The following is a 51,922-nucleotide window of genomic DNA, read 5'->3' as shown; positions in this document are numbered from 1 at the left end:
CCATGCAGAGCTGACAGTTGCCACCATCAGCATGATCCAGGCAGTCAACGCGACCCAGATCATGGCGCCAAAATGTGACTGCGTGAGTACCAGCCAGAGTGCGGCGGGCAGGCCGGTGATACGGGTTTCGGTCATAGCAACGGTGCCGGCGCACAGGTAGGCTGCGAGTCCGATGCCGAGCAGTACACAAGCCCGGCGGGCCATGCCGGCGAGTCGCACTGAGGAGGCTGTCGACGACACTGCAGCTTGCAGCACCGCGACGCCGACGGCCGCTGCCAGCGCCATATTCAGCAATCCCGCAAATAGCGCTTGCATCCAGCCGGCGACCAGATCCATCACTTCACCGTGAATTTATAGCTCCCCCGAGTACGGTGACCATCATCGGCGACCGCGACCCATTTCACTTGATATGCGCCGGCTGGCAGGGTTGGTAGCGCTACACGCATGGTCTTGTGAGTGGTGGCGTCGACCTCGGCTTTGGCGCTGTTGACCTGCTTGCCCCGAGCATCGATGACGATCAGACTGCTGAACGCCGGTTCGAGCGCTTCGTTGTACGTGATGCGGACTTCTTGCGGCGCACTGACGACCGCACCTGCGACGGGAGACTGGGTTTCAGGATGTGCATGCGCCCAGGCCTGACCGATGCTGCCTAAGCACAGCGCGCTGACGACTGCGAACCGGCGAAAAAAGGCACGGATGGCAGAGCAGTGAAAAGAAGAGTTTTGCATGACTAGGGCTTTTAAAAAAAAGCGTTTGCCGATGGATTTTGGGAAAATGTCATCGGAAAAGAATTGAGTTTGCAGCCGCGCACCAATACTATGACCGCTTGCCCAAATTCTGCCCTAGGTTTGAACGTCCGTTCCTGGCCGGGTGCCGGTGCTCCGTTAGATGAAATCGTCGCCACATTGTCGACACCCACTGAGTCAAAGTCTGCGACCGCTATGGAGCTACCAAATTGGAAATCTCTACAGCCGCTTGCAGCCTGAACCCGACTTCCGTTATGCAGCGTTGCTGCCGATCGTCGGTGTCACCGGCTGTTTCATCTCAGCGCTCAAACTCTCCTCCCCTTGAGGAGGGAGGCATCCATAGCATCTCTTGACGACCCACAGGGGACCTTCCCAGGGGCGAAGGTGCTCGACAGCCCGCCGCAGTGCAAGATGAAGCAGATCGGTGTGAGTGCAGGCTCCTCGATCGCTGCTCACCCTCGTCGCGCGACAGGCGCCGGGTGCAACTGAACGTGTAGCGCGGCGGCCTATCGCGACCTATAATTTACACACGGATGTGGCCATCGAGCCGTCCTTAATCGCTGGCTTCACATGTGCAAGGCTTCCCCGCCGACACCATCGCTTGAAACGAGGAGTATCCGCATGAGCCCCTGCAACGAAACTCACCATGCCCATCACAACCATCAGCACGGCGCAAACTGTGGTCATACCGCTATCAAGCACAATGATCACGTCGATTACCTGCATGACGGTCACCTACACCATCCACATAGCGATCATGTGGATGAGCATAAGATCGAGGTCAGCGCAAAGAATCCTGACCAATGCACGTCGGACTGCGGCGGTCATGAGCCGGGACACGTTCACGGACCTGGGTGCGGGCACGAAGCCGTACCGCACGGCGACCACATTGACTATCTCGTGAACGGACATCTCCACCATCCTCACGGCGATCACTGCGACGATCACGGCCTCGTCGAACTCGTCTAGGCGCTTGATGAAAACAGGCCCGGCCGGTGGCTGAAGCAGCGCCGTCCGGTGATGGTCGCCCTCCCTCTCGTCCTTAAAGCAGGGCCGGCATCGACGATCAGAATCGTCGAGAGATGGCGTCAGTGGTGCGGCACCGTCCGCTGTTGGCCGGGTGCGGGTGCAGCAATCCTCGAAATCGACGCCACATTGCTGACAGTCAAGTTGCTGATGTCAATGTCGGGTATGGAGCGACCAATTCGGAATGCTCTACAGCCGCCTTCAGTCTTGACCTGCCCCTTGATGCACACGATCTGATGACCGGAGTTGGCCGAGACGCGCCCACCGAGACAGCGCGTCGGGGAAACAGGCGTAAAAAGCCGACACGCTAGCCACGCTAAGCTGAGTTCAGCTAGCGTTGATTGATTAGGGGCTCAGCGAGCCTCAAGCACCTTGGCCGCTTGAGATTTGCTGAGCTGTCGAAGCGCTGCGATTGCAGGCATTTGGCTTGCACGGGGGCGAGCCTTGCCTTGTTCCCATTTGTAAACCGACTGGCCAGAGCAGTTGAGCAAAAAGCCTAGCTCGGATGCGGATAGACCCAGGCGACGCCGCTGTGCTGCAAAACCCTTGGCGCCAAACCTCGCCTTCAAAGGCGTCGGCTCTTCAGGCGGCGAAGGTCGTTGTGCCGCCGCGCCTTTTCTCAGACGAACCACTTGCCGCTCGAGGTCTCGAACCTGTCGCTTCAATCCGGCGATATCCGAGCGATTTTGCGCGGAGGCCTTCTTTAGCGCGGCGCTTTCACCGCGTAATTCCTTGCGCGCAAGTCGAATGATCTCTTCTCTCAGGACGTTGGCAATATTTGGCATCGGCGAATACTACTAGGTTTTGGTCGCGGCCAACCCAATAGCAGGAGCGCCAACCTCGCCGTTTAGCCAGATGACGCTTCGTCGATTGGGGTGTCAGGCAGCCTGCACTTTATGCAAATGGATTTTTGACCGTGTCGGTCTTCTTTAGCGCCACTGTCTCCGGCAGCTGCTTTTCCGCCTCAAGCGCCTTGACGATGCCCCCGATGAGCGATTGCAGCTCTTTGGCCAGCGTCAGGCCGGCCTTGTCCTTGGTAAGCACCACGTCGCCCGTGAGTGACACGCGGTCAATCCGGTTTTCAATCTCCAAGTCACCGATGCGCAGCACATCGGCTTCGTTGGCGTAAGGCTTGAATTCCTGGGTCATGGATGGTTTCCTCAATGTTGGCTGGAGCGACTGATGGCGTCGATGATGCTACGCCCGAAGTCCCGCAGCATGAATTCGTCTTCTGTTTGGCCCTTGCGCTTCTTGCCGCCACGCTGGGAGGCCGGCTTTGGCAGCTCCATGCCACTGTCACGGACCTTCTGGGGCAACCCTGGCAACAGCTTGATACCGATCATTTTCTCCAGATCGGAGACCGTGACCGATGAATAGGCGCGGGTGTCATCGTTGGTGATCACATACGCGCCTGCGCGCTGTTGCTTCGGGCTGTAGAGCACCTTCCAGAGGTGGGTTGGCACCAGGACATTGCCGATACGCTGGATGTCACTCCCAATGAAGGCCGGACCCGACACCACATAGACCTCGCCCTCGTTGATGGCCATCTGCCGGGTCGCCCCCTCGATACCGGCCCAAATACCGGCATTGTTGGCATGCACCTGGGGAACCATGTTGGCCAGGCTGAAACTTTCGGCCTGCGCCGAGCGGTTGGGCATATCACCGTTCGGCGACATGTGGCCGCGGTCGTAGCCCGAGCGCGCATAGTCGCTGAGTTCAGCCCGGTCCCGTGCCGGCAGCGAGGTTTCAGCGTGGAATGAGTCACGGCGCGAGAGTGTCTTGGCCGCCTCCACATTGGCCCGCGTCAGGTGCTCGGCCGAATAGAGGGGGGTGCGGCTGACGCCAGAGTGCAGTACGGCATAGGATTCGAAGCAAATCTCCTGCGTGCGCGGCTGCAGCTTGAGGTTTGTGACAGTGGGGGCAACGCCCGCAGCGAATTGCTCTCGGCATTGCGTTGCAGCCCAGGCCGGCACCGCAAGGCAGGCCGCGAGAGACAAGGCAAGGGGAAGGAATCGTGACATGCGCGAGAGTATCGCGTACAGCGGGTAAGCCTCGGCGTGGATGTAGTTGATCTCTTTCAGCTTGAGCGCGCCTTCGAGCGCCATCGGGTAGTGCAGGCCGCGGCCCAGGAAGAGCGCGTTCTCCATCTTCGCAAAGTCTTCGGCCCAGCTGATGACCTGCGGCTCCAACGCCAGCACGGCCGGCACCTTGGCCGACGGGTACTGCATAGTCCTGGAGAAGGGCTTCCAGCCAGGCGGGAGGTCGGTGCGAGTCCTGAAGATGGCGGTGGTAGTTGACTCATGGGCCTAAGCTCATCAGACTTGCACACTGACGGTCGAATTTCATGGCCATCGAACCAGTCGTTCAAATGAATTCGCAAGCAAAACCATTTGACATCAGCAGTTCTGGATTTGAGTCAAGCATGTTTGCCCCGCCGGCGTTCGCGGCACATGCTCCGCCAAGGAACGCCACGTGCCTCGACGACGCAATCCCCGGCGGCCCAGCCCGATGCACGCGCATGGATTCTTTGCTGCCCTATCGGAGGAGAAAATCATGAGGCATCCATCCATCTGCAGCTCCACAATTCTCTCGCTTTCCCTCGCAACGGCAACCACTGCCTGGGGCGAATCGCATGCGCATGGCAAGCCGCCAGAGCAACTGGGCGAGGTGTCGTTCCCGACATCGTGCCAGCCTGCCGTGCAGCCGAAATTCGCGCGCGCGGTCGCGCTGTTACATTCGTTCTGGTTCTCAGAAGGCGAAAAGGCATTTCGCGATGTGCTGGCGCAGGATCCCGAATGCGCGATTGCAAATTGGGGCATCGCCGCCATCTTGATAGGCAACACCTTCGGTGGCAACGCCACGCCCGAAGAGGCTAAAAAGGCGCAGGAGGCGATTGATCGCGGCCGCGCCACCGGAGCCAAGACCGAGCGCGAACGCATGTACATCGAGGCGGTGGCGCAATACTGGCAAAACTTCGGCGACCGGCCGCCTGGAGCCCGCTTGAAGTCCCTCTCCAACGCATTTGAGGACCTGGCGAAGCGCTACCCGCAGGACGACGAAGCGCAGATTTTCTCCGCCATCTACCTCGCTGCGACACAGGCGCCAACCGACAAAACTTTTTCGGGGACGCTGAAGGCCGCTGCTATTCTGGAGCCGCAGTTCGCCAAACACCCCAACCATCCGGGCGTGGCGCACTATCTCATCCACAGCTACGACTTTCCGCCAATCGCGGCAAAGGGGCTGACCGCGGCGCGCCGCTATGCCGAAATCGCGCCCTCCGCGCCTCATGCGCTGCACATGCCCTCGCACATTTTCACGCGTGTCGGGGCTTGGCAGGATTCGATCGCTTCCAACCGCCGCTCCGCCGACACTGCCAAGGCCGACAAGTCATCCAACGATTGGTTGCATGCGCTGGATTACATGACCTACGCCTACCTGCAGTTGGCGCGTGACCGGGACGCGGCTCTCGCCATCGATGAAGCCCGAAGCGTGACTGACCTCAATCCCGCACTGACGGCCACCAACTACGCCTTGGCGGCAATGCCGGCACGCTACGCCGTCGAGCGCGGCATGTGGAAGGACGCCGCGCTGCTGGAGCCGCGCAAGAGCCGTTTCGCGTTCACCGAGGCCATCACCTGGTTTGCAAAGTCGCTGGGTGCGGCGCGCAGCGGTGACCTGGCCCTGGCGGAACAAGGCGCCAAGGAGCTGGGTGACATCGCCGAAGCGCTCAAGGGCGCCGGGAACGCGTACTGGGCGACCGAGGTAACCGTGCAGCATCAGGCGGCGCTGGCCTGGATTGCCTATGCCCGGGGTAATCGCGACGCCGCGCTGGCGCAGATGCGTGCCGCCGCCGACATGGAGGACTCGAGCGAAAAAAGCACGGTATCGCCCGGGCGCCTTATTCCCGCACGTGAACTGCTCGCAGACATGCTGGTGCAAAACGGCCAGCCGGCCGAGGCGCTGGCGGAATACGAACGTTCGCAGGTGCGCGACCCCAACCGGCTACGTAGCCTGTACGGCGCGGGGCTCGCTGCCGCGCAGACCGGCAACCGCGAGAAGGCCAGGTATTTCTACGCCCGCGTCGTGCTGCTCAGCGGCAGCTCCAATTCCCGCCCCGAACTCAAGCAGGTACGCAACTACCTCGCGAGCAACTGACAATCACGGAGATCAGCGACTGGCAGGGATTCCCGGACGGGTGCATCATGGAATCAAGCTGCTGATGTCAATGTCGGGTATGGAGCGAGCATTTCGGATAGCCCTATGTCGGCAGTCAGTCTTCTGTTGACGGTCGAGCAAGAATCCCGATTGGCAGCTGGCACTAAACGGCACCGAATTGCCGATCGAAAGAGCTTGCCAGAAAGATGCTATGCGGGACTACTCAATCAAGAGGGGTTGAGCTAGGAGCCTGGCGTTGGCCTTGATCTTGGTGCTGTCCACCGCAATGGTGCCCAGTTTGACCAGCCCCATCTCGCGCTCCAGGCGAACGAGCTGGGTGAACAGCTCCGTGAACTCGGCCAGATGCACCGCGCGGAACTCCCGGATGGTGCGGTGTGCCGGAAAATTCTCCGCTGCCAGCACCCGAAAGGCCACGTCTTCATGCAGCTTCCTGGCTATCTTGCGGGAACTGAACGTTCCAGTGGCATACGCATACACCAGCACTTTGACCATCATTGCCGGGTGGCACGGCTGGTTGCGCGAGCCGCCGCCTGCGTAGCGCGCATGAAACGCGCTCAAATTCAGGCTGTCCACCGTGTCGTTGATGAAGTACGCAAGGTGTCCTTGGGGCAGCCATTCTTGCAACGCACAGGGCCGCAGATGCTGCTGATCAGGCAGGTAGGCGATGTAACTGGAGCTCATGACCATCCCAACGCACAATCTCATCCCCGGTTGTGCGTATCAACCCTAGTTTCTACAGCCCAAGCTCCTAGAAAAGTGGATTTCAAACTTCGTTAAAGGAGAGCTGAAATTTCTACCGTCCTACAAGGCCAGGATACCGTGATCCAAGCCGACCTGTACATGAGCTTGGAGCTTGGTGACAAGAAGGAAAGCGTTTCCTGGCAGCCATTCACAGGAGCACGTCGCCTGCCGCCGCGGCCGGCGCAATCCGCGTGGCGTCAAACGAAAAATGAGCAACTGGCCACTTCGCCGAAGTCACTCAACGCCCCAGCAGCCGGTGATTATCAGTCAGGCAATTCGAATCATTAAGTGACGAGTATTGGCGCTAGGGTCCTGGATTCAAGCTCTTCGCCCCAAGCGCACCGTCGTCACGCCTGGCCGCAGTTGCTTGACGGAGGGCATGATCAACACGCAATCATCGTAAGGTGCGAGGACGGGCTCGGCGGCATCCGTGGCGATGAGCGCCCCTGCATGCGGGATGACTTCGCCGCCCTCAATAACGCCGGACGCGACCAGAAATCGCATCGGTGTATTACGGGCTGTCTGAAGGGAGGACGGGTCCCAGTGCTGCCCGGCTTCAAGCAGCAGCGAAATCTCCGATCGCGCAGGCTCCGCCAGCCGGTTGAAATCACGCATGCGCACGCCGTCGTCGTGGCCCGCATCCACAATCACCTGCGCGCCCAGTCCCAGCGATTGAGCGAAATCGATGTTTCGCTGCAATAAACCGGTGACCAGCAGCGGCTCGCACGGCTCGTGCATGGAATGGAGGTCCAGCAGAAATGTGGCGCGCTCGACAAAAGGCCGCAGCGCTCTTGCCCGGTCCAGTTCAGCGCTTCGGCCCGGGCCGTTCAGCCGGCCAAGAGCCCACACTCGGTTGAAATCTTCGTCGACAAACCGGGAGTCGTCCGGACGGGCCTCGTCGAAGCGCGTAAAAGCCGCCACATTGCAAAACGCGGCGGTGATGCGACCTTTTCGCGGGCGGACGCCGCTGTGGAGGAAAGCGTCAAGCGCCATCGCACCGGATACTCGTTGCCATGCACCAGCGCCGTGACAAGCACTTCAGGCCCCTCAAGCCCGGAGGCGAGCTCATGCACGTAGTCAACACCTGTTAAAGAGGCGGCGCGGGAAGATATCTCTGGCGGCTGCAGGCGCACCGCATGCGCTTTTACTGAACTTTTGTTGGCATGAGATCAGCCATGGTTCATGGATAAAAAGCTTCGCAGTTCCGGCGTTTGCGGATTGGTGAAAATTGATTCCGGCGTCCCCATCTCATGCACCAGGCCCTGGTGCATGAAGATGATGCGGTCGCAGACTTTTCTGGCGAAGTTCATTTCGTGGGTCACGATCATGAGCGTGACCCCCTCTTTGGCCAGGCCTTCGATCACCTGTAAAACCTCTCCCACAAGTTCCGGGTCGAGGGCCGACGTTATTTCATCGCAAAGAATGACTTCGGGGTTCATCGCCAGCGCGCGCGCGATGGCCACGCGTTGCTGCTGGCCGCCTGACAGCTCGTTGGGGTAGCTGTCGAATTTGTCTTCCAGCCCCACGCGCTTGAGCAATTTTTTCGCGAGCGTCCTGGTTTCTGCGTGCGGAAGGCGCTTCACCAGCTTGGGCGCAAGCATGACGTTGCTTCCGGCGCTCATAGCCGGAAATAGATTAAAGCTTTGAAATACCATGCCGACCTTTTGCCGCAGTGTGCGCATGGCCTGGGCGTCGTGGCTTTTGACGGGCTGCCCACCGACAAGCAGTTCACCCTCTTGAAAAACTTCGAGTCCGTTCACGCATCGCAGCAAGGTGCTTTTCCCCGAGCCGCTTTTGCCGATGATGCACACCACCTCCTTTCGTTTGATGCAAAGGTCGATTCCTTTGAGCACTTCGACCTGGCCGTAGCTTTTGTGCAGTTTCTTGATTTCCACCAAACAGTTTGGCTGGTCGTCTTTCATGGGCATTCCTCAGTGTTTGAAGGTGAATTTGCATTCGAGCGCACGGCCCCACATGGAGCATGGGAAGCAGATCGCGAAGTACAGCAACGCGACGACGCCGTAGACAAAGAAGGGGTCGTAGGTCACGTTGGTGATGATTTGCCCGGTTCTGGTCAACTCGACAAAACCGATCACCGAGGCCAAAGAGGTGTTCTTGATGATCTGTACCCCCAAGCCAACGGTGGGCGGGACCGAGACCCTGACGGCTTGCGGAAAGATCACGTATTGCAGTTGTTCTCGCAGGTTCAGCGCGAGGCTGCTCGACGCTTCCCATTGCCCCTTGGGGATGGATATCACGCAGCCGTGCCAGGTTTCGGTCAGGAAGGCGCCGGCATACAAAGAAAGGCACAAGGTCGCGGCCAGCAAGGGAGAGGGGTTGAGGCCGAACAACGCGAGGCCAAAGTAAGTCAGGAACAGCTGCATGAGCAAGGGTGTTCCCTGAAACAGCTGCACGTACCAGGTGATGACACGGCCGACGGAGTTCGGCTTCATGATGCGAAGGACCAGCAGGATAAGCCCCAGCACGGAGCCGCCCAGAAAAGCGATGGCCGACAGAAAAAGCGTCCACGGCACCGACAGCAACAGATTGCGGATGACGTCCCAGGTGGTAAAGCTGCTCATCGATCTTCTTTCAGAATTTCATTCGTCCAAAGACAAAGCGCGGGCCTATCCATAAAAGCAGTTTCCTCAGGAAAATAGCCAGCACGAGATAGCAGGCGGTGACGACCATGAAAGCCTCAAAGCTGCGGAAGGTTTTGCCTGCCACGAAATTCGCGGCGTAGGACACCTCCTCTGCGGATATCTGGCTGCATACCGAAGAGGCGAGCATGATGATGACCAACTGGCTGACCAGTGCAGGCCACACGCGGGCCAGTGCAGGTGCGATCAGGATGCGGGTGAACGTTTGCCAGCGGCTTAGGGCCAGCGACTGGGCCGCCTCAATTTGGCCCTTGGGCGTGGCTTCTATCCCGGCGCGGACAATCTCGCAGGCGTAGGCGCCAAGGTTGAGTACCAGGGCAATAAGGCTTGCCGGTATGGCGCTCATCTTCAAGCCGACGGACGCGACGCCGAAAAAAATAAAGAATATCTGGATGATGAAGGGCGTGTTTCGGAACAGCTCGACATAGCAGGCCAGCCCGGCCTTCATCCACGCGGGTCCTTGAATCCGTCCCCAGGCGCAGGCGGCGCCCAGCAGGGTGCCTGCTACGCAGCTGACCGCGGTCAGCACACAAGTCAGCCACAAGCCACTCAGGAACAATGGCCATGCTTGCATCACCGTGGAAAAGTCAAGTACCGACATGGCTATCCAGTGCGTAAAAAATGAAAGCCCATGGCGGCGTCGCCCCATGGGCCGGCAAAGGCATGTGGGTTTCTGTCATGTCGGCGTTTCACTTTCAAACAGGTCCCGCACGAAAACGTCGCCATCCAGCGTGCGCAGGCGCGAAAGTAGGGTTTCGGCGGGGCCGTTGCCTATGGCTGGCGCCGCGCAGGCGATAAATTTGTCGCCGATTTCCTGGCTGCTTAATGGAGAGCCAACCGAGCCTCGCGCAGTGGCCCTGAAGAGCTGGAAGACTTTCCCACTGCTCAAACGCAGCTGGACCTCCGCGCCTTCCGGCGCGGATTGCCGCAGCTTCGCGTCATCCCAGAGAGGCCCTGTGCGCATGTGAACCCGTGCCATGAGCGAGGCCAGCTCATTGTTCTTCAGCAGCTTCTGGTCAAGGTGCTCCAGCGTGAGAGTCCCGAACTTCAAAGAGACGGCCATTGCATACTGCATGCTGAACTGGCTTTCCTGGACGGTCTCCGGATGGGTGTAAACAAGGTTCCGGGAAACCATGGGTGGCACGTCACACACAATACTTTCAATTTCATCGAGCCGGATGCGATGCGTGGCGACAAGGTGCATGACTGCATCGACCGCGGCATGGGATGAAAGGCATACCGGAATCCGCTTGATATCCACACCAGGTTCCTGCGAAAACCAGTGAGAGCCCAATCTGTCAATCGCGGCAGGGTCAAAAACGCCTTCATTGAACAGCTTGACGAATCCGTTGGTGGATTCAATGGCATCCACTGGTCCCCGTGCCCCCTGCGCCGCCAGCAGCGCGCATACAACACCTGCTTCAGCGGCCCGGCCTGCCATCAGTGCCTTGCCGTCCGTACCGAAACAGGCCTTGGTTCCGCCGGCGCCTGTGATCGCCAGGCCCAGAGCCGACGTGATTTTTTCCGGGTCAAGTTTCAGCAAATGCGATGCGGCCACACAGGACCCGATGGGGCCCAGAACACCTGTGGTCCACCACCCTTGCTCATAGAGGACATTCCTTGATGCCGCCCCTATGGCGTATTCACACTCCGACCCGGCCACGAAAGCCGTGATCAGCTCCCCTCCGGTAGCGTTTACCTTTTGGCCCATCGCCAGCGCAGCTGGGACGATCACCGCGGACCCATGAACAACGCCCGCGTAGCAGTTGTCGTCGAAATCAAGTGCATGGGCAGAGACGCTATTGACGAACGCGGCCGTTTGCTCCGACACATGCGCGGCAGAACTAAATAGCGTTGACCAGCCGTGCGAGCCGGCTTGAAGGCCTACCGCTCTGGCGATCCGGCCGACGCGCGTTTGGGACCCCGCGATGGACACGCCTATGGTGTCGATCAGGCTGGTTTTCGCACGCGCCCGGATGGCCGCGGGGATGCCGGTGCTTTGCAAATCTGACGCCCACCGGGCCAGCCCTTGGGTCACAGATGGATGCGTCGTAGTCATAAAAATTCTTTCTCAGCCATGCCTGCCCCTTCCCTGACCGGGTGGTATCTGGATCAACCAGCGGTGTGCCCATCGCATCCGAAGGATGCATGATGGGAAGAAGGCAAGCACGCGTGCCTGGAGAAGCGGTGTTACTCCGGAAGATTGCCTGCGGGCGCGCCCAGCCATCTTTGGGAAATCTCGTCCAGCGTACCTACTTTTTTGGCGTCCAGAATAATCTGGTTGACCTTTGCCAGCAGCTGGGCTTCTCCTTTGGGAACGCCCACATAGCAGGGGGCATTCGCCAAAATGACTTTCAACTCAAGGCTCAATGCTGGATTTTTCTGCTTGATGGCGGCAGCGACGGCCGTCCCCGTTGCAAACATCTGTGTTTGCCCCGACAGAAAAGCGGCCAGTGTGCTGTTGTTGTCCTCGAATCGCTTCACGACCGCGGTCGGCGCAAGACGCTGCAGCTCTTCGTCCTGCATGGACCCGCGGGTCACTGAAATGAGTTTCCCCGTCAGCTCGGCAAAGGTCTTGGCCTGAACTTCCTTGCTGCCGAAGATCGCATCAAAAAATGGCGCATAGGCGACGCTGTAATCGATGACCTTCTCACGTTCTGGCGTTTTTCCCAACGAAGAAATCGTGAGGTCGGCTTTTTGTGTTTGCAGATAGGCAATGCGATTGGGGCCGGTCACGGGAATGATCTCCAGCTTTACGCCCAGTTTCGTCGCGATGATGTTGGCCATTTCGATGTCGTACCCTTTTGGCGCCATATCGGTGCCGACAAAACCATAAGGGGGATAGTCCATCGGAACTGCAACGCGAATGGCTTTTCGCGATAGGATTTTGCTCAGCGCATCGTCGGCTGCAATCGCCGGCAAGGCCAGCAAGGTGCTTAATATGCCCATGCAGGCGAGTAATGTGGATCTGCGTTTCATGTGAATGGTTCTTTCCAAGTGGGGGATCATGATTGCCTCAGCCAACCGATCTGAAGAGTTCGAATTGCCTTTTTTTAGTGCGCCTTTGAATTCAGCACGCATATCCAGCTCCGCGATAAAAATAACTTTGGCATAGGCTTCGTGGAACCAGGCAAGCAATGCACGGAAATATTCTTCATTGCATCACTTACCTGGAACCTAACTTGTCGTGCAAGACGCATGCCAAATCAAAGTTTTTTTCGTTGGAGATTCATCACTCATTGAACATTGATTTGCTTGTTCAAAGCTGCAGCATCAATATCGATGAAGCAGTTGGTTTTTTCAATCAGGGATTACCGCTGTGGCATCCACTTCAACAAGATATTCAGGACGAGCAAAGGCCGACACCACGATTCCGGTGGACACCGGATAGACGCCGGCAAGCCATTTGCCAATCACGCGATAAACATCTTCGCGGTAGCGCGGGTCGCAGATGTACACAGTGAGCTTGCAGATGTGCTCCAGCTTTCCGCCGGCTTCCTTCAGAAGCATGTCGATGTTTTTCATGGCCTGTTCTGTCTGACCGGCTACGTTACCGATGCAGACACTCTCGGACGTGTCGAGGTTCTGGCCGATCTGGCCGCGCAGGAAAACAGTGGTCCCGCGTGCCACAACAGCCTGGCATAAATCGTTGCTGATGGACTGTTCAGGGTAGGTGTCTTTGGTATTGAATTTCCGAATGCGTGTGTGCGCCATGAATGAGCTCTTGAGGGTGGGGGAAATAGGTGAAGGGAAAAGGGGTGGGGGTTTTTATCAGCAACTGACTGAGTGCTATTTGTCGAAGTAGCCGGCCTTGATGGTGCTGCCGATGAGGTTGACGATCAATCGTCCCGCGGTCACGCAAGTCAACTTGGCGGCGGTGTCCTTGGCAGGCTGGATTTCTACAATGTCCATTCCCACCACACGTCCTTTTTTGACAAGTCCATGAATGAGGGCTCGCGCCTGCACGAAGTTGACGCCGCCCGGTGCGGGCCCATCGACCGCGGGCATGATGGTCGGGTCCAGGCCGTCGGCGTCGATGGTGAGGTAGTAATTGCCGCGGGATGGAATGCGATCCAGGACGGCCTTGATGCCGATGTCATGCAGTTCATACGCGGAGATCAGGACGGCGCCGTAGTCACGGGCCGCCTGGTAATCTGCCGGACGTCCGCTGCCTTGGGCGCGCAGGCCGATTTGCACGATGTGTTTGACGAAGGGCAGTTCCGAGGCGCGCCGGATCGGGCTCGACAGGCCGTCCCGCACGCCGTTGACTTCGTTGCGCCAGTCGAGGTGCGCGTCGACGTGGACGAGCGTGATGGGGCCCACTTCGTCAAACGCGCGCAAAACGGGATTGGTGATGCCGTGGTCGCCTCCGAGGACAATCGGCAGTCCGCCGCCCTTGAGGATGTGGCGCACCGCCAGTTCCGCTTTGCGGTAGTGGTCTCCCGGGATCTTCAGGTCGGGCAGCACGTCGCCGCAATCCACAAAACGTATGTCGGTCCTGCCTTGCAGCAGCGGGCCGTCAATATCGAAGTCGTAATGTTCGGGCGCGCGAACGATGCGGTCGGTGACGTCGCGTATGGCCTGCGGCGCGTTCGTCTGGTCATTGGTGAAGCCGCGAGGGCTGTAGGCGGAGCCGAAGGGCATGCCCAGGATGGCGATGTCCGATTGAAGGCCTTCAAGCTGCGTCACCAGTTCGGAGTACAGCAATGTCTTGTGGCCGGTGCGGGGAGGGACTGTGAGGGATTCCATGAGTTGAGCGTGGTGAGTAAGACTGTTTGATGAAATTCAGAGAATTTTTTGGACTTGCAATGCACTGTAATGACCGTGAAACAAATCAAAAAATGACTTTTTTGAAGGTGTAGTCTTAGAATTCAATACCTTTCACGACCTGAACTCATGATCAAGCTCGACTTTGACGAAAAGGACCTGCGCTCTCTGCGCGTGTTTTGCAGCGTGGCGCAGGCAGGGGGCTTTGCCGCAGCCGAGAAGCAATTGCTCATGTCAAAGGCATCCATCAGCCGCCACGTGAGAGAGGTGGAAGAGCGTCTCGGTGTACAGCTTTGCGAGCGCGGGCCCGCAGGATTCAGGTTGACGCCGGAGGGAGAGGTGGCCGTGAAGCTGGCATCCAGCGCGCTGCGCTCGCTGGAACGCATACGCCCTGAAATTGATGCGGTGCATGGGGTGTTGTCAGGTTGCCTGTCCATCGGCATCGGCGAGCACGCCACCTCGCATGCGGATTTCAAGTTTCCACAGGCATTGGCGCGCTTGCGGCAACGGGCACCTAACGTCAAACCGGAAATTTCCGTCATGACCTTCACCGAGCTCAATCAGGCCTTGCGTGAAAACCGTGTGGACATCGCCATCAGGGGCAAGTACGTGGAGGACGGCGAGTTCAGGTATCTGCCGCTTTTCAAGGAGACGCACCGCGTTTACGTCTCCACACTGGTCGCGGAACAGGAGGGCAAAGGCCTGCCGCTGGTGTACCGGATGCATCCCTACGTGCAACGGGCGATCGAGAAATGGGGCTACGAGCGAGGCCCCGCCGCCGGAGGGCTCGAGGCGATCGGCGTGTTGATCGCCACGGGCCATTACCAGGGCCTGTTGCCCACCCATTTCGGGAATCTGCTGGCCAAGCGTTACCCGTTGCGGCTTCAGGCCGACAGCCCGGCTTTCATCCATCCTATTTGCGCCGTCACGAACCCTGCGCACCCTTTCACCCACCGCGCCGAGCTTTTCTTAGAAATTCTTGAAGAGCTTCATGAGGGCCTTTCCGAGTCGTCCGGCGATGCGCAATAGCGGGCGGGGACAGCCGCCAAACAGGCGGCAAATAGAAAAGCAAAAAGCCCTGCCTAAGCGAAATACACGTCACTTACCGTCAATTTTTTGGCATCCTGTCACTTTCCATGACAGGAGAACCGGAGATGGCACGCACGCTTGCGACTCTTCCCGAGGGCGTCGGTATAAATGTCCGCCGCTCGCCGCTCCAAGTTTGATCCGTTCTTCCTGCCGTGGCCGGATCAGCCAGCGCCCGGCTGATGACTTCGATGCCGGTGCGGGCCCCTGTTGGAATGGCAATGCCAAACTCACGGCAGAACCCGCGCAGGTCGTTGATGCGGGACGTGCGCGTGCCCATCCAAAGCGAGCGGATGCGATGCAAGCCCTGCAGGGCCTGCTGTTCAACCGACTTGATGGTAAGCGTGTGGGCAATCTGGCCAGACGTTACGTTCAAGATGGGAATCGCAACGACTCAACTTTTTTTAGTCCGGCGCGGATGACTGTTTCCTCTGGTCCTAACGTATTGAGCCAGTGGTGAATCACCGTATTGCGAATAATGGCAGGTCCCTTGGCCAGATGAGGTATGTTTATATCAAGTGTGCCGGAGCCAACAGTGGTTTTCTGGCGAAGCTTTTTAAGAGCCTGGCTTACGCAGTAATACAAGGCGGGGGCTCCCATGGGGGGAAGTTCCGACGCTTTGGCTCGAGCACGTCGAGCCACAAACAAGGGGCCCTGACTGTCAATTTCTTTGATGAACTCGTTTCGTTGGACCATTGCTCCCTTGTGTGCAGCATGCTCCACCAATAGGAGATGGCGCAGGTGTAACCATTCAACTAGCGCCGGCGTGGCGGTAGGGGAGATTATTAAGGTCCGCTCCACGCCGTCGGATGATTCCATGACTTTGATCGCCAATGAGGCTGGAACTTCATGCGCCATCGAAAATTGTTGTTCCGCACGGACGACATGGATTCCCCGCAATGCCAGCAGCTCCGAGGCGGTGATGCCGGTGTCCACAAGTACCGCCAAAATTGCCCGATCGCGGGGGTGCCACCAGTCGGCCGCAGTTTTTGCCGGAATGAGCGCTTCCATAATCCGTGGGTCACGAAGCTTCGCAAAAACATGAGGATCCAGCACCTGCGACCGTCGATCCCCGTTGGAAATGGAGGGGCGAGCTTCTTCCGCTATGTCCAACACCGGGTTGTATGGGACAGTGCCTTCTCTAGCGGCCGCGGCGTAGACCCCCCGCAAAAGTCGCCAGTAGCGCTGGCGGGTGTAGCTGGACATACGTTCTGCGTTGATGGCCTTGCGCCGCCCTACGCCCTGGCCCGGTGCGGCGCCTTGAAGGAATTCCTCGATCAGTGGGCCATCGACGGCGTACCAGTCCAGAGCGCGCAGCCGTAACCAGTCACACCACGCATTCCACAGTGTTCGGTACTTGTAGGCAGACACTTGCGACAGAAGTTCGCCTGCGATCAGCCTTTCTGACCAGCTGTCATACGGGTTGGGGCGTTCGCTCATGCCGTGTGCAGGACTTGTCGCGAAGAGATCTGGATTATTCGTTTGTGGCATGGGCGTCGTCGCAATCAGGGGGTGGGTTTCGGTGAAGTAGCTCGCTTTGCTTTCCGTCGCGAGCCGGGATGGCCCTCAGTAACCCATCCAGCTCACGGAACGCATGTTGGCGCAACCAGCGCACATCTGCGGAAAACTGCTCCTCAAGTGTTCTGCGGGTCAAGTTCGGATTCGTGGTCAAAGCCGTACGAATAGTGGTGAGACAATGCGCTTTTTTCTCGGATTGCAACCGCCGTCTCCAGTGAAGGCGCAGTTCCGGGTCAAGTTCCAACCATCGAACAACATCGCCCCGGCTGCACTGCAACTTCAACATCGCATCGGCATAGCTGCTGCATTCTGAAAACGCCTCCCAGACGTGCTCGGGCGCACGAGTTGGCATTTCCACATCCATTCCAAACAGCGTAAGCTGTCCGCCAAAATCGTGCCCATGGCCCCTGCAGGCGTCCGTGAAGCTCGCCACCGCGACTTCCGGAGATTCCCAGTTCAATGCGCTCCAAAGAACGACCCACCGGACAGCATTGCCGAGGTGTCGACGCCACAGCATGCTTGATATCCACTTCCCGTCCCTGAAATTTTCAAGGCCATTGCCGGTCGCTTCGCACCACGCCGCGGTGGGTGTTTGGGAAAACCAGCGTTCGATCCGTTCGTGGCTGACACCATTCGTAGAAAAGATAACGCCGGCTTCACGCAGGCGCCGCAGGGCAGATTTGCGCAAGAATGCGATATCGATGGCGTCGATCCTGGTCAACGCGCCGCCGACACGTTCAAGGATCCGTGTTGACCTTGAGGGTAAGGAGTCAGTTTTGGCAAGCTGGAGCGCTGATTTTGACGGAAGAAGCCAAACTTTTTGGTGACCCGGGATTTGGTGAAGAGCGTTTTGATGCAGGGGACAGACCGTGGTGGTTGGGAATTGATGCTGGACATGCCAGTACGCTCGACCGATGTGGCCTTGGTCAGTCACGACGCACTCTGGGCACCATTTGAGAGGATGCTCAATCGGCTGTGTTCGCGAAGACGAGCACAAGGTCCGGCGCCAATGATTGGTAGCGCCTCCCCTGAGCGCACCAACCACGGATTGCCTAGCCACCACACTTGTGAATGGCCAGTAAAAATTGGCAATGGTGTGCCTGCGTAGCAGGTCGATGCCCTCCATCGGTGATCTCCCCCTAAGAAGAGGGAGCCGAGTCAGAGATGCCGGCAGATCATGCTGCCTTGCGGCATGTGGTGATCCCAGGAGCTGAACTCCGGTCTGTGCTGCACTCAAGCCAGTGTCCACCGCATGCACGGTCGCGCACCAGCTGTAGAGTGTTTCATCGTCGACGAGATGGGGGAGTACCGGAAGACTTTGATTGGGCATCTTTCTAGCCCTTGCCTTTTCGCGAGGGCCGCTTACCTGGCAGGCCTTCGATGGGCGGTTTTATTTTCTCCATCGATGCCAGCAATTCATCGCCGATGCCAAACATGCGTGCATCCTCAGGGCCCAATGAGTTCAGGAGCTTCAGCCGTTCCAGATCTCTATTCAGTGCCCTGGTTTGGGCTGCCTTGTACTTGGTCAGCAGACGGGTAACGTATGCCATCGCAACTTCTGAAACGACTTGAGGCTTCTCGTGCTTCGGCTCGCTAACGAGGCCCTTCTTATGCAAGGGCGGTATGTCTTCATAGTCCATGTCGTTCCTGGCCTGGGTTTCAGCGATTGACAACGCGATGCGCTTGGCTTCGACATAGCGCGGCGATGCAATTGCCGCCGAAAAGTCTTTCTCGGATACGGTGGCCGCATTACCCCCGCGCCGTAACGCCTGGCGCATGACTTCCTTGTGCAGAGCCATGTAGAGGCCTGGCAGCCCGCCGCTGTGCCGGAGTTCCAGTTCCGAGCGCACGATCTCGTCGATTTCCCAATGTTCCACGAGGTTGGCCTTGCGCGCGTTGATTGAAAAGTCACGTGTCCACCACCGGTCAGACCCAGTGGCGGGGGAAAGCTCATGAATGCCGCCGGTTGAAAAGCGTCGCATCACTTGACTGAGCAAGCGCAGATGGTCAAATGCCAAGGGATTTCCCGCCAAGACGACCGAGACACCGAGATTCATCAGCGTCAGGTAAAACAGAACGAACTCCAAAGCCCAGGGACTGTCGTTGAAACTGCGTTGCTGCTTCTCATCTATGACTAGCATGGCGACACGGTGCAGTACCAGAAGTTTGCACGCCACGACCAGAAGCGCGTCCAGGTTGGTCGTGCGCTTGTGCTGCTCGAAATAGTCGGTCCCTACGGAAGCATCGAGTTGGAGAAGGATGCGCTTCAGTAGGGCGCCTCGGGTGCCATTGGACGGATGATCAACATAGAGGTAGACGCATTGCTTCAGCCTGAACCACCCGCAGGCCTTGGAACTGCCGAAATCCAGGACCTGCTCGGGGGCAATGAGTGCCAGGATGCGTTTGAGCAGGGCCGACTTGCCCGTTCCTGTCATGCCAGATAGCAGCATGCCTGCTCCGTCCATTCCCGCCAGGCTCCTGATTGTTTTCTTGCTGTCAGCGAGTCCGATTCGATTAGTGCGTATCTGCTCCTCTGCCATTAATGGATTTCGCATCGTGAGGGCGCGCCGCAGCAAGATTTGAACACCGCTGGCTGGTTCAAGCACGCAACTTGTCGCGACAAATTGGTTGTCGACCGTCTCAACGAGGAATTCCCGCTGTGCCGGTAGCAGATCCCAGACGGGCAGATCGGAAAATGCCGAACGCTGCAGCGTCTTCGGTAGATCTGAGAAAGTAATGGGCGGCGGCAGGGCCTCCAAGAATGGATTGGGGCCCAGCAGGAGTTCCGGGCGGAGTTGCGCTGCGCTGCTCACTGAGTCATCTCCCGTCCGTGCAACTCTTCCATCAGGAGTTCAGCGGCAGAGAGGGTGTCGTCGACCGCATCGGTTTGAGGTGTTAGGGAGATCTGGTCGCAAGCAGGCTTGGAATCCCGTTCCTGCTCCCTTTGTTGCTCACGCAGGTACTTCATTTCCTCGTCACGATTCTGGCGGAGGTTCGATTTCAAGCTGGCGATACTGACGCGTTTTCCGTGGCGTTTTATCTCCGTTTTCAGTTCGGCCTTGGCCGTATCAGTTACGGCGGCGCGGCGCAAAATGGTATCGGTGAGTCCTTGCTCAACTTCACCCTTGCGAGCGTCTTTTTCGAGGATTTTTTCTTCCACGAAGTCCACGTATTGATTCAGCGTGAGCCGGCTGTGAATGGTCTTGTCCCTGGCTGAACTGAAAACCTGGATCAAACCTGACTTGGTGGGCAGCCATGCCTGTGAGAGGTCCGTAATATCCATCTTCAAGCGCGTGTGCTGCGGTGAGCCGGTCCGCTTCACCTGCGACATCAGGCCTAATTTCACCAGCGCTTCGCTGGTATACCTCAGCCTGGGCAGCAGTACCTTGCGTCCGTGAATCTTTACTTCCAAGTAGATGCCATTCTTGCGAATGACGGCATCGACATCGGGCAGGGTAAAGGCGCGCAGTGCCTCATAGTCATAGGGAAGTGAAACGTTCATACCCCGATCTGTCAGCCAGCGGTAAATGTTTACGCGGGTTGGGCTGATCGGGGGATCCGCCAGCAGCATGTCGTCCGGGGCGAGGTCTGGAACTTCCTGTTTGGAGTTGTGCCAAACGACGCGCTCGATGAACGCGCGCATATATTCGTAGTAATTCCAGAGCCCTTGCGTCACCGGCAGCACATCGCCACGCTCCGAGCGTTTTCCGCGGGTAGTTCCCGGGAGCTTTCGGTCTAGATGGGCATGGTCTGCGTGATGCTGCGACTCGACGCCGCCCTTTCTGTCGCCGCGCTTTGTGGATGGTATGTCAATGCCGTACCCGAATTGTGTCTCTGCTTCCGTGGGTTCCGCCCCTTTCAACTCGCCGTTGTCGGCAAGATGATTCCTGCACAACATACCTGGAATCACGTTCTCTTCCAGCTCAATCCCGAAACGTTTTGCCCACGCGACCTTGGATGGCATCGCGCCATGCAAAATTGCCAGCATTGCGGTCTTTGGCGATGGGGGCTCCCAGCTGCAATGCCATCCGTAGATCAGGCCCACCCTCACCTCTTTGAGTATGAGCCGGGTCATTGGTGGCAATTTCTTGAGTCTGGACCGATGCGACGTCAAATACACATCCGTTGAGGTGCCATCAAATCCAGCGAGCTGGCCGACGGCAACGACCAGGTCTTGCTCAGACCCACCACGTGCGTCTGAACGTTGACGCGCTTTTGTGGGGCCCAAAAGCATGTCCGTGACGGTGATGTTGTTCAACAATTTGCCCCATCGGACGAACTGACCGAATGTTGGGCGCTCGGTGGGCGGGAACAGAACCGCTCGCACTTGGCCAAGGTTGTCAACCTGGTGCTCCGCCCAATGGACAGAGCACGTAGTCAAGTAGGCGTCATGCATGGGGACGTCGTGCTTGATCAGGAGGTAACCCCAACCTAACTTCTGCTTGTCATCGTCTGTGAGACTGTATCCACGCGTGGTGGATGGGTTCTTCTTGTAGAGTCGAGTTGACCTGCCCAGCTTGGCTGTTTGTGGTTTGGGTTGGCCGGGGTTGCCGCAATTGTCAAAGTTGCTAAGTAACGTATTCTTTTGGCAGCCGCCAGCCCAATAGCGGTGAAGCCAGTTGTAGACCGTCGCTCTGTCATGTTTGCGGTTCTTTGCCTGAGTCGCAAGCCGTTTGGCTAAAGAGTTGTCGGAAAGAATGTCCAGAGGGGTTCGAACCTCATTGGTTCCGGGTCTGCAAAGCAGGGGCCGGATGATGCCGTACCTATGATCCCGGCGTTGATGATCGGCCAATACTGCTCTTCGTTGGATGTCGTCCTTGCATTCGGTCAGCCGGTCGGCATCGGCGAGTTGGAGCCTCGGGTTCGGAATATGCTTCAATCTATATAAGCGGCTATCTTGGATGTGCTCTTCGAACTCTGCGAGGCTGCGTTGGTAGGGGCCAGCCAAGTAGCCGCGTTTTGCCGAGGCCTTTTCGCTTTTCGGCAACCGTCTCGGAAGGTTAATCAGCCACAGGACATCAGTTTTCACGTTGAAACCGAGCACTCTGGTGGGGCCCGCGAGGATGGCGACGCCGGGGCAGTTATCCAGCACATCCATTGGCTTGAGGCATGGTGTCATGGTTACGCCTCGAACCATTGTGATTGCAGTTGCTGCTTGAACGCTCGTCCGCCCGATGTGAGCGGCTGCCAAGGCCTGAAGGGGAGCGTCAGGTCATGATCAACGTCCTGACGCCAGATGGCCAGATGCATGGCGGCCTGCAGCATGTTGGGGTGGTACCCAAATCGAGCCTTCAGGGAGGCTGTTAACTCAATGGGCGCAGTGGAGTAGCCTTTTGCTTGCAAAAGCTCCGAGACATGTCGATAGATTTTCGACCCTAGCAAAGCTGTTTGCTGGGGGGGCGTCAATTGAGGTGCAAGCAGATCGAGATTGACGATCAATTCGGATGGTATTTTCTCGGCATGAAGGAGGAGGCGCGGTATGTCCGCTTGGACGCAGTAGCGCCTGGTCAACTCGAGGCGTTCCTTGGGCCGTGAAAGTGGGTCTGGCGCGGTGGCGATGGATTCGGGCTTGTTTTCAACGGCGATCAGCCGGTACGAGCCCATCGAATTCTTGTATGTCGCCAGGCTATCCAGGGTGGCGACGTACGGGATGGCAGTGCCTGGGTAATACCCATGCGGAATTTCCGCTGCTTCGGCGATGCTTAACAGCCCCGGCAGCTCCATGGAGTGTTCAAAGCCGGGAAGTCCAAAGCCCGGGTGTCGGTGTGGCCATGGCCAGATGGGAAATGCATCACGAACGTCGGCGGCGCCAAGCCATCTGATGACCAGCATCGTCCCGCGTTCTGTACGTGCTCGGTAATGATGCGCTCGGCCGAGGGCGGCGTTGGGGAGATGCCCAATATTGCTGTTGGGCGAGTAGTCCCGCTTTGTCACTCTTAGCCACGGCTTGTAGCGCTGGAAATGTCCCTGGCCGTAACCCGCCTTGATCAGCGCGGCCAGTTTTTTCCAAGTCATTTTCCCGGTTTGTGCGGGCTCTCGCCCGCGTGGGCGAGCGAACTCGCCCGGTGCAAAATCAGATGCTGTCCAGTCCATAAATGCCTCGTCAGAAGTTATGTCCACAAAAGTGCACAAAACGAGGCTTGACCTCCCGAATCGCCGGGATGTACATTGGACGCTGTTGAAGCGGCACCTAGTTTTGCGGTGTCTGGAGGGGCCGGGCGATGTGGTAGTTGCCCGGCCTTATCCATGTGAGCGAGATGCCCTGGCAGAGAGCCTGTATCAGGTATTGGAGTGGGCTGTGGGGCGCTATTTCATTCCAAGTGCCCTCGCTATTTGGTAGCTCTGCCCTCTTAGGCACTTTCGCTCGCCCCTCAAAACTGTATAGACAAGCCGAGGACTGAATCCTTGGGAACGAGCCCATTCGGCCACGGTGACGCCCTGCTTGCGAAACGCAGACGAAGTCAAGACGGGGCGCGGGTCTTGGCTCTCGCCAGTACCGTCAATGCTTTGTTGGATGGAAAATGGGGTCACGGCCGAGCTGCGTTACAACAAGCCCGGAATTTGCCATTTGCGTACGGGTTTAGCAATGGCGCATTTGATCTCAAACTCGCCCCCCATGACAAACCGTAAAGTTTCTTCAATAGACCGCATTCGGGCGCAACTCTGGATGGCATCGCTTAAGCAGATGACTGGTCTTAATAGCCCCGAAAAAGTTGCCGAATTCCTAATATCGAGACTGGGTTGGGATAAGGGCGACTGCACGAGCTTAAAGAGGTACGCCGCTGGCACACAACGTGCCGGCGGAGCACTCGGTCCAAACTCAAGTGGGAAGTGGGTAGAGCTGGCGGCCAAGATTTGGCCCGATACAAGGGCGTGGTTCATGACGCCCTTGTGGTTCCTGCTGAGAGAAGAGAAGGTCTCTCTCGATGATCTCTTGATATGTGTAAAGAATCTTCCGCCGCTTTTCCGAGAGGATTTCTTACTACCCTCTGGCCCCAATAGTCCGCCGGCGCTATGCGTAAACCCGATACCGAAAGATTTTCTGTACTCGTTCACAGATCCGGTAAATCCCTGGTCTTTAGGCGCACTTGCCTGTGCGATGCGGCGCGCTGAACTCGCCGGCGAACCCGGAACCGTGCGTTGGGCTGGTGTCGGGATCGTGTGGGCAATTGGCTACCTGCTGGAGAGCACCCATCCAGTGATGCATCCTCCGCTGAAGGAACTTCGCGAACTCGTTAACAAGTACTTTGCCGAAATCATTTATCCGGGGCAGTACTTATTGCGTGCGCCTATCACCGACGGGGACATTGACCGATTTGCCAACGAGCGGCAGAAGTTTATGGACTACTTCCTGGAATGTGATTTTGGGGAGTGGAAGCCAGGCCAACCTTTTCCATGGATCCATAAGGAGGGCTAGGTACTCCGTACGTTGTCGATCATGCGGAGTGCGCTTACCTAGGTCATAGGGGTTCCGTCGACTCAATCGCAAGGGGGCACCCCCAGCGGCAAGTCATTCTGCGAGTTGTCGAGACACGCCTGTGGGCCACGGTCGTGCTTGATTAGTGCTCCATGCGTATTCTGGTCTACTTGACCATCTGTGCCGGGAATTGGTGACCAGCAATATGCAAGATTCTGGTGCTGACCACTGAAACATCGAACCGACCCTGCAGGATGACGTCAATTGCGAGCCTGAGCCGAATTGGAACTATCGGCCATCACCAGCCATTCAATGTGGATGCCAGAAGGCAGCCGCTCGACGCCGCTCTCGACCCAAGGAGGTCTTAGACCCAGTCAAAATCAGCGTCCGGAAGCCGACATTGAACGGCTATTGGAAGAGGCGCACGCACAACATGCCAATATGCTGTAATTTCCGCAGTGGTGGATCAGGTGAACGCACGAGGCCTTGACCGGTCCTTTGGCGGTTAAACTCTGCCTAGGAGTAAATCAGCGATTGAAATCGGTGACAAAAAATCAACAAAAACATAGCAGTGACAGCAACCAACACGCCAGTAACGAGATCTGAAGGATATAAATATCCGCCTGTAACAGAGGCCGTGATTGGTATCAATTTTGCTGAAGATCTTAGCAAAGCTCTGTTGAAGTCAATCAGCGACAAGCTGGCCAAGAATTACCCTATCCACGAGCCGCTGCAGAACATCAGTGTGAAGTTCGATCTGAGCCATCTGGCCGGCAAAGATCGCAAGGCCTTTACCGAGGTTGTTGAAGGACATCGGCGCTCCTCGCAAGATATGACCGAACTTGCGCTAGCCCTGCCAAATTCTTTAGTTGTGTCTCAGCTCGCTCCTTATCCCTCCTGGGCCACTTTTTCAAAACGCTTCATGAGAGATTGGAAGCTTTTGAAAAGGACGCTCGGCTACCGCGAAATCAAGCGAATTGGTGTTCGTTACATCAACCGTATCGATATTCCGACCACAGGTCCATTGGTTCACCATGAGCAATTCCTCAACGTTTTCCCTCGGGTCCCCGATATGCTGAGCCCGCTGATGGCGGGGGCAGTCCAGACAATGTCCTACTTCGAAGATATCAAGTGCAAGCTGACCTTGAACTCGGGCGTTGTTGAATCTCCCATCCTCAATCACACATCTTTTCTCCTGGATCTGGATGTCGGTCGTGAAATTGATGTGCCGCAGAACGACAAGGACATCTTCGAGCTTTTAGACGCAATGCGATTGAAGAAGAATCAAGTATTTGAGGCCTGTGTCAGCCAGCGCGCCAGAGATGAAATTTTCAATGGGGACAGAAATGGCAAATGATCTCATTCTCTTGAAAGGTCCGGCGACTTACACCGTTGGTGCGTTGGCTAAGCAATCCTTTCTTCCAGGTGATTACAAGAGCCAGGCACCCATCTACAGTCAACTGGCGGCAGAGCTACCTCAGTACATGAGTGCGAAGACGCAGGAGATTGAAAGCCGCATTCAGCAATTGCGCAGTCCCGTGGCACCTTCAATGCTGGGCTCGCAAGTGCATGAGAAAAGTCTTGAAGAAAAGCTTTTCGATGCGACGGCCGGCGTCAAGGTGATGACTTCGCAAGTTGCGATGTACTTGGATTCGCAATGGCGAACCAAACTTTTCAACCAGATCGACTTCCTTCACGATGTGGACGAATGGGAGCAAGGCGATGAGCCCCTTCAAAGGGAATCCTTTGCGACATTCCTCAAAGCGATCTGCGAGCTAAGGCCGAAAAAAAGACCTGGCTTGGGTCTCACGCCTTCGGGGCAGCTCATCGCCGCTTGGACGGCAGGCAGTAGTAGGCTGACGATTGAGTTTTTAGGCAACAACCGTGTCAAGTGGGTGATCTCACGCATGGTCGACGATGAGATTGAACACTATGTAGGCGATACAACGGTGAACCGTTTGGCTGCAGGACTCGGGCCACATCACACTGAAGAGTGGTTCGGTTAAATGGCCATCAAGCGTGGCAACTCGCTACCTGGGCAGGATCACATCATGCGGTACGTGCCACCGGCAAGGTTGCGCAAAGATGAGGACGGCAATGTATTGGGAATCTTGCCCCAGGCGTTTGCTCACCGCAATAATGAGGACTTTCTCTCGGTCAACTGGCTGGAACACTTCAAGAAAGACAAAGCGTCCAATTTACGTGATTGTGTAGATGCCCAACGTGCAACTTTGAATGTCGGAAAAAATTGCATGTACGCCGTGGCCGTGGTTGATAGAGTGAAGCAGGTTTGTGTAAAAAAACAAAAACCTGTGAGGATCGTGTATCAACCCACAAAAGGCAACGTGGCCCATTCAGCCCTCCATGTGCAGCATAACGAAGATTTGAATGTCATGTCTGATCTGGCGCTCGAGTTCGAGAAAGAAATGCATCCAAACTCAAAGTTCAAGTGAGTCTGCGTTACTAAGCTGTGCTGCGGGGATTCTCCGACTGCCACATAATTTAACCCTTTGAGTGTGATTTGGTTGCTCCATTCCAGTCATTCGTGACCGACAGCAGGTGTCATTCGTCGCACGATGGACATCTATCACAACGAGCTGGTGAGGGACTCATACCTATCGTGGGTCCGAATCAACGAGGAGGTGAAACTCGGCGAGGAGCGCGAGAATCGCCTGATCAGCCATATCCAGGGCCTCCAAGGCGTCCCAGCCGACAAACAGGCTGAACTCGCGGAGCTCGTGAAAGCGTCGCTGCATGCGACAAGTACATCGACCCCACGTTGTCACTTGCCGCTGATGGTGGTCCGACCGGCCATGTCGCTACTCGATGACATTCTTCATTTCGACCCTGCGAACGCAAAGCGCCTGAGACGCCACGGCGTGGCCGACTGCCTATCTATCTTGACGAGCGAGAAATCGATAACGCCCAGCATGCAGCATCGATGGAATGAGGAGATTGATTGAGTTGACGAGCAATGCGCTGACTGCAGGAAGGGGCGATAGCCACTCGAAGTTGCTCCGTGCGAATCCACGACGCCGACCAAAAGTGAAATGAGCAACCGTTCATCCTGATGGCTGTCATTGACGAAGGCCCAGCTGTGGTCGGGGGCGGGTTCGGGTGCTGTAATTGTTCAAATCATCTCCACATAGCCGACATTCGACGTGCAGATTCCGGTAACCGGTTTGGAGCGTGCAGTTCGGAAAACTCTAGAGCCACTGTCAGTCTTGAAGAGTCAGTGGTCAGGGTGTTGTGCAAGATTTCGCGTGAATTCCAGGTACAGACTGGGTTCTGACATACAACCAATCGATCTGATCGCTCCATACCAGTCATTGACGCCGGTGCCATGAGCGTCGGCAATGTCGTCACGATTTCGATGGCCGGTAAACCCGCACCCGACCAAAAGCGGAAGTAGGCCAGTGCCCGTTTCCGGGACAATTGGCATTTTTGGCGTGTCACGCGCGCGTCGCCAGCACAATCTGCCAGAGACCACTAGCCGGTAGACCCTGGCCGCTTAGCCAGAATGGCTAGTGGGCCGGTACACCAAGAACAAGTTTTGTGGGGAGGAGCAGTAAATGATTGCTTGGCTGTTATCGTGGCTTCCCGGCGGGCTCACTGGCCGCGCTGGGCCAAGGGCCCGCCGCGAGGTAAGCGGGTGGACCAAGAACAACGCAACGCTGCGTACCCTTCGGTACGGGCGATTTCGGCGTCTTCTACTATGGAGCGCAGACCATCCTGTTGTTTTCGCCCTCGTTATGGGCGCTATCGCCGCCAGCGTCGCATACATCATTGCCGGCCATCACTGGGGTTCCGTGCCGCACTTGCCTGGGACGAAGCTAGACGAGAAGTTCGACCCCGCCGCGTACACAGGAGTGCCGTGGAGCGTCCAGGCCACGCTAGTTGCGCTGGTCTACCCCATCGTGCTGTCCTTCATCGCGCTGATGCTGCAGCGACGCGCGCACTCCACGGTCGCCCTGCGCGTTTACGTCCTGGATTCGGCGGTGGTTCCCGCAGGTGCGAGTTCTATTGGCCTTTTACTCGCGATGGGCATGCAGTACTTCGCCACACCGTACAGCACGCCGTGCTTTCTCGCCGAACACATGGCGTCGCTGCTGGTGATGAACGGGACGTGGTTTGCCACCAATGTGTTCCTCACAGGGTTCTTCCTTAGCCGCACCGTGCGTTTCATCCAGGAAGAAGAGCAGCGACACGCGTACACGCGCGTCGCGGTCGACGTCGTTCTGCGCGCCGAGTTGACCTCAGCTATGAAGCAACACATCTTCGTCAACGCACCGTACGCGGACTGGGGCTTCAAGATTGAATCGGTGGATTCGGACAGCCAGCCACAAGTTCGAATGTTTAGGTTGTGGGATGGTGAGCCGGCCGCGCAGCGGGACCTCAAGGGCAGCCTCGTCCTACACGATGTTCACCTTCATCTTCTGAAGTGGGCTGTCAGGTCGTGGTGCAAGCGTGCGCGCCTGCAACAGCACGGCGGGAATCGGCCGGCCCCCCTCATCTGTTTCCCGCCGATGGTGGGGCAAGACGCCACGGGTCAGGTTGTCCTGTGCTCGGTGGAAAACGGCCCATCGCTCACTGCTTTCGAGCGAGTGTTGGTAAGGGCAGCGTTTTTTTACCGGCCCTCCCGGCAGGGAACACTGTCGCTGTCTACCAAGAAGATGTTGGAGGAAATTGGCGTCGAGGTCGAGGCCGCCGCCGAACAGCATCGGTTCGGCGCCGCCGAGGATGGGCTGCGAAATGTGATTCGTCTGCACAAGACGCTTCTGTTGGCAAGCGCGGTAGACAGCAAGGGCGCTGCCGAGAACGCTGCCACGATTGGCACGTCCCCGTACGCGTGGGGCGAGAGCAGTTTCGACATTGAGTGGCTCAAACCGTACCGCGAAATCGGACGCATTGCCGTGGGTCACCTTGACCAAGACTCTCGGCTGCTCAGAACCCTGGCGATTGTCCCAGCGAGCATCGCCGCAGAGCTACCGCCCAAGCCTGAGAAGCTCGTCATCAATGCCATGCTGGTCGGCATGAACCTTACCAACCAGTTGGGCGGTTGGTGGACCCGAAAGGCTGACGCGAGCCTGGCGCCAGGCGCAACATCGTTCAGTGGGATGCTACCCGCACCGCTTAGCAAGGTCTATGAGCAAGCCCTCATCGCCTTCGTCGGAAGTTGGGGACATCTGCGTATCCGGGTGTCGGAGAGCAAAAACGCCGATGGGGCCGAGGCTTGGGCGGTACTGACGGCGCGAGCGCTGGTCTATGCGAAGCACATCGACAACTCTGGCGAGATGTTCTTGAAGGCGGTGTCTCGAGGCGACGAGGTGGCGTCGAGCTGGCTGCTGGACAGCTTCATGAAGTGGTGGGGCAACCGCCAGCACGAGCTTGAGTACGGTGACCCGGACGAGTTTCAGGTTCGGCACGTTACGCTGTCGTTGGCCGACAAGGCTTGGCCCGAGGCGCAGAGCTTCCTCTGGGATGGTGGGATGCCTGTCACGGTCGATACTGCCGGCAAGGCGCTGAGCCTCGCAATACGCCGCTACTGGGAGAGCATGCGGCTGTATGTAGCGCTCCTCCTGATTCACAACGCCGGGCCAAACCCGGCGCCAGACTGCAGGGAGTTGCGGTTTGCCGCGGCGCTTATTAAGGGTACGGCGCAGCACCACGGCGGCAATGCCGACTGCTGGCCCGTTGACGATGTCGATGCCGTCACGACCGCTGTCCTCGGCACGGTGTTTGGCGTCGAGACAGTCGCGAGTCGCATCGACGGATTCGCAGAAAAACTGCGCTGGGATAACGAGGCCCCCGAGGTCTCAGGCTGGATTTACGGCTGGTCAGGTACTCCGACTGACTTGGAATCGATGAAGCGGGCACAGGCGACCCTGCTCGTTGCCGTGGCGGTGCCGCGGGGCCGGCGTATTGGCGAGAACAAGAAGCTCGTCGAGAGTTGGTGGAAGGACCTCGACAAGCTCGAGTCTGTGGCGCGCTACTGCCAAGACCTGCGTCGAGAGGTGCTCTCCAACGACTTCAACTCGGCGACGCCAGCCGTTATGGCGTTGCAGACGCATCTCGGAACGACGGGCCGAATCCGGTCGGCACGATTCGCCGTTGCGCGCACGATGAGGGGGTTACGCAAGGTGGCACTGCACGAACGCGTCATCACCCTACGGGCGCTGGACGTCAAGGAGTACGAGGTACGGCGCTTGGCCGAGGCGATTGCGGCTCATGCGTTCGACCCGCAGCACTGGCCATCAGTGCCGGGGACGACCGTGCATTTCGTCCCTCGGTTGGTGGCTGACCAGCAATCGGTGACGTTTAAGGACGACAAGAAGCGTTATGTTTTAGGTATACCGCAACAACCAGACGCCGGGCTTGCGGAGCACATGGCCGAGTACGTGCGACGGCACGCTCTGGGGTGGTCCTTCAGCAAGCGCGTTGCTGACGCTGGCGTGGCACCGGCGAATGTCCTATCGCTTCGGAACAACCATCAGGCGACGGTCGCCGAGCTGCAGGTGTTCATCTCGACGGTGGGAGCGCTTTGCACGGCTCTGCGCTCGGCCGGCGCCGACCCCGTCGTGCTGGTCGGGCAAGCGGCCCCTGCGTCGTATCTGCATCCGTACAGATGGGGGCCCGGCTCTTGGCAGTGCCCGCTGCCCCCCGGGGTAACCCTGCGGAATGGCGACCCAAGCAAAGGCGAGCCGGCCGCGGCGTTCGTCAACGAGACGCCGGTGTACGAGTTCGACACCCCCAACGGAGACTGCTACGTGGTGCCATCCGCTATGGTGAAGACATTGGAAGTGGGCGGCTCAGGTACGTCGTCGGCGCTAAGTATTAGGTGGACTCAGCTGAACGATGAGAGGCTGACGTTTGTAGTCAGCTGGAATGCGAGGTTTCGCTGAGGCGGCTTAGCGCATCCTGCGGATGTACTGCTGGGATACGTCCCTGGACGGTTCTCGGCTCAGGTAGGTCGCTGAGCGTCCGATATGCAGACACCAGGTCATGCAACTGACAGACCGGTTTGGGCACACTGCGGGCTGCCACGAACGACTGCTGACCGGAGGGAGATTGGGAAACCAGAAAGCTGCCATTGGCGATCGGCAGCTCTCGCTTGCATTGCGGACATCGGAAATGCTCTTTGGGCTCTTTCGGCGCAGCATCGGGGCTTGGGCTTGTTACTATTGCGCACTACGACAATCAGGGACCGCATACATGCTCACTGGCGAACTACGCAGCCAAATCGACGCCATCTGGAATTCATTCTGGACCGGCGGCATCTCCAACCCGCTGGAGGTGATGGAGCAAATCACTTACCTGCTGTTCCTGCGCCGCCTGGACGACCTGCACACCCTGGATGAAAACAAGTCCGTGCGGCTGGGCAAGCCCATGGAGCGCCGCACCTTCCCCGAAGGCCAGGACGCCAAAGGCCGCGACTACAACGACCTGCGCTGGTCGCGCTTCAAGAACTTCGCGCCCGCCGAGATGTACGCCGTGGTCGGCGAGCATGTGTTCCCCTTCCTGCGCACCATGGGCGGCGACGGGTCTACCTACGCGCAGCACATGAAGGATGCCCGCTTCACCATCCCGACGCCGGCCCTGCTGTCCAAGGTGGTGGACCTGCTGGACCATGTGCCGATGGAAGACCGCGACACCAAGGGCGACATTTACGAGTACATGCTGGGCAAGATTGCCAGCGCCGGGCAAAACGGCCAGTTCCGCACGCCGCGCCACCTCATCCGGCTGATGGTGGAGTTGACGGCTCCCACCGCCAAGGACGTGATTTGCGACCCGGCCAGCGGCACCTGCGGCTTTTTGGTGGCGGCGGGCGAATACCTGCGTGAAAACCACCCCGAACTGCTGCGCGACGCGCAGGCCAGAGAGCATTTCCACCACGGCATGTTCCACGGCTACGACTTTGACAACACGATGCTGCGCATCGGCAGCATGAACATGGCGCTGCACGGCGTGGACAACCCCAGCATCCGCTACCAGGACTCGCTGGCGCAGGACCATGCGGGGGACGCGGAAAAGTATTCGCTCATTCTGGCCAATCCGCCTTTTGCCGGTTCGCTCGACTACGAGGGTACGGCCAAAGACCTGCTGGCCATCGTCAAGACCAAAAAGACCGAACTGCTGTTTCTGGCGCTGTTTTTGCGCCTGCTCAAGGCCGGCGGCCGGGCCGCCGTCATCGTGCCCGACGGCGTGCTGTTTGGCTCGTCCAAGGCGCACAAGGAGCTGCGCCGCATGATGGTGGAAGAGCAAAAGCTCGATGCCGTCATCTCGCTGCCCTCGGGCGTCTTCAAGCCCTATGCGGGCGTTTCCACGGCGATTTTGCTGTTCACCAAGACCAACTCGGGCGGCACCGACACCGTCTGGTTCTACGACATGAAGGCCGATGGCTGGAGTTTGGACGACAAGCGCCAGCCGCTGCTGCCTGAAGACAAATTAGGTTTCCAGGGCATGAAGGACGGGCGCAGCCAGCTATCAGAAGCAGAGCACGCCAAAAACAACCTGCCCGATGTGCTGGCGCGCTGGAGCGAGCGAGAAACCGGAGAACTCAAGCGTGACCGCACCGACCAGAGTTTCTGTGTGCCCAAAAGCGACATTGCGGGCAACGACTACGACCTGTCCATCAACCGCTACAAGGAGGTGGTGCACGAGGTGAGTGAGCATCTGCCGCCGAAGGAGATTCTGGCGAAGCTGGCGGTGCTGGAAGCGGAGATTCAGGCGGGGATGGAAGAGCTTGAAGGAATGCTGGGATGAGCGGCTGGAGAACAATCCCGGTCGGTGGGTTAGTCGAGCCGGTAAAGACTTGGAATCCATTGCGAGAAAATCCTGATGATGTGTTTGACTACATTGACCTGAGTGCTGTTGACCAAGCTGCCAAGGCAATTCTTGGCGCGCGCGAGATTACTTGCGGCGAAGCGCCAAGTCGTGCTCGACAACTTGTTTCAGCGGGCGATGTTTTGGTGTCAACCGTTCGGCCAAACTTGAACGGCATTGCAAAGGTCAACCCTGAGTTTGACGGAGCAACTGCCTCAACAGGATTTTGTGTTTTACGTCCCCTCCCAAATCTGCTGTCCAGTAGCTATCTTTTCCATTGGGTGAAGTCTCCCCAATTTGTAGCCGATATGGTCAGCAAGGCTACCGGGGCAAGTTACCCAGCCGTTTCCGACAGAATCATCTTTGAATCACCAATTGCCGTCCCGCCTCTCCTCGAACAACGCCGCATCGCCGCCATCCTGGACCAAGCCGATGCGCTCAGAGCCAAGCGCCGGGAAGCCTTGTCGCAACTGGACAGCCTCACGCAGTCGATTTTCATTGAAATGTTTGGGGACCTAGCGACGAATCCCAAGGGCTGGGCGGTTAATCCCGTTAGTGACTTCATCATTGGGGTTACCAACGGGATGACCCGGCGTCGTATCGAAAGCGATATGGGAGAGAACATTGTTCTACGTTTGCGCGATATTCGCTCGGACTGGATAGATTTTTCGGATGTAAACCGAATAACGCTCTTGCCCAATGAAGTACGTAGGTTTAGCGTTGCTCCAGGAGACCTCTTGTTCATCCGAGTCAACGGAAATCCTGAGTATGTCGGGCGCTGTGCAGTATTTGAAGGCCATCCAGAGCCCGTCTTTTTCAACGACCATATCATGCGTGTGAAGGTCGATGAATCAAAAATTCATAGAATCTTCCTTGCCTACTTTCTGAATGGCAGTGCCGGAAAAAAAGAAATCGCCAAACATAGAAAGACGTCAGCAGGCCAGCACACAATTAATCAAGAAGGTCTAGGGAAAATTCAAGTCCCCACCCCACCGATAGAGTTACAGACGGAATTTGTTCTCCGTCTCGAATGTATTAACAAGCAGAAGATGGTCTTCAGCGCATCGAAAGCTGACCTCGACAATCTTTTCGCCTCCCTCCAACACCGCGCCTTCCGAGGCGAACTGTAAATGAGCAACTTCGCCTTCCTCCAGTCTGAATGGTCCACCCTTTACGGCGCGGCCATCAAGGCTGAAGGGATGGCGAACACGGATGCCCGGACCTCCTGCTTCTATGCGCGACGCACGCTGGAGCTGGCGGTGGACTGGCTCTACAAGCATGACAAGTCGTTGCGCCTTCCGTACCAGGACCACCTGAGCGCCCTGATTCACGAACCTAGCTTTCGACAAACTGCTGGCGATGCGATATTCACCAAAGCCAAGCTAATCAAGGACTTGGGCAATCTGGCCGTCCATAGCACCCGAAAAATACTGCCGCTTGATGCGGTAACGGCCACCCGCGAGCTGTTTCACTTTTGCTACTGGTTGGCACGCACCTACGGCCAAAGGGCGCGGCCCGACCCGGACCTGCGCTTTGTCCCGGCCCTACTTCCGACTGCTTCCACGGCATCAACCACCCCGCCTCAGTCGATTGACCAACTCCAGAAGTTGGAAGCGCAACTTCTGGAGCGTGACGAAAAGCTCACAGTCCTGCTGTCCGACAAGGCGGCGCTGGACGACGAACTCAAAAAGCTGCGCGAAGAAGTGGCTGTCGCCAAGAAGTCCAACACGGCCCAACCCGACACGCACGACTACTCCGAAGCCGAAACTCGCGACTACTTCATCGACCTGTTGCTGAAAGAGGCGGGCTGGCAACTGGATGGCAAGAACTTTGAAATTGAAGTCAGCGGCATGCCCAACAACCAGGGCATTGGCTTTGTCGACTATGTGCTGTGGAGTGATGACGGCAAACCGCTGGCACTGGTGGAAGCCAAGCGCACCCGCAAGGACGCCACGGTGGGCCAACAGCAGGCCAAGCTATATGCCGATTGCCTGCAAGTCCAATACGGCCAGCGCCCCGTCATCTTTTATTCCAACGGCTATGAACATTGGATTTGGGACGATGCCAGTTACCCGCCCCGGCCGGTACAGGGCTTCTTCAACAAGCAGGAACTGGAGTTATTGATTCAGCGCCGCACCAGTCGCAAGAAGCTTGCTGAGGCGGTCATCAACGCCGACATCATTGAGCGCTATTACCAAAATCGGGCAGTACGCCGGATTGGTGAAACCCTGGAAATTGAAAACCAGCGCAAAGCCTTGCTCGTGATGGCCACCGGCAGCGGCAAGACCCGCACGGTCATTGCCCTGGCGGATGTACTCATGCGCTGCAACTGGGCCAAGCGCATCTTGTTCCTGGCGGACCGGGTGGCGCTGGTAAAGCAGGCAGTGAATGCCTTCAAAACGCACCTGCCTGATTCGTCGCCGGTAAACCTGGTGTCGGAGAAGAACACCGATGGCAGGGTCTTTGTGTCCACCTACCCCACGATGATGGGGCTGATTGATGATGCCGCTGACGGTCAGCGCCGCTTTGGCGTGGGGCACTTCGACCTCGTCATCATCGACGAGGCGCACCGCTCGGTGTACCAGAAGTACCGCGCTATCTTTGACTACTTTGACGCGATGCTGGTCGGCCTGACCGCCACACCCAAAGATGAGATTGACCACAACACCTACGGGCTGTTTGACCTGGAGAGTGGCGTGCCCACCGATGTGTATGGGCTGGACGAAGCGGTGTCAGAAGGTTATCTGGTCCCGCCTAAGGCCATCTCGGTGCCGCTCAAGTTCCAACGCGAGGGCATCAAGTACCAAGAGTTGTCTGAAGAAGAAAAGGACCAGTGGGACGCCCTGGAATGGACAGAGAATGGCACGGTGCCCGACGCGGTCGATTCGGCGGCGCTGAACAAGTGGCTGTTCAATACCGATACCGTAGACAAGGTGCTGGAACACCTGATGACCCGCGGCGAGAAGGTGGCCGGCAGTGACCGCCTGGGTAAGACCATCATCTTTGCCAAGAACAATGCCCACGCCGACTTCATTGCCGAGCGCTTTGACATCAATTACCCCCACTACAAGGGTGCGTTCGCCCGTGTGGTCACTTACAAGACTGAGTACGCGCAAAGCCTAATTGATGAGTTCTCCATCAAAGAGGGTATGCCGCACATCGCCATCTCAGTGGACATGCTCGATACCGGCATTGACGTGCCGGAAGTGGTCAATCTGGTGTTCTTCAAGGTCATCCGCTCCAAGACCAAGTTCTGGCAGATGATTGGCCGGGGTACGCGTCTGTGCCCGGAGTTGTATGGGCCGGGTCAGAACAAACAGTTCTTCAACGTTTTCGACTACTGCCAGAACCTGGAGTTCTTCAGCCAGGAGCTGCCACCGGACAATGGCAAAGCCCCTGTGTCGCTGAGTACCCGGCTATTCCGGGCACGGCTTGAGATGATTGCCGAGTTGGACAAACGGGTGGCAGCCGGCGCCCATGTGGCTGAGGCCCAAGCCCCTTATGGCTACCCACTCACCGATACGCAGTTGCGGGGTGAGCTGACCGGCTTTCTGCACCAGCAGGTAGCCGCCATGAACCTGGAAAACTTTGTGGTCCGGCCCCAGCGCAAATCGGTCGAGAAATTCGCCAAGCTGGAGTCGTGGCAAAAGCTGGACAGTGACAACCTGCATGAGTTGAGTGAGCAGGTGGCGGACCTGCCCACGGGTCTGCTGGACAACGATGAAGAAGCCAAACGCTTTGACATGCTGGTGCTGCGCACCCAACTGGCCATTCTGCAAGCCCAGCCTGACTTTATGTCCCTGCGGGAACGCATGCAGGCCATCGCCAGCGCCCTGGAAGAGCAAGAAGCTATTCCCGCCATCAAGGCTCAGATGGTACTGATTCAGTCGGTGGCCGGTGACGAGTGGTGGGAAGACGTGACCGTGGCCGTGCTGGAGGCAGCACGCAAAAAGCTGCGTGCCCTGGTCAAGCTGATTGAGAAAAGCAAGAAAAACGTCGTCTACACCGACTTTGAGGACGAGCTGGGTGAGAGCACGACGATTGCACTGCCCGGCGTCAGCACCGGCATGAACCTGGCCAAGTTCAAGGACAAAGCACGCCAGTTTCTCAAGGCCCATGAAAGCCACCTGTCCCTGCAACGCTTGCGCCGCAACCAGCCGCTGACCCCATCCGACCTGGAAGAGCTGGGCAAGATGCTGGTGCAGGCCGGGGGGACGGTCGAGGTCATCCAGCAGGCCACTGAGCAAAGCCACGGCTTGGGCATCTTCATCCGCTCCCTGGTGGGGCTGGACCGGGAGACAGCCAAGCAGGCGTTCAGTCAGTTCGTGGTGGGCACGACTGCCACGGCCAGCCAGTTGGAGTTCATCGACCTCATCGTGCAGTACCTGACGGAAAACGGGGTGATGGATGCAGCACGGCTATACGAGTCGCCGTTTACCGACATCAGCCAGCAGGGGCCGGAGGCTTTGTTTCTGCCAGCAAGGGTGACAGAGATGGTGCGGGTACTGGATGAGATTCGGGAGCGGGCGGTGGCTTGAGCGTAACTTCAGATAAAGGCATCCTCCTCCACACCAATGTCTAACGCCGAATCCATCGAATCCAGTGACCGCCAAACAGCGGGCAGCAAAGCATCGCCACCTGCAGGCCTGAGCTTGTTTAACCGTGGGCGTAGAGCCTATTACGTCGGGCTAAACCGCGCAATCAGAACGTGGAACGTGTGGTGGCACGTAATTTTGGCTTTGGCCGCCCTTTGTGTCATGGCGGTAACGCTCACATATTGGGCTCCGGCGCTACAGCTTGCGGTTGGGGAGATACAGTCTGGCCGCCTCGCTCCGCTCCAAACTCTGCTGGTTACCATTGGCGGCTCGTTCATTGGGGCGACCGCCATCGTCTCGGCGATGCTGATGTATGCCCTGCAAGTAAATGTTGAGCGAATGCCACACAAGTTGTTTCGGCGACTCAGTACCGACCGAAAAATTCTGCTGGCATTTGTTGGGACTTTCTCGCTGGCTGCCTTGGTCTCAGCTCTGTCAATGGTGGTTACACAGCAGGATTTCGTACTTCCGCTCTTCACGGCATTCTGGGCCTCCGTCTTGATTCTTGTCCTGTTTGGCTTTGCGTATCGACGCACGCTAGACCTGGTCAGCCCCAATTTTCAACTCCTATTTCTCGTCAAAGAAGTCGAGAGAGAATTCGCTCGTTGGGGCAAGCACGCAGACCGGATTTCGCGTAGCGCGCCTGCCTCCAGCAGGCCTGATGATGCCTCGATGTCTAGTTCCTTGGACGTGGTTCGTATTCAGTTTTTTCAGAATTTCCCGCACTGGACCCAACGGGCAGACGAAGCACTGTTCTACGCCCTCAGCTTTGCATCTCGCTACGCTCAGAAGGGAGACTACGGTGTAGTTACCTCCTCCTACAGCGCTGTCGTGGCTATTCACGCCTTCTATTTGAAGGCAAAAGGGCGAACGTTCGTTGCGGCCAATGGATTTCTGGATAGTCCGTTAATAAGCGACGCGCTCTTGAGTGACACCCTTGAGTCGCTACGACAGATTCACCGAGAAGCTGTTACGCAAGGAAATGAGCGATTCATCGAGGCTACCTTGCAGGTCATGGCGAATTTGGCTGAGCTCTACCTGAGTATCGATTACGCATCCCCGTACGTCACGGGAAAGACACATGCCAATTTAGCTGCGCACTACTTGGCTGATTCAATCAAGGAAGTCATTCCGCACAACCGGCCTGATGTCCTTATGAAGGGGGTTCGCCTTCTCGGTCGCCACGCGCGGCTGTGCTCGGCCAATGGCGATAAGGACAACATCTCGCAGTTGTCAGAACGAATCTCAGAAATTGCTTTGGTAGGCGTTGTTCGACAGGACCAGATGCCGGTGACAGTTTCTGCGGTGGGGGAACTGGCCAAGCTCACGCTAGGATTGCTCCAATCCACAAGCAAGCAAGACCTGAGATTCCCCTTGCTTGAGGTTCGACGGGATATACAGCGAGTAGCGATGCTGGTTGTCGAGCGCACTAAGGATGAATTGCTTGGAAACCGACACAGCCATGCGCTGGGCGGTGTCTACTCGCCAATGGACCCTGTGGCGTTTCCCGGGATGCTGATAACGCTCGCGAAGCAGCTCCTAAACGCCGAGGAAGACGACCAGGCCGCACAGCAAATCATCCGCAACATTCAAGCTTGGTGTGACCAGCTGTATCAGCCTCAAAAGGAGTTACTTCTTGTAGCGACAGCGACCAAGTCCGGTCTCGTTTTCGAGATGATTTACTGGATTACGACCGTAACCCAAGTTCTGGCTACGCTGGCCAACGCCAAAGCTTGTCCGCCTTATTCACGTGAGGAATTGCAGAAGGCCGCTCAATGGCTGGTTAGCACGGTCTCATGGCTACCCCACGACGAGGAGTCCTCGAAGCATCTAGCGAACTACCAGATTCATGAACGATTATTCGAGTGTGCGATGTCACTGCACGCCAGTGGCTGTGATGACGTTGCAGAAACCGTTGCTGGTCTCCTGGTCTCCTGGGCTTTCCGTGCCGGACGCCACAAAGATGGCTGGGGAACCCTTGAAAGCTCGCTTTACTGTGTGGCGGTTTTGTCTATGAGGCCCGAGCTGCAACCAGCTACCTCCCTAGCGAAGTTAGCAGCTTGCATGGCCAAGTACCAGGTCCCCCAAGACATTTTGGACAGAACTGCTCGTGACATGCGAACCGAAGCCCAACCACAGTTCTATGACCGCCACCTTTCGGGCGTTGAGCATGCGATGTCCCTTGAAGACCCTGTAAAACTGTCTACGACCTTAATCGCAATCGCGAACATGCTGTCGCCGGGCACGGCTGCTGAGCCAATTCGCTCAAAGAACTTCCATTAAACGGACCAGCGACCTTAACAGCACTCCCCCTCAGGAAGATGCCCCGGGATATTCCGACCTCGAACCACTCAGTTGCGCATGCACATCCTGCAAAACATCGAAGAGCGGGGGCACCCCCGATAAAACATCGACAGGAACCCTGGCAACAATCTTCCTGTATCCCCCTTCAGGCAACGTTTTCGGTGGGACCTATTGGATAGTAAAACCGCGGGAGTCGTTCAATCAAAACGGTTCTCCTCGACAATCCGAAAAATAAGGAGGAATCGGCATGAGCGCTCGCAGTCCACTTGACGAATTGGATGACAAGGTAAATGACGACCTTTACAGGAACGGTGGTCAGTTTGCACCGGTATTCGCAAAACCATGCCCATTCTCGCGTCGAATACGCGGCTGTTGTGAACTCTATTAAGTGCGCTCCGCTTAAGATGAAGCGTTTGTTGTGAACTCTATTACTTTGTTGTGAACTCTATTAAGTTGAACCAAGACCGTTTTGATGCCGCCATCATCGACCTCGATGGCACCATGGTGGACACCATGGGTGATTTTGTTGCCGCGCTTAACCTGATGCTGGGCGATCTTGCGCTGCACGGCCTGGCGGGCCTTCCGCTGGAGGCGGCGACGGTCAGCCGCATGGTCGGAAAAGGCTCGGAGCATCTGGTGAAATCAGTGCTCAATCATGTTCAGACCCAGGCGAAACATGCATCGGAAGCTATTGATTTGGTAGCGCATTATGAACCGGCCTACGCCAGTTACCAGCGGCACTACGATGCCGTCAATGGTCGCCATTCAGCACTCTATCCCGGCGTTCTGGAAGGGCTGTGCGGCTTGCAGGCACGTGGCTTGCCGCTGGTGTGCCTGACCAACAAGCCGGCCGCCTTTGCGCGCGCTCTGCTCAAGCTCAAGGGCCTGGACGGTTTTTTCCGTGAGGTATTCGGCGGGGACTCGTTCGAGCGCAAGAAGCCCGATCCCTTGCCTTTGCTGAAGGCCTGTGAATTTTTGGGTACGCGACCCGCCCGCACCCTGATGATTGGCGACTCCAGCAATGACGCCCAGGCCGCGCGGGCCGCCGGCTGTCCGGTGGTGTTGGTGAGCTACGGCTACAACCACGGCGAGCCGGTGCGCGCGGTGGATGCCGATGGGTTTATCGACTCACTGGCTGAATTGCGGCGGCAATGACAACGGGGCCTGCGCCCCATCAAATCCCGTGACGCCCCACCAAACATCAGGCGGTCCGCCTCGGCGTCCGCTTCAGGCGGCTTTGCCGAGCAGGGCGTCCTTGAGTTTCCAGTCGGCCGGTTGCGGGCCCAGCCAGATGCGCATCAGGGCGTTGAAAAATTCAAGCTCCTTGAAGGGCTCGCCCTGTGGTTTTCCCTTGACCGTGATGATGGTGCCCGTGCCGGGGATCCAGTCAATGCTGAAGTTTTCGCCGGGCAGCAGTTTTTTCTGGTCGGCAAATATCTGGCCCATTCTGATCAGGCCGGGGATCAGCTTGGACATTTCCCCCTTCGGTGTGTTTTCTTCAAAGCCTTTGGTGAAGGCTTTGCCCAGCTCATTGGAGTCGATCTCGCGCAGCAGCGTGATGCTGATGCGCTTGGGGCCGGTGGCGGCATACACCTCCTCCGGCGTGGCGGCTTTCTTGCCGAGATACAGGCCGGCGACATAGACCTTGAACACCGCTTTGTAGCGGATGCCCGCGCCATTGAGCTGGAGTTTGGCGCCATGAATGTCGAGCGGATCCTCGAGCTTGATGCCGGAAATCTCCACCGGAGCGGCCAGGATGCCGAGTGACAGCAGCAAACCCGCCAGGCCCGCCATGCATCGCGTTGTCAAAGTCATGAGAAGTCTCCAAAAATGATTCTTGAAATAGAACGACCGTTCGTTTTTGCAAGTTCATTGTGAAGGCGGCCGTCCTTTGCCCGCAACAGGGTTTGCGAGATGAGCATTAGTACCAGTGCCGGTTTTTCCAGCTTTGCGCCTGGCGGGCAGGAGGGCCCGGCTCTTTGCTACACTTTGGGCAACATGTTCATGCATCGCATCATTCAAACAGGTTGTGCAGGCCGGGGAGCCTGGCCCTGGCGTACCTGTCATTTCTCGCACGCCTGAGGCGTTCACGGGTCAGCCGATTTGTGCGGAACCCGTGCTTTTGCCGCAGGTCCTGCGTCATCCCGATTTTGATGCGCTCTTGCGCTACGCAAGAGCACCCCGGCCCCGGACTTCGGGGCGTTTGAATGACAGGTGGCGACGTCTTTAGCACGTTGCCCACCGGCGAAGGACCCCATCGTGATTACCGAACTCGAATTCAAAAGCCTGGCCAGCCAGGGCTACAACCGCATTCCGCTGATGACGGAGGCGTTTGCCGATCTCGAAACCCCGCTCTCGCTCTACCTCAAGCTCGCGCATTCCAAAGACGGCGGCAAATTCAGCTTTCTGCTGGAGTCGGTCGTCGGTGGCGAGCGCTTTGGCCGCTACAGCTTTATTGGCCTGCCTGCCCGCACCTTGGTGCGCGCCTCGGGCTTTGGCGCCGACATGCTGACCGAGGTCGTCACCGATGGGCGCGTCGTTGAAAGCTCGAGGCTCAACCCGCTCGATTTCATCAGCGATTACCAAAAACGTTTCAAGGTCGCGCTGCGCCCCGGCCTGCCGCGCTTTTGCGGCGGGCTGGCGGGCTACTTCGGCTACGACACGGTGCGCTACATCGAGAAAAAACTCGAAGCCTCCTGTCCGCCGGACACCCTGGGCTGTCCTGACATCCTGCTGCTGCAATGCGAAGAGCTGGCCGTGATCGACAACCTGTCGGGCAAGCTCTACCTGATCGTCTATGCCGACCCGGCCCAGCCCGAGGCCTATGCCAACGCCAAGAAGCGCCTGCGCGAGCTGAAAGAGCAGCTCAGGTATTCGGTGAGCGCACCGGTGGTCAAGCCTTCACAGGGCTACCCGGCCGAGCGAGAGTTTGCCAAGGCCGACTACATTGCCGCCGTGGTGCGTGCCAAAGAGCTGATCGAGGCCGGCGACTTCATGCAGGTGCAGGTCGGCCAGCGCATCAAGAAGCGCTACACCGAGTCGCCGCTGAGCCTGTACCGCGCGCTGCGCGCGCTCAATCCCTCGCCCTACATGTACTACTACCACTTTGGTGATTTCCATGTGGTGGGGGCGTCGCCCGAGATTCTGGTGCGTCAGGAAAAAACCGAAGAAGGCCAAAAAATCACGATCCGCCCGCTCGCCGGCACCCGGCCGCGCGCCTCGTCGCCCGAGGCCGACAAGGCCGTCGAGCAGGAGCTGGTCAACGACCCGAAAGAGCGCGCCGAGCATGTGATGCTGATCGACCTGGCGCGCAACGACATAGGCCGCATCGCCAAGACCGGCACGGTCAAGGTGACGGAAGCCTTTGCCGTCGAGCGCTACAGCCATGTGATGCACATCGTGAGCAACGTCGAGGGCGTGCTGCTCGACAACATGAGCAGCATGGACGTGCTCAAGGCCACCTTCCCGGCTGGCACGCTGACCGGCGCGCCCAAGGTCCATGCCATGGAGTTGATAGACCAGCTCGAGCCGACCAAGCGCGGCCTCTACGGCGGCGCCTGCGGCTACCTCAGCTATGCCGGCGACATGGACGTGGCGATTGCCATCCGCACCGGCATCATCAAGGACCAGACGCTGTACGTGCAGGCGGCCGCCGGCGTGGTGGCTGATTCGGTGCCCGAACTCGAATGGAAAGAAACCGAAGCCAAGGCGCGGGCCCTGCTGCGGGCTTCCGAGCTGGTCGAGGAAGGACTGGAGTAAGCCATGACCACCCATCCCAATGTCCAGCACTGCGACACCATGGCCGATGTGCGCCGCCACATCGACGCCCTCGACGACCGCATCGTGGCCCTGCTGGCCGAGCGCGGCGGCTATGTGGCCCAGGCCGCGCGCATCAAGCAAAGCGCGGACCAGGTGTACGACCAGGCGCGCATCGACTTCATCATCGAGCGCGTGCGTGCGCAGGCCCGTGAGGCGGGCGCACCCGAGGCCGTCATGGAAGCGACCTACCGCGCCATGATTGCCGCGTTTATTGACTTTGAGCGCGGCGAATTCAAGCGCCTGCGCCAGGAGGGCTGAACCATGAAGCGCATGAAACTCTTGATGATCGACAACTACGACAGCTTCACCTACAACATCGTCCAGTATTTCGGCGAGTTGGGGGCGGAGGTGGAAGTTTTCCGCAATGACGAGATCACGGTGGCGGACATTGCCGCACGAGCGCCGGACCTGCTGGTGGTCTCGCCTGGCCCGTGCTCGCCGGCCGAAGCCGGCATTTCGGTAGCGGCGATCCAGCACTTTGCCGGCAAGCTGCCCATCCTGGGCGTCTGCCTGGGCCACCAGAGCATAGGCGCGGCGTTTGGCGGCAAGATCATCCGGGCCCGGCAGCTGATGCACGGCAAGACCAGCGTGATCACCACCACGCGGCAAGGTGTGTTTGCCGGCCTGCCGGAGCAGTTTGTGGTGAATCGCTACCACTCGCTGGCGATTGAAAAATCGTCTTGCCCGGACGTGCTGGCGGTCACCGCTTGGACCGACGACGGCGAGATCATGGGCGTGCGGCACAAGGAGCTGCCGATTCAGGGCGTGCAATTCCACCCGGAGTCCATCCTGACCGAGCACGGCCATGCGATGCTGAAGAATTTTCTGGAGCAGCGCACATGAGAGATGCTATTTATTTGATAGCTTCTTGCGCTCGTATTTCCTTGGCTGGAGGCTGAAAATGGTTTCAGTAGTCGATCTTCGCAGCGATACCGTCACCCAACCCACGACGGCGATGCGCGCCGCCATGCTGGCCGCGCCGCTCGGCGACGATGTGTTCGGCGACGACCCCAGCGTCAACGCGCTGCAGGAAAAAATCGCCGCCCTGCTGGGCTTTGAAGCCGCGCTGTTTGTGCCCACCGGCACGCAGAGCAACCTCTGCGCCATCCTGAGCCATTGCCAGCGCGGCGACGAGTACATCGTCGGCCAGATGGCGCACTGCTACCGATGGGAAGGCGGCGGCGCTGCGGTGTTCGGCAGCGTGCAGCCGCAGCCGCTGAACCACCAGGCCGACGGCACGCTGTCCCTGGCCGACATCGAGGCGGCGATCAAGCCCGATGACGCGCATTTCGCGCGCACCCGCCTGCTGGCGCTGGAAAACACGCTGGGCGGCAAGCTGCTGCCCTTTGATTATGTGCAGCAGGCGACGCGCCTGGCGCAAGCCAAAGGCCTCAGCCGCCATCTCGATGGTGCGCGCCTGTTCAACGCCGCCGTGGCGCAAGCCGCGCAAATCGGCAGTGACACAAAAACTGAGGCGCGCCGCATCGCCCAGTGCTTCGACAGCGTCTCGGTCTGCTTCAGCAAAGGTCTGGGGGCGCCAGTGGGTTCGGCGCTGTGCGGCTCACGCGAACTCATCTCGCGGGCGCACCGCATCCGCAAGATGGCGGGCGGCGGCATGCGCCAGGCCGGCATGCTGGCGGCGGCGGCCTCTTATGCACTGGATCACCACATAGAGCGACTGGCCAACGACCACGCCTTGGCGCAGCGCCTGGCTGAGGGGCTGGCGGGGATTGAGGGCTTGCAGGTCGAAGCGCCGCAGACCAACATCCTGTTCGTCGACCTGATGGGCGCGGCCAAGGAACAATCCGCGGCGCTGCTCAAGCACTTGGCGGATCACGGCATCCAGGCCACCGGCCTGTACCGCCTGCGCTTTGTCACCCACCTGGATGTGGATGCCGCAGGCGTGGACCGCGCGGTGGCGGCGATCCGTCAATTCTTCAAATCCTAGAGGAGCGCGTGCATGGGAATCGATCATCTGCTGTTTTTCGTGGCGGCCGGTCTGCTGCTCAACCTCACGCCAGGCCCGGATGTGCTGTACATCGTCACCAACGCCTTGCGTTCGGGCGCCCGCGCCGGGGTGGCGGCGGCGCTGGGCATCACGGCGGGCTGCTTTGTGCACATCTTTGCCGCGGCCATAGGCGTGAGCGCCTTGATGGCGGCCTCCGCCACCGCCTTCACCGTGCTCAAATGGGCCGGGGCGGCCTACCTAGTGTATGTGGGCCTGCGCCTGCTGCTGGCGCGCCGGCCTCGTGAAGGTGCGCCGGGCGCTATGACTTTGGTAGCTGATGACGCCCGTCCTTCGCGGGCTTCGACCCTGAAAAGCATATTTTTTCAGGGCTTCTGGACGAATGCACTCAATCCCAAGGTGGCGCTGTTCTTTCTGGCCTTCGTGCCGCAGTTCATCGCCCCCGGCGTGGAGAACAAGCCGCTGGCGTTTTTGCTGCTCGGCCTGCTGTTCAATTTCAATGGCCTGTGGGTCAATATCGGTTGGGCGGTGGCGGCGGCCTGGCTGGCAAAACGCGTGGGCGCCGTCCAGCGCGGAATGCATTGGCTGGAGCGTGCGGCCGGCTTGATGTTCATTGGCTTTGGCCTGAAGCTGGCCTTTTCCGATAACCCGGCGACTTGACGACCCAAGACCCTGTCCAAAGAAACAAGTAAGGAGAGCCCCCATGCCGAACACCCACAAAATCACCCCGCAGGAAGCGCTGCAACGCACCATCGAGCACCGCGAGATCTTTCACGACGAGATGCTGCACATCATGCGGCTGATCATGAGCGGCGAGATGTCGCCGGTGATGATGGCGGCGCTCATCACCGGCCTGCGCGTCAAGAAGGAAACCATAGGCGAAATCACCGCGGCCGCCCAGGTGATGCGCGAGTTCTCCACCAAGGTCCATGTCGCCGATAAAACCCATATGGTCGATATCGTCGGCACCGGCGGCGACGGATCGCACACCTTCAACATCTCGACCTGCTCCATGTTTGTGGCCGCGGCGGCCGGCGCCAAGGTCAGCAAGCATGGCGGGCGCAGCGTCAGCAGCAAGTCGGGCAGCGCCGACGTGATCGAGTCGCTGGGCATCAACATCAATTTGCCGCCCGAAGCCATTGCCCGCTGTATCGAGCAGGTCGGTGTGGGTTTCATGTTTGCGCCCAACCACCACCCGGCCATGAAAAACGTCGCCCCCGTTCGCAAGGAGCTGGGCGTGCGCACCATCTTCAACATCCTGGGCCCGCTGACCAACCCGGCGGGCGCGCCCAACATCCTGATGGGGGTGTTCCATCCCGACCTGGTGGGCATCCAGATCCGGGCGCTGCAGCGCCTGGGGGCCGAGCACGCCCTGGTGGTGTACGGCAAGGACGGCATGGATGAAGTCAGCCTGGGCGCCGCCACGGTGGTCGGTGAGCTGAAAAACGGCGAGATCAGCGAATACGAGATCCACCCCGAGGACTTCAACCTGCCCATGGCCAGCAACCGCGCGCTGCGCGTTGAGACGCCCGAGCAGTCCAAGGCCATGCTGCTCGGCGTGCTGGACAACCAGGCCGGGGCGGCGCGCGACATTGTCATTCTCAATGCCGGCGCGGCGCTCTATGCTGCCAACGTCGCTGATTCGATGCGAAACGGGATTCATCTGGCAAAAGCCGCCCTGGAGTCCGGTGCGGCCAAGGCGCGCCTGCAGCAGCTTATTTCAACGTCCCAAACACTGGCCGCCCAAGCGGCAGCCTGAACACCATGTCTGACATCCTGAACAAAATTGTTGCCGTCAAGCGCGAAGAAGTCGCCGCGGCGATCAAGAAAAAGCCCCTGGCCGCCATGCGCGAAGACGCCGAGTCGCGCGTGCTCACGCGGGACTTTGTCGGCGCTCTGCGCGCCAAAATCGCCGCGGGCCAGCCGGCGGTGATTGCCGAGATCAAAAAAGCCAGCCCGTCCAAAGGCGTGCTGCGCGCGGATTTCATTCCGGCCGATATTGCGCAGAGCTATGCCGAGGGCGACGGGAAAATCAGCGCGGCCTGCCTGTCGGTACTCACGGACAAACAATTTTTCCAGGGCAGCATTGACTATTTGAAGCAGGCCAGGGCCTCGTGCAGCCTGCCGGTGCTGCGCAAGGATTTCATGGTCGACGCCTACCAGGTGTATGAGGCGCGCGTCATGGGCGCCGACTGCATCTTGCTGATTGCCGCCTGCCTTGACGATGCGCAGATGACGGCGCTGGAAGCGCTGGCCATGTCGCTCGACATGGCGGTGCTGGTCGAGGTGCATGACGAGGCCGAACTGGACCGCGCGCTCAAGCTGAAAACCCGACTGATAGGCATCAACAACCGCAACCTGAAGACCTTTGAGGTCTCGCTGGACACCACCTTGGGCATGCTGGGCCAGGTGCCGGCGGACCGCCTGCTGGTCACGGAATCCGGCATTGCGACGCCGGCCGATGTCAAGCGCCTGCGCGAGGCCGGGGTCAACGCCTTTTTGGTTGGCGAGGCCTTCATGCGTGCGGAAGAGCCCGGGCTGGCCCTGGCCCAGTTGTTTGGCAGCCAGTAGGCGGCTTCCATGAACCAAGCGCTTGACCCCTTGATGACGGGCGCGCCTGACCGCTTGACCGGCGCAGACCCCGCGGCCTGGCCCGTGGCACCCGGTTGGCGGCCCATCACGGATTCCTTTTTTGCCAGTGCTACCGGCCAGAAACTGCTGGGCTTCCTGCGCAGCCGGCTGGCCGAGAACGCGACGATCTTTCCGCCCCGGCCGCTGCGGGCGCTGGAACTCACGCCGCCTGAAGAGGTGCGCGTCGTCATTCTGGGCCAGGACCCGTACCACGGGCTGGGCCAGGCCGAGGGACTGGCTTTTTCCGTGGCACCGGGCGTGCCCTTGCCGCCGTCGCTGCGCAACATCTTCAAGGAATTGCAGCGCGACCTGGGTACGGCGCCGCCCACGTTCCCGGTGCCGGGTGGAAGCCTGGCGAAGTGGGCGACGCACGGTGTGCTGCTGCTCAACACCTGCCTGACGGTGGAGGAGGGCCTTCCGGCCAGCCACGCCGGCCAAGGCTGGGAGGTGCTGACCGATACCGTGATCCGGCAGGTCTCGCAGGGCGATCACCCGGTGGTGTTCATGCTGTGGGGCGCCCATGCCCAAAGCAAACGGGCGCTGATCGACGCCGGCCGTCACAGGGTGCTGGTGGCCAACCATCCGTCGCCGCTGTCGGCGCTGCGGCCGCCGCTGCCCTTTATCGGCTGCGGGCATTTCTCGCAGGCGCGGGAATGGCGCGACCTGCATCAAAAAGGCTGAAAGCCGGGGCATTTGCTATCGTTTTGATAGCTTCTGACGCCCGTGTCCTGTGGGTAAGCTGCCAAAAACTCCCGGGATTCGGCTAAAACTCCCGCGGAAGGCTGCCCACGTAGTCCCGGTGGATATCGACGGTGCTCTGCCGGCCCAGGGCCTCAAAGTGGCGGCGCAGCCAGCGTTTGGCGGCGCCCTGGCCCATTTCAAACAGTTTTTCGATCATGGCCGTGTCGGCGGACATCTTGCTGGACGAAGGCATCTCTTCCAGCGCTTCGCCGCCGTCGATGCGGTGCAGCAGCAGGCTTTTGTATTTCACGCCTTCCTGCAGGCGCCCGTCAGCCAGTAGCCGGTTGATGAAATCGATGGTGCGCATCTGGGACAGCAGGCTGGCATTGAAGGTCAGCTCGTTCACGCGGTCCATGATGTCGTGCGGCGTTTGCGGGATCTCGGGGCGCTTGAGCGGGTTGATCTGCACCACGATGATGTCGCGGCTGCTGCATTCGCTGATGAGCGGCAGCAGCGCGGGGTTGCTGGAAAAACCGCCATCCCAGTAGGGTTGCCCGTTAATTTCCACGGCCTGAAACAGCGTTGGCAGGCAGGTGGAGGCCATCACCGCTTCCAGTGTCAGGTGCTTGCCAAAAAAAATCTCGGCCCGGCCGGTGGTCACATGGGTGGCCGAGACAAAGACTTTCGGGGCTTGCAAGGCCGCAATGCCGGCAAAGGCGATTTCCGCCTGCAGCAGTTTGCGCAGCGGGTTGATGTCCAGCGGATTGGACTGGTAAGGGGACATCCATTGACTCATGGTGTTTCCGAAAAAGTTGGTGCCCACTTTCTCGGAAGGCCAGCCTCCCATCAGCATCTTGCTGATGCTGTCGGCCATCGAGCCCAGGCTCCCCATGGCCGCGACACCCTGCCAGATTTTGGCCAGTGAGGCGCGCGCCGCTTCCCTGGGCTTGGGTGTCGGGCTGCCGTCCTGCGCAGGCGCGAATCCGTGTGCCAGCGCCACGGCATTGACGGCGCCCGCACTGGCGCCGCTGATGCCGTCGATCTCAATGCGCTCATCCTGCAGCAGGACATCCAGCACGCCCCAGGTGAAGGCGCCATGGGAGCCGCCGCCCTGCAAGGCCAGATTGACCCGGCGCGGGGAAGCTGTGACTGGTTCTGCTGATAGGGGGGCGGGCGGCAGGGAATTCATAAGGCGCTTTTTGACAGGCGGGCGGTTGACTCGGCGTAAGTGAGGTCTGGAAGCCGTCAATATCGAGCAACTACCATGCCCGCGCGGCCTCAACAAGCCCAATCTTTGACGGGGAGGGCGATGAATCTTCCATCATGCCTGAAGGCCGGTGGCGGTTGAAGGCGGCCAACAGGCCGGCACCTTGGTGTCAGGCGTGAAGCGTTGGCATGTCTTTAAAGCGCCTGAAACCAGGGCTCCCGCAATTTTTAGTGTTTTTACTGTCGAGCTTCGTGGCCTCCGACATAAAACCGTGGCATAATCCGAGGTTCTCTCAAAGGATGGGTGCCCGAGTGGCTAAAGGGGGCAGACTGTAAATCTGTTGGCTAACGCCTACGCTGGTTCGAATCCAGCCCCATCCACCAGAATCTTGTTGATTCTGGCGAGTGAAAACGCAAGGCAAGTGTCGTAAGCTTGCCTTGGGTTGTGAGGTAATTGAGTGAGAGTTGATTTGGCAGAGCTGCGCGGGAGTAGTTCAATGGTAGAACCCTAGCCTTCCAAGCTAATGACGCGGGTTCGATTCCCGTCTCCCGCTCCATAGGGGCTTGGTTGCAGGCTTTTATGGGTTCTGTTGGTTGATTTTCGCCGGGTTGCCGTGTGAAGTGTGTTTTGAGTTCAGCCCATTTGGCTCAGTGGTAGAGCACTCCCTTGGTAAGGGAGAGGTCGCGGGTCCGATTCCCGCAATGGGCACCATATTTGAGCTGGCGTAGCGAGGTTTGTGCTACGGCTGGCTGTCGGTGTTAACTGGTTTTGTAACTTTTCGGAGTTGAAAATGGCAAAAGGTAAATTCGAGCGGACCAAGCCGCACGTCAACGTCGGCACGATCGGCCACGTGGACCATGGCAAGACGACCCTGACGGCGGCCATCGCCACCGTGTTGGCAGCCAAGTTCGGCGGCGAAGCCAAAGGCTACGACCAAATTGACGCGGCGCCCGAAGAAAAAGCCCGCGGCATCACCATCAACACCGCCCACGTCGAATACGAGACGGCCAACCGCCACTACGCGCACGTCGACTGCCCCGGCCACGCCGACTATGTGAAGAACATGATCACCGGCGCCGCCCAGATGGACGGCGCCATTCTGGTCTGCTCCGCCGCTGACGGCCCCATGCCCCAGACCCGCGAGCACATCCTGCTGGCCCGTCAGGTCGGCGTGCCCTACATCATCGTGTTCCTGAACAAGTGCGACATGGTCGACGACGCCGAGCTGCTCGAGCTGGTCGAGATGGAAGTGCGCGAGCTGCTCGACAAGTACGAGTTCCCCGGCGACGACACCCCCATCATCCACGGCTCCGCCAAGCTCGCCCTCGAAGGCGACAAGGGTGCCCTGGGTGAAGAGGCCATCATGAAGCTGGCCGAGGCGCTGGACACCTACATTCCCCTGCCAGAGCGCGCCGTTGACGGCGCCTTCCTGATGCCCGTGGAAGACGTGTTCTCCATCTCCGGCCGCGGCACCGTGGTGACCGGCCGCGTCGAGCGCGGCATCATCAAGGTCGGCGAGGAAATCGAGATCGTCGGCATCGCCGACACCCAGAAGACCACCTGCACCGGCGTGGAAATGTTCCGCAAGCTGCTCGACCAGGGCCAGGCCGGCGACAACGTCGGTATCCTGCTGCGCGGCACCAAGCGCGAAGACGTGCAGCGCGGCCAGGTGCTGTGCAAGCCCGGCTCCATCAAGCCGCACACGCACTTCACCGGCGAGATCTATGTCTTGTCCAAGGACGAAGGCGGCCGTCACACG

46 protein-coding genes, 3 tRNA genes and 2 pseudogenes are annotated in these 51,922 nt (G+C 58.7%); 27 read left to right on the top strand and 24 right to left on the bottom strand.

From position 1 onward, the window contains the following. On the bottom strand, nucleotides 1–336 hold a 336-nt coding region (locus PJE01S_RS20395), incomplete at its 3' end, for a hypothetical protein (protein ID WP_218017541.1). Beyond that, a complete protein-coding gene (gene copC, locus PJE01S_RS20390; protein WP_068835493.1) occupies nucleotides 336–728 on the bottom strand; it encodes a copper homeostasis periplasmic binding protein CopC in 393 nt (130 codons plus the stop codon). The genes PJE01S_RS20395 and copC, both read right to left, overlap by 1 nt. 639 nt (nucleotides 729–1,367) lie before the next feature. Between copC and PJE01S_RS24740 the strand changes: the two genes are divergently transcribed. After that, nucleotides 1,368–1,715 (top strand): hypothetical protein, encoded by a 348-nt coding sequence (locus PJE01S_RS24740; RefSeq protein ID WP_084389660.1) that lies wholly within the window; start codon nucleotides 1,368–1,370, stop codon nucleotides 1,713–1,715. Between the two features lie 410 nt (nucleotides 1,716–2,125). On the opposite strand, the gene PJE01S_RS24735 is transcribed toward PJE01S_RS24740, so the two are convergent. From PJE01S_RS24735 to PJE01S_RS20375, 3 genes are all read right to left on the bottom strand, one after another. Next, complete coding sequence (locus tag PJE01S_RS24735) at nucleotides 2,126–2,557, bottom strand: helix-turn-helix domain-containing protein (protein WP_084389659.1); 432 nt, start codon at nucleotides 2,555–2,557, stop codon at nucleotides 2,126–2,128. Nucleotides 2,558–2,666: 109 nt separating this feature from the next. Next, nucleotides 2,667–2,921 carry a hypothetical protein gene (locus tag PJE01S_RS20380; RefSeq protein WP_068835491.1) on the bottom strand — a complete coding sequence of 85 codons (255 nt, stop codon included), beginning with the start codon at nucleotides 2,919–2,921 and terminating at the stop codon, nucleotides 2,667–2,669. 11 nt (nucleotides 2,922–2,932) lie between these two features. After that, nucleotides 2,933–4,000, bottom strand: coding sequence for a DNA/RNA non-specific endonuclease (locus tag PJE01S_RS20375; RefSeq protein WP_068835490.1), 1,068 nt, complete (start codon nucleotides 3,998–4,000; stop codon nucleotides 2,933–2,935). Nucleotides 4,001–4,325: 325 nt separating this feature from the next. Here PJE01S_RS20375 and PJE01S_RS20370 point away from each other — a divergent pair, with 325 nt between their 5' ends. Next, nucleotides 4,326–5,927, top strand: coding sequence for a tetratricopeptide repeat protein (locus PJE01S_RS20370; RefSeq protein WP_068835489.1), 1,602 nt, complete (start codon nucleotides 4,326–4,328; stop codon nucleotides 5,925–5,927). Between the two features lie 252 nt (nucleotides 5,928–6,179). On the opposite strand, the pseudogene PJE01S_RS20365 reads toward PJE01S_RS20370, so the two are convergent. Further along, a pseudogene (locus tag PJE01S_RS20365) lies at nucleotides 6,180–6,629 on the bottom strand (transposase); the annotation flags it as partial. 138 nt (nucleotides 6,630–6,767) lie between these two features. Here PJE01S_RS20365 and PJE01S_RS25325 point away from each other — a divergent pair. Continuing rightward, complete coding sequence (locus PJE01S_RS25325; protein ID WP_157090412.1) at nucleotides 6,768–6,977, top strand: hypothetical protein; 210 nt, start codon at nucleotides 6,768–6,770, stop codon at nucleotides 6,975–6,977. A 30-nt stretch (nucleotides 6,978–7,007) separates the two neighbouring features. On the opposite strand, the gene PJE01S_RS20360 is transcribed toward PJE01S_RS25325, so the two are convergent. The 8 genes from PJE01S_RS20360 to PJE01S_RS20325 all read right to left on the bottom strand — a co-directional run bounded on the left by PJE01S_RS20360 (nucleotide 7,008) and on the right by PJE01S_RS20325 (nucleotide 14,098). After that, nucleotides 7,008–7,682 (bottom strand): M14 family metallopeptidase, encoded by a 675-nt coding sequence (locus tag PJE01S_RS20360; RefSeq protein ID WP_339374683.1) that lies wholly within the window; start codon nucleotides 7,680–7,682, stop codon nucleotides 7,008–7,010. A gap of 176 nt (nucleotides 7,683–7,858) precedes the next feature. Next, nucleotides 7,859–8,611 (bottom strand): amino acid ABC transporter ATP-binding protein, encoded by a 753-nt coding sequence (locus PJE01S_RS20355; RefSeq protein WP_157090411.1) that lies wholly within the window; start codon nucleotides 8,609–8,611, stop codon nucleotides 7,859–7,861. Nucleotides 8,612–8,620: 9 nt separating this feature from the next. Then, the gene (locus PJE01S_RS20350) at nucleotides 8,621–9,271 is read right to left on the bottom strand and encodes an amino acid ABC transporter permease (RefSeq protein WP_068835487.1); all 651 of its coding nucleotides are present in this window, start codon (nucleotides 9,269–9,271) and stop codon (nucleotides 8,621–8,623) included. A gap of 10 nt (nucleotides 9,272–9,281) precedes the next feature. Then, nucleotides 9,282–9,950, bottom strand: coding sequence for an amino acid ABC transporter permease (locus PJE01S_RS20345; protein ID WP_068835486.1), 669 nt, complete (start codon nucleotides 9,948–9,950; stop codon nucleotides 9,282–9,284). 75 nt (nucleotides 9,951–10,025) lie between these two features. Continuing rightward, a complete protein-coding gene (locus PJE01S_RS20340; RefSeq protein ID WP_068835485.1) occupies nucleotides 10,026–11,408 on the bottom strand; it encodes an MmgE/PrpD family protein in 1,383 nt (460 codons plus the stop codon). 131 nt (nucleotides 11,409–11,539) lie between these two features. Further along, nucleotides 11,540–12,328, bottom strand: coding sequence for a transporter substrate-binding domain-containing protein (locus tag PJE01S_RS20335; protein ID WP_068835494.1), 789 nt, complete (start codon nucleotides 12,326–12,328; stop codon nucleotides 11,540–11,542). A gap of 321 nt (nucleotides 12,329–12,649) precedes the next feature. Next, nucleotides 12,650–13,063: a RidA family protein gene (locus PJE01S_RS20330; RefSeq protein WP_068835484.1), complete on the bottom strand. Its 414-nt coding sequence runs from the start codon at nucleotides 13,061–13,063 to the stop codon at nucleotides 12,650–12,652. A 75-nt stretch (nucleotides 13,064–13,138) separates the two neighbouring features. After that, nucleotides 13,139–14,098 (bottom strand): agmatinase, encoded by a 960-nt coding sequence (locus PJE01S_RS20325; protein WP_068835483.1) that lies wholly within the window; start codon nucleotides 14,096–14,098, stop codon nucleotides 13,139–13,141. A 147-nt stretch (nucleotides 14,099–14,245) separates the two neighbouring features. On the opposite strand from PJE01S_RS20325, the gene PJE01S_RS20320 reads away from it, so the two are divergent. Next, complete coding sequence (locus PJE01S_RS20320) at nucleotides 14,246–15,145, top strand: LysR family transcriptional regulator (RefSeq protein WP_068835482.1); 900 nt, start codon at nucleotides 14,246–14,248, stop codon at nucleotides 15,143–15,145. Nucleotides 15,146–15,224: 79 nt separating this feature from the next. Here PJE01S_RS20320 and PJE01S_RS26075 read toward each other — a convergent pair whose 3' ends face one another. From PJE01S_RS26075 to PJE01S_RS26215, 8 genes and pseudogenes are all read right to left on the bottom strand, one after another. Beyond that, nucleotides 15,225–15,578 (bottom strand): hypothetical protein, encoded by a 354-nt coding sequence (locus PJE01S_RS26075; RefSeq protein WP_245660883.1) that lies wholly within the window; start codon nucleotides 15,576–15,578, stop codon nucleotides 15,225–15,227. Beyond that, nucleotides 15,575–16,642 carry a site-specific integrase gene (locus PJE01S_RS20315; RefSeq protein WP_068835481.1) on the bottom strand — a complete coding sequence of 356 codons (1,068 nt, stop codon included), beginning with the start codon at nucleotides 16,640–16,642 and terminating at the stop codon, nucleotides 15,575–15,577. Before PJE01S_RS20315 ends, PJE01S_RS26075 begins: the two co-directional genes overlap by 4 nt. Nucleotides 16,643–16,676: 34 nt before the next feature. After that, nucleotides 16,677–17,441 (bottom strand): hypothetical protein, encoded by a 765-nt coding sequence (locus PJE01S_RS26070; protein WP_068835480.1) that lies wholly within the window; start codon nucleotides 17,439–17,441, stop codon nucleotides 16,677–16,679. A gap of 132 nt (nucleotides 17,442–17,573) precedes the next feature. Continuing rightward, nucleotides 17,574–18,050: pseudogene (locus tag PJE01S_RS26330) on the bottom strand (TniQ family protein); the annotation flags it as partial. Nucleotides 18,051–18,054: 4 nt separating this feature from the next. After that, nucleotides 18,055–19,533, bottom strand: coding sequence for an AAA family ATPase (locus PJE01S_RS20305; RefSeq protein ID WP_068835479.1), 1,479 nt, complete (start codon nucleotides 19,531–19,533; stop codon nucleotides 18,055–18,057). Beyond that, nucleotides 19,530–21,839 (bottom strand): TnsB C-terminal domain-containing protein, encoded by a 2,310-nt coding sequence (locus PJE01S_RS20300; protein ID WP_157090410.1) that lies wholly within the window; start codon nucleotides 21,837–21,839, stop codon nucleotides 19,530–19,532. The genes PJE01S_RS20305 and PJE01S_RS20300 overlap by 4 nt, the downstream gene beginning before the upstream one ends. Before the next feature lie 2 nt (nucleotides 21,840–21,841). Continuing rightward, complete coding sequence (locus PJE01S_RS25315; RefSeq protein ID WP_157090409.1) at nucleotides 21,842–22,813, bottom strand: PDDEXK family nuclease; 972 nt, start codon at nucleotides 22,811–22,813, stop codon at nucleotides 21,842–21,844. A 213-nt stretch (nucleotides 22,814–23,026) separates the two neighbouring features. After that, a complete protein-coding gene (locus PJE01S_RS26215) occupies nucleotides 23,027–23,251 on the bottom strand; it encodes a DNA-binding protein (RefSeq protein ID WP_281178632.1) in 225 nt (74 codons plus the stop codon). 85 nt (nucleotides 23,252–23,336) lie between these two features. Between PJE01S_RS26215 and PJE01S_RS25310 the strand changes: the two genes are divergently transcribed. The 11 genes from PJE01S_RS25310 (at nucleotide 23,337) to gph (ending at nucleotide 41,014) form a co-directional block, all read left to right on the top strand. Beyond that, nucleotides 23,337–24,137, top strand: coding sequence for a hypothetical protein (locus PJE01S_RS25310; protein WP_157090408.1), 801 nt, complete (start codon nucleotides 23,337–23,339; stop codon nucleotides 24,135–24,137). 571 nt (nucleotides 24,138–24,708) lie between these two features. Continuing rightward, on the top strand, nucleotides 24,709–25,494 hold the full coding sequence (locus tag PJE01S_RS20285; protein WP_169804404.1) for a TIGR04255 family protein: 786 nt from the start codon (nucleotides 24,709–24,711) through the stop codon (nucleotides 25,492–25,494). After that, on the top strand, nucleotides 25,484–26,143 hold the full coding sequence (locus tag PJE01S_RS20280) for a hypothetical protein (RefSeq protein WP_157090407.1): 660 nt from the start codon (nucleotides 25,484–25,486) through the stop codon (nucleotides 26,141–26,143). Before PJE01S_RS20285 ends, PJE01S_RS20280 begins: the two co-directional genes overlap by 11 nt. Next, entirely contained in the window at nucleotides 26,144–26,590 is a 447-nt protein-coding gene (locus PJE01S_RS20275) for a hypothetical protein (protein WP_068835473.1), read from the top strand. It begins immediately after the preceding gene. Nucleotides 26,591–26,713: 123 nt separating this feature from the next. Next, on the top strand, nucleotides 26,714–27,100 hold the full coding sequence (locus PJE01S_RS20270; protein ID WP_068835472.1) for a hypothetical protein: 387 nt from the start codon (nucleotides 26,714–26,716) through the stop codon (nucleotides 27,098–27,100). Nucleotides 27,101–27,889: 789 nt separating this feature from the next. After that, nucleotides 27,890–31,039 (top strand): hypothetical protein, encoded by a 3,150-nt coding sequence (locus PJE01S_RS20265; protein WP_068835471.1) that lies wholly within the window; start codon nucleotides 27,890–27,892, stop codon nucleotides 31,037–31,039. 310 nt (nucleotides 31,040–31,349) lie between these two features. Beyond that, nucleotides 31,350–32,900 carry a class I SAM-dependent DNA methyltransferase gene (locus tag PJE01S_RS20260; RefSeq protein WP_068835470.1) on the top strand — a complete coding sequence of 517 codons (1,551 nt, stop codon included), beginning with the start codon at nucleotides 31,350–31,352 and terminating at the stop codon, nucleotides 32,898–32,900. Next, entirely contained in the window at nucleotides 32,897–34,090 is a 1,194-nt protein-coding gene (locus tag PJE01S_RS20255; protein WP_084389656.1) for a restriction endonuclease subunit S, read from the top strand. The genes PJE01S_RS20260 and PJE01S_RS20255 overlap by 4 nt, the downstream gene beginning before the upstream one ends. Beyond that, nucleotides 34,091–37,498, top strand: coding sequence for a DEAD/DEAH box helicase family protein (locus PJE01S_RS20250; protein ID WP_068835468.1), 3,408 nt, complete (start codon nucleotides 34,091–34,093; stop codon nucleotides 37,496–37,498). It begins immediately after the preceding gene. 36 nt (nucleotides 37,499–37,534) lie between these two features. Beyond that, nucleotides 37,535–39,838, top strand: coding sequence for a hypothetical protein (locus tag PJE01S_RS20245; protein WP_157090406.1), 2,304 nt, complete (start codon nucleotides 37,535–37,537; stop codon nucleotides 39,836–39,838). A gap of 459 nt (nucleotides 39,839–40,297) precedes the next feature. Then, the gene (gph, locus tag PJE01S_RS20240; RefSeq protein ID WP_068835466.1) at nucleotides 40,298–41,014 is read left to right on the top strand and encodes a phosphoglycolate phosphatase; all 717 of its coding nucleotides are present in this window, start codon (nucleotides 40,298–40,300) and stop codon (nucleotides 41,012–41,014) included. 72 nt (nucleotides 41,015–41,086) lie between these two features. Here the strand turns inward: gph and PJE01S_RS20235 are convergent, their stop codons facing one another. Then, the gene (locus tag PJE01S_RS20235; protein WP_084389655.1) at nucleotides 41,087–41,674 is read right to left on the bottom strand and encodes a chalcone isomerase family protein; all 588 of its coding nucleotides are present in this window, start codon (nucleotides 41,672–41,674) and stop codon (nucleotides 41,087–41,089) included. A 444-nt stretch (nucleotides 41,675–42,118) separates the two neighbouring features. Between PJE01S_RS20235 and trpE the strand changes: the two genes are divergently transcribed. From trpE to PJE01S_RS20195, 8 genes are read left to right on the top strand one after another with little or no spacing between them, the layout of a single operon-like run. Beyond that, nucleotides 42,119–43,618 carry an anthranilate synthase component I gene (gene trpE / locus PJE01S_RS20230; protein WP_068835464.1) on the top strand — a complete coding sequence of 500 codons (1,500 nt, stop codon included), beginning with the start codon at nucleotides 42,119–42,121 and terminating at the stop codon, nucleotides 43,616–43,618. A 3-nt stretch (nucleotides 43,619–43,621) separates the two neighbouring features. Continuing rightward, nucleotides 43,622–43,936 (top strand): chorismate mutase, encoded by a 315-nt coding sequence (locus tag PJE01S_RS20225; protein WP_068835463.1) that lies wholly within the window; start codon nucleotides 43,622–43,624, stop codon nucleotides 43,934–43,936. Nucleotides 43,937–43,948: 12 nt separating this feature from the next. Next, on the top strand, nucleotides 43,949–44,521 hold the full coding sequence (locus PJE01S_RS20220) for an aminodeoxychorismate/anthranilate synthase component II (protein ID WP_174548569.1): 573 nt from the start codon (nucleotides 43,949–43,951) through the stop codon (nucleotides 44,519–44,521). A 58-nt stretch (nucleotides 44,522–44,579) separates the two neighbouring features. Further along, a complete protein-coding gene (gene ltaE, locus PJE01S_RS20215) occupies nucleotides 44,580–45,626 on the top strand; it encodes a low-specificity L-threonine aldolase (RefSeq protein WP_068835461.1) in 1,047 nt (348 codons plus the stop codon). A gap of 12 nt (nucleotides 45,627–45,638) precedes the next feature. Continuing rightward, nucleotides 45,639–46,304, top strand: a complete 666-nt coding sequence (locus PJE01S_RS20210; RefSeq protein WP_068835460.1) for a LysE family translocator — start codon at nucleotides 45,639–45,641, stop codon at nucleotides 46,302–46,304. Nucleotides 46,305–46,347: 43 nt separating this feature from the next. Then, the gene (gene trpD / locus PJE01S_RS20205) at nucleotides 46,348–47,403 is read left to right on the top strand and encodes an anthranilate phosphoribosyltransferase (RefSeq protein WP_068835459.1); all 1,056 of its coding nucleotides are present in this window, start codon (nucleotides 46,348–46,350) and stop codon (nucleotides 47,401–47,403) included. Nucleotides 47,404–47,408: 5 nt separating this feature from the next. After that, nucleotides 47,409–48,215: an indole-3-glycerol phosphate synthase TrpC gene (gene trpC, locus PJE01S_RS20200; RefSeq protein ID WP_068835458.1), complete on the top strand. Its 807-nt coding sequence runs from the start codon at nucleotides 47,409–47,411 to the stop codon at nucleotides 48,213–48,215. Between the two features lie 9 nt (nucleotides 48,216–48,224). Beyond that, nucleotides 48,225–48,956, top strand: a complete 732-nt coding sequence (locus PJE01S_RS20195; RefSeq protein WP_068835457.1) for a uracil-DNA glycosylase — start codon at nucleotides 48,225–48,227, stop codon at nucleotides 48,954–48,956. 82 nt (nucleotides 48,957–49,038) lie between these two features. On the opposite strand, the gene PJE01S_RS20190 is transcribed toward PJE01S_RS20195, so the two are convergent. After that, on the bottom strand, nucleotides 49,039–50,145 hold the full coding sequence (locus tag PJE01S_RS20190) for a patatin-like phospholipase family protein (protein ID WP_068835456.1): 1,107 nt from the start codon (nucleotides 50,143–50,145) through the stop codon (nucleotides 49,039–49,041). A 315-nt stretch (nucleotides 50,146–50,460) separates the two neighbouring features. Here PJE01S_RS20190 and PJE01S_RS20185 point away from each other — a divergent pair. The 4 genes from PJE01S_RS20185 to tuf form a co-directional block, all read left to right on the top strand. Continuing rightward, nucleotides 50,461–50,546: transfer RNA gene (locus PJE01S_RS20185), tRNA-Tyr, on the top strand. 99 nt (nucleotides 50,547–50,645) lie between these two features. After that, a tRNA-Gly gene (locus PJE01S_RS20180) sits at nucleotides 50,646–50,719 on the top strand. 80 nt (nucleotides 50,720–50,799) lie between these two features. Next, nucleotides 50,800–50,874, top strand: a tRNA-Thr gene (locus PJE01S_RS20175). 79 nt (nucleotides 50,875–50,953) lie between these two features. Further along, nucleotides 50,954–51,922 (top strand): elongation factor Tu (gene tuf / locus PJE01S_RS20170; protein ID WP_068835455.1); only part of this gene is annotated, 969 nt, incomplete at its 3' end.

It is taken from the genome of Polaromonas jejuensis NBRC 106434 (assembly GCF_001598235.1).
GTDB lineage: Bacteria > Pseudomonadota > Gammaproteobacteria > Burkholderiales > Burkholderiaceae_C > Polaromonas > Polaromonas jejuensis.
This window is presented reverse-complemented; position numbering and strand designations above follow the sequence as displayed.

Coding starts and splice junctions, on each gene's coding strand:
- PJE01S_RS20325 (WP_068835483.1), bottom strand. CDS start 14,098: ATGGAATCCCTCACAGTCCCTCCCCGCACCGGCCACAAGACATTGCTG.
- PJE01S_RS20380 (WP_068835491.1), bottom strand. CDS start 2,921: ATGACCCAGGAATTCAAGCCTTACGCCAACGAAGCCGATGTGCTGCGC.
- PJE01S_RS20300 (WP_157090410.1), bottom strand. CDS start 21,839: ATGACACCATGCCTCAAGCCAATGGATGTGCTGGATAACTGCCCCGGC.
- PJE01S_RS24740 (WP_084389660.1), top strand. CDS start 1,368: ATGAGCCCCTGCAACGAAACTCACCATGCCCATCACAACCATCAGCAC.
- PJE01S_RS20255 (WP_084389656.1), top strand. CDS start 32,897: ATGAGCGGCTGGAGAACAATCCCGGTCGGTGGGTTAGTCGAGCCGGTA.
- PJE01S_RS20195 (WP_068835457.1), top strand. CDS start 48,225: ATGAACCAAGCGCTTGACCCCTTGATGACGGGCGCGCCTGACCGCTTG.
- PJE01S_RS20340 (WP_068835485.1), bottom strand. CDS start 11,408: ATGACTACGACGCATCCATCTGTGACCCAAGGGCTGGCCCGGTGGGCG.
- PJE01S_RS20330 (WP_068835484.1), bottom strand. CDS start 13,063: ATGGCGCACACACGCATTCGGAAATTCAATACCAAAGACACCTACCCT.
- PJE01S_RS20370 (WP_068835489.1), top strand. CDS start 4,326: ATGAGGCATCCATCCATCTGCAGCTCCACAATTCTCTCGCTTTCCCTC.
- trpD (WP_068835459.1), top strand. CDS start 46,348: ATGCCGAACACCCACAAAATCACCCCGCAGGAAGCGCTGCAACGCACC.
- PJE01S_RS20350 (WP_068835487.1), bottom strand. CDS start 9,271: ATGAGCAGCTTTACCACCTGGGACGTCATCCGCAATCTGTTGCTGTCG.
- PJE01S_RS20320 (WP_068835482.1), top strand. CDS start 14,246: ATGATCAAGCTCGACTTTGACGAAAAGGACCTGCGCTCTCTGCGCGTG.
- PJE01S_RS20235 (WP_084389655.1), bottom strand. CDS start 41,674: ATGACTTTGACAACGCGATGCATGGCGGGCCTGGCGGGTTTGCTGCTG.
- PJE01S_RS20265 (WP_068835471.1), top strand. CDS start 27,890: ATGGGCGCTATCGCCGCCAGCGTCGCATACATCATTGCCGGCCATCAC.
- PJE01S_RS20220 (WP_174548569.1), top strand. CDS start 43,949: ATGAAACTCTTGATGATCGACAACTACGACAGCTTCACCTACAACATC.
- PJE01S_RS20260 (WP_068835470.1), top strand. CDS start 31,350: ATGCTCACTGGCGAACTACGCAGCCAAATCGACGCCATCTGGAATTCA.
- PJE01S_RS20275 (WP_068835473.1), top strand. CDS start 26,144: ATGGCCATCAAGCGTGGCAACTCGCTACCTGGGCAGGATCACATCATG.
- PJE01S_RS20360 (WP_339374683.1), bottom strand. CDS start 7,682: ATGGCGCTTGACGCTTTCCTCCACAGCGGCGTCCGCCCGCGAAAAGGT.
- PJE01S_RS20250 (WP_068835468.1), top strand. CDS start 34,091: ATGAGCAACTTCGCCTTCCTCCAGTCTGAATGGTCCACCCTTTACGGC.
- PJE01S_RS20210 (WP_068835460.1), top strand. CDS start 45,639: ATGGGAATCGATCATCTGCTGTTTTTCGTGGCGGCCGGTCTGCTGCTC.
- PJE01S_RS20375 (WP_068835490.1), bottom strand. CDS start 4,000: ATGCAGTACCCGTCGGCCAAGGTGCCGGCCGTGCTGGCGTTGGAGCCG.
- PJE01S_RS25310 (WP_157090408.1), top strand. CDS start 23,337: ATGACAAACCGTAAAGTTTCTTCAATAGACCGCATTCGGGCGCAACTC.
- ltaE (WP_068835461.1), top strand. CDS start 44,580: ATGGTTTCAGTAGTCGATCTTCGCAGCGATACCGTCACCCAACCCACG.
- PJE01S_RS20245 (WP_157090406.1), top strand. CDS start 37,535: ATGTCTAACGCCGAATCCATCGAATCCAGTGACCGCCAAACAGCGGGC.
- PJE01S_RS20280 (WP_157090407.1), top strand. CDS start 25,484: ATGGCAAATGATCTCATTCTCTTGAAAGGTCCGGCGACTTACACCGTT.
- PJE01S_RS20315 (WP_068835481.1), bottom strand. CDS start 16,642: ATGAGCGAACGCCCCAACCCGTATGACAGCTGGTCAGAAAGGCTGATC.
- PJE01S_RS25315 (WP_157090409.1), bottom strand. CDS start 22,813: ATGGACTGGACAGCATCTGATTTTGCACCGGGCGAGTTCGCTCGCCCA.
- PJE01S_RS20335 (WP_068835494.1), bottom strand. CDS start 12,328: ATGAAACGCAGATCCACATTACTCGCCTGCATGGGCATATTAAGCACC.
- trpC (WP_068835458.1), top strand. CDS start 47,409: ATGTCTGACATCCTGAACAAAATTGTTGCCGTCAAGCGCGAAGAAGTC.
- PJE01S_RS20345 (WP_068835486.1), bottom strand. CDS start 9,950: ATGTCGGTACTTGACTTTTCCACGGTGATGCAAGCATGGCCATTGTTC.
- copC (WP_068835493.1), bottom strand. CDS start 728: ATGCAAAACTCTTCTTTTCACTGCTCTGCCATCCGTGCCTTTTTTCGC.
- PJE01S_RS20190 (WP_068835456.1), bottom strand. CDS start 50,145: ATGAATTCCCTGCCGCCCGCCCCCCTATCAGCAGAACCAGTCACAGCT.
- PJE01S_RS24735 (WP_084389659.1), bottom strand. CDS start 2,557: ATGCCAAATATTGCCAACGTCCTGAGAGAAGAGATCATTCGACTTGCG.
- PJE01S_RS20270 (WP_068835472.1), top strand. CDS start 26,714: ATGGACATCTATCACAACGAGCTGGTGAGGGACTCATACCTATCGTGG.
- PJE01S_RS20355 (WP_157090411.1), bottom strand. CDS start 8,611: ATGAAAGACGACCAGCCAAACTGTTTGGTGGAAATCAAGAAACTGCAC.
- PJE01S_RS20225 (WP_068835463.1), top strand. CDS start 43,622: ATGACCACCCATCCCAATGTCCAGCACTGCGACACCATGGCCGATGTG.